52 protein-coding genes and 1 pseudogene (2 of these 53 running past the window's edge) are annotated in these 56,717 nt (G+C 73.3%); 29 read left to right on the top strand and 24 right to left on the bottom strand.

What is annotated here, in order from left to right; genetic code table 11:
- Both ACFYW3_RS22635 and ACFYW3_RS22630 read right to left on the bottom strand, forming a co-directional pair.
- A protein-coding gene (locus tag ACFYW3_RS22635) for a sigma-70 family RNA polymerase sigma factor (protein WP_389387100.1) crosses the window boundary here: on the bottom strand, nt 1-554 show its 5' portion. The gene continues 46 nt to the left of window position 1, outside the view; only the first 554 of its 600 coding nucleotides appear in the window; it begins with the start codon at nt 552-554; its stop codon lies off the left edge, out of view.
- A gap of 145 nt (nt 555-699) precedes the next feature.
- Nucleotides 700-1,407, bottom strand: coding sequence for a hypothetical protein (locus ACFYW3_RS22630; protein WP_389387099.1), 708 nt, complete (start codon nt 1,405-1,407; stop codon nt 700-702).
- 195 nt (nt 1,408-1,602) lie between these two features.
- Here ACFYW3_RS22630 and ACFYW3_RS22625 point away from each other — a divergent pair, with 195 nt between their 5' ends.
- Nucleotides 1,603-2,817, top strand: coding sequence for an MFS transporter (locus tag ACFYW3_RS22625; RefSeq protein WP_389387098.1), 1,215 nt, complete (start codon nt 1,603-1,605; stop codon nt 2,815-2,817).
- The gene (locus ACFYW3_RS22620; protein ID WP_389387097.1) at nt 2,814-4,004 is read left to right on the top strand and encodes a sugar ABC transporter permease; all 1,191 of its coding nucleotides are present in this window, start codon (nt 2,814-2,816) and stop codon (nt 4,002-4,004) included. The genes ACFYW3_RS22625 and ACFYW3_RS22620 overlap by 4 nt, the downstream gene beginning before the upstream one ends.
- Before the next feature lie 19 nt (nt 4,005-4,023).
- Here the strand turns inward: ACFYW3_RS22620 and ACFYW3_RS22615 are convergent, their stop codons facing one another.
- On the bottom strand, nt 4,024-5,316 hold the full coding sequence (locus ACFYW3_RS22615; RefSeq protein WP_389387096.1) for an acyl-CoA dehydrogenase family protein: 1,293 nt from the start codon (nt 5,314-5,316) through the stop codon (nt 4,024-4,026).
- A gap of 145 nt (nt 5,317-5,461) precedes the next feature.
- Here ACFYW3_RS22615 and ACFYW3_RS22610 point away from each other — a divergent pair, with 145 nt between their 5' ends.
- Nucleotides 5,462-7,330 (top strand): CoA transferase, encoded by a 1,869-nt coding sequence (locus tag ACFYW3_RS22610; protein WP_389387095.1) that lies wholly within the window; start codon nt 5,462-5,464, stop codon nt 7,328-7,330.
- Entirely contained in the window at nt 7,327-8,982 is a 1,656-nt protein-coding gene (locus tag ACFYW3_RS22605) for a class I adenylate-forming enzyme family protein (protein WP_389387094.1), read from the top strand. Before ACFYW3_RS22610 ends, ACFYW3_RS22605 begins: the two co-directional genes overlap by 4 nt.
- Before the next feature lie 90 nt (nt 8,983-9,072).
- Here the strand turns inward: ACFYW3_RS22605 and ACFYW3_RS22600 are convergent, their stop codons facing one another.
- The 3 genes from ACFYW3_RS22600 to ACFYW3_RS22590 are packed head-to-tail and all read right to left on the bottom strand — an operon-like array spanning nt 9,073 to nt 11,350.
- A complete protein-coding gene (locus tag ACFYW3_RS22600; protein WP_351763044.1) occupies nt 9,073-9,894 on the bottom strand; it encodes a metal ABC transporter solute-binding protein, Zn/Mn family in 822 nt (273 codons plus the stop codon).
- On the bottom strand, nt 9,852-10,718 hold the full coding sequence (locus ACFYW3_RS22595) for a metal ABC transporter permease (RefSeq protein WP_351763041.1): 867 nt from the start codon (nt 10,716-10,718) through the stop codon (nt 9,852-9,854). Before ACFYW3_RS22595 ends, ACFYW3_RS22600 begins: the two co-directional genes overlap by 43 nt.
- Nucleotides 10,715-11,350 carry a metal ABC transporter ATP-binding protein gene (locus ACFYW3_RS22590; RefSeq protein WP_389387093.1) on the bottom strand — a complete coding sequence of 212 codons (636 nt, stop codon included), beginning with the start codon at nt 11,348-11,350 and terminating at the stop codon, nt 10,715-10,717. Before ACFYW3_RS22590 ends, ACFYW3_RS22595 begins: the two co-directional genes overlap by 4 nt.
- Nucleotides 11,351-11,540: 190 nt before the next feature.
- Between ACFYW3_RS22590 and ACFYW3_RS22585 the strand changes: the two genes are divergently transcribed.
- The 6 genes from ACFYW3_RS22585 (at nt 11,541) to ACFYW3_RS22560 (ending at nt 18,190) form a co-directional block, all read left to right on the top strand.
- Nucleotides 11,541-12,488 carry an ABC transporter ATP-binding protein gene (locus tag ACFYW3_RS22585; RefSeq protein WP_389387092.1) on the top strand — a complete coding sequence of 316 codons (948 nt, stop codon included), beginning with the start codon at nt 11,541-11,543 and terminating at the stop codon, nt 12,486-12,488.
- Nucleotides 12,485-13,471, top strand: coding sequence for an ABC transporter permease (locus ACFYW3_RS22580; RefSeq protein WP_351763032.1), 987 nt, complete (start codon nt 12,485-12,487; stop codon nt 13,469-13,471). Before ACFYW3_RS22585 ends, ACFYW3_RS22580 begins: the two co-directional genes overlap by 4 nt.
- Nucleotides 13,472-13,523: 52 nt before the next feature.
- Entirely contained in the window at nt 13,524-13,919 is a 396-nt protein-coding gene (locus ACFYW3_RS22575; RefSeq protein WP_351763029.1) for a GntR family transcriptional regulator, read from the top strand.
- A 114-nt stretch (nt 13,920-14,033) separates the two neighbouring features.
- The gene (locus ACFYW3_RS22570; RefSeq protein ID WP_351763027.1) at nt 14,034-15,308 is read left to right on the top strand and encodes a VWA domain-containing protein; all 1,275 of its coding nucleotides are present in this window, start codon (nt 14,034-14,036) and stop codon (nt 15,306-15,308) included.
- A complete protein-coding gene (locus ACFYW3_RS22565; protein WP_389387091.1) occupies nt 15,308-16,123 on the top strand; it encodes a hypothetical protein in 816 nt (271 codons plus the stop codon). The genes ACFYW3_RS22570 and ACFYW3_RS22565 overlap by 1 nt, the downstream gene beginning before the upstream one ends.
- Nucleotides 16,124-16,324: 201 nt before the next feature.
- The gene (locus tag ACFYW3_RS22560; protein WP_389387090.1) at nt 16,325-18,190 is read left to right on the top strand and encodes a galactose oxidase-like domain-containing protein; all 1,866 of its coding nucleotides are present in this window, start codon (nt 16,325-16,327) and stop codon (nt 18,188-18,190) included.
- Here ACFYW3_RS22560 and ACFYW3_RS22555 read toward each other — a convergent pair.
- Nucleotides 18,184-18,360 (bottom strand): annotated as a pseudogene (locus tag ACFYW3_RS22555) (integrase core domain-containing protein); the annotation flags it as partial. The gene ACFYW3_RS22560 and the pseudogene ACFYW3_RS22555 sit on opposite strands and share 7 nt — an antisense overlap.
- Before the next feature lie 309 nt (nt 18,361-18,669).
- On the opposite strand from ACFYW3_RS22555, the gene ACFYW3_RS22550 reads away from it, so the two are divergent.
- Nucleotides 18,670-19,668 (top strand): AraC family transcriptional regulator, encoded by a 999-nt coding sequence (locus tag ACFYW3_RS22550; protein WP_351762070.1) that lies wholly within the window; start codon nt 18,670-18,672, stop codon nt 19,666-19,668.
- Here ACFYW3_RS22550 and ACFYW3_RS22545 read toward each other — a convergent pair.
- Complete coding sequence (locus tag ACFYW3_RS22545) at nt 19,665-20,237, bottom strand: YdeI/OmpD-associated family protein (RefSeq protein WP_351762068.1); 573 nt, start codon at nt 20,235-20,237, stop codon at nt 19,665-19,667. The two genes, ACFYW3_RS22550 and ACFYW3_RS22545, sit on opposite strands and share 4 nt — an antisense overlap.
- A 133-nt stretch (nt 20,238-20,370) precedes the next feature.
- Between ACFYW3_RS22545 and ACFYW3_RS22540 the strand changes: the two genes are divergently transcribed.
- Nucleotides 20,371-20,616, top strand: coding sequence for a hypothetical protein (locus ACFYW3_RS22540; protein WP_351762065.1), 246 nt, complete (start codon nt 20,371-20,373; stop codon nt 20,614-20,616).
- Nucleotides 20,617-20,623: 7 nt separating this feature from the next.
- Here the strand turns inward: ACFYW3_RS22540 and ACFYW3_RS22535 are convergent, their stop codons facing one another.
- Nucleotides 20,624-21,619 carry a heme A synthase gene (locus ACFYW3_RS22535; RefSeq protein WP_389387089.1) on the bottom strand — a complete coding sequence of 332 codons (996 nt, stop codon included), beginning with the start codon at nt 21,617-21,619 and terminating at the stop codon, nt 20,624-20,626.
- A gap of 274 nt (nt 21,620-21,893) precedes the next feature.
- Between ACFYW3_RS22535 and ACFYW3_RS22530 the strand changes: the two genes are divergently transcribed.
- From ACFYW3_RS22530 to ACFYW3_RS22495, 8 genes are all read left to right on the top strand, one after another.
- Nucleotides 21,894-22,556: a hydrolase gene (locus tag ACFYW3_RS22530; protein ID WP_351371204.1), complete on the top strand. Its 663-nt coding sequence runs from the start codon at nt 21,894-21,896 to the stop codon at nt 22,554-22,556.
- A 6-nt stretch (nt 22,557-22,562) separates the two neighbouring features.
- The gene (locus ACFYW3_RS22525) at nt 22,563-23,069 is read left to right on the top strand and encodes a DoxX family membrane protein (RefSeq protein WP_389387088.1); all 507 of its coding nucleotides are present in this window, start codon (nt 22,563-22,565) and stop codon (nt 23,067-23,069) included.
- 59 nt (nt 23,070-23,128) lie between these two features.
- Nucleotides 23,129-23,959: an alpha/beta fold hydrolase gene (locus tag ACFYW3_RS22520; RefSeq protein ID WP_389387087.1), complete on the top strand. Its 831-nt coding sequence runs from the start codon at nt 23,129-23,131 to the stop codon at nt 23,957-23,959.
- A 284-nt stretch (nt 23,960-24,243) separates the two neighbouring features.
- A complete protein-coding gene (locus tag ACFYW3_RS22515) occupies nt 24,244-25,200 on the top strand; it encodes an alpha/beta hydrolase (RefSeq protein ID WP_389387086.1) in 957 nt (318 codons plus the stop codon).
- Nucleotides 25,201-25,208: 8 nt separating this feature from the next.
- Nucleotides 25,209-27,104, top strand: coding sequence for an amidohydrolase (locus ACFYW3_RS22510; RefSeq protein WP_389387185.1), 1,896 nt, complete (start codon nt 25,209-25,211; stop codon nt 27,102-27,104).
- 166 nt (nt 27,105-27,270) lie between these two features.
- Nucleotides 27,271-27,996: a GPR1/FUN34/YaaH family transporter gene (locus ACFYW3_RS22505; RefSeq protein ID WP_351762049.1), complete on the top strand. Its 726-nt coding sequence runs from the start codon at nt 27,271-27,273 to the stop codon at nt 27,994-27,996.
- Nucleotides 27,997-28,165: 169 nt separating this feature from the next.
- Nucleotides 28,166-29,611 carry a glyceraldehyde-3-phosphate dehydrogenase gene (locus ACFYW3_RS22500; RefSeq protein ID WP_266952943.1) on the top strand — a complete coding sequence of 482 codons (1,446 nt, stop codon included), beginning with the start codon at nt 28,166-28,168 and terminating at the stop codon, nt 29,609-29,611.
- A gap of 215 nt (nt 29,612-29,826) precedes the next feature.
- Nucleotides 29,827-30,693: a serine protease gene (locus ACFYW3_RS22495; RefSeq protein WP_351762047.1), complete on the top strand. Its 867-nt coding sequence runs from the start codon at nt 29,827-29,829 to the stop codon at nt 30,691-30,693.
- Nucleotides 30,694-30,723: 30 nt separating this feature from the next.
- Here the strand turns inward: ACFYW3_RS22495 and ACFYW3_RS22490 are convergent, their stop codons facing one another.
- The 7 genes from ACFYW3_RS22490 to ACFYW3_RS22460 all read right to left on the bottom strand — a co-directional run bounded on the left by ACFYW3_RS22490 (nt 30,724) and on the right by ACFYW3_RS22460 (nt 36,479).
- Nucleotides 30,724-31,695 carry an NAD(P)-dependent alcohol dehydrogenase gene (locus ACFYW3_RS22490; protein ID WP_389387085.1) on the bottom strand — a complete coding sequence of 324 codons (972 nt, stop codon included), beginning with the start codon at nt 31,693-31,695 and terminating at the stop codon, nt 30,724-30,726.
- The gene (locus ACFYW3_RS22485; RefSeq protein ID WP_389387084.1) at nt 31,692-31,955 is read right to left on the bottom strand and encodes a helix-turn-helix transcriptional regulator; all 264 of its coding nucleotides are present in this window, start codon (nt 31,953-31,955) and stop codon (nt 31,692-31,694) included. Before ACFYW3_RS22485 ends, ACFYW3_RS22490 begins: the two co-directional genes overlap by 4 nt.
- Nucleotides 31,949-32,416, bottom strand: a complete 468-nt coding sequence (locus tag ACFYW3_RS22480) for a hypothetical protein (protein ID WP_351762042.1) — start codon at nt 32,414-32,416, stop codon at nt 31,949-31,951. The genes ACFYW3_RS22485 and ACFYW3_RS22480 overlap by 7 nt, the downstream gene beginning before the upstream one ends.
- 40 nt (nt 32,417-32,456) lie before the next feature.
- Nucleotides 32,457-33,629 (bottom strand): GDSL-type esterase/lipase family protein, encoded by a 1,173-nt coding sequence (locus ACFYW3_RS22475; protein WP_389387083.1) that lies wholly within the window; start codon nt 33,627-33,629, stop codon nt 32,457-32,459.
- A gap of 166 nt (nt 33,630-33,795) precedes the next feature.
- On the bottom strand, nt 33,796-34,359 hold the full coding sequence (locus tag ACFYW3_RS22470) for a YbaK/EbsC family protein (protein ID WP_389387082.1): 564 nt from the start codon (nt 34,357-34,359) through the stop codon (nt 33,796-33,798).
- 82 nt (nt 34,360-34,441) lie between these two features.
- Nucleotides 34,442-35,509, bottom strand: a complete 1,068-nt coding sequence (locus ACFYW3_RS22465; protein WP_351762033.1) for a biotin/lipoate A/B protein ligase family protein — start codon at nt 35,507-35,509, stop codon at nt 34,442-34,444.
- Between the two features lie 64 nt (nt 35,510-35,573).
- Nucleotides 35,574-36,479, bottom strand: coding sequence for a helix-turn-helix transcriptional regulator (locus tag ACFYW3_RS22460; RefSeq protein ID WP_351762031.1), 906 nt, complete (start codon nt 36,477-36,479; stop codon nt 35,574-35,576).
- Between the two features lie 161 nt (nt 36,480-36,640).
- On the opposite strand from ACFYW3_RS22460, the gene ACFYW3_RS22455 reads away from it, so the two are divergent.
- Nucleotides 36,641-38,074: an MFS transporter gene (locus ACFYW3_RS22455; RefSeq protein WP_389387184.1), complete on the top strand. Its 1,434-nt coding sequence runs from the start codon at nt 36,641-36,643 to the stop codon at nt 38,072-38,074.
- Between the two features lie 162 nt (nt 38,075-38,236).
- Entirely contained in the window at nt 38,237-40,018 is a 1,782-nt protein-coding gene (locus tag ACFYW3_RS22450; protein ID WP_389387081.1) for a serine/threonine-protein kinase, read from the top strand.
- A gap of 24 nt (nt 40,019-40,042) precedes the next feature.
- Here the strand turns inward: ACFYW3_RS22450 and ACFYW3_RS22445 are convergent, their stop codons facing one another.
- Both ACFYW3_RS22445 and ACFYW3_RS22440 read right to left on the bottom strand, forming a co-directional pair.
- Nucleotides 40,043-41,254, bottom strand: coding sequence for an anhydro-N-acetylmuramic acid kinase (locus ACFYW3_RS22445; protein ID WP_389387080.1), 1,212 nt, complete (start codon nt 41,252-41,254; stop codon nt 40,043-40,045).
- Entirely contained in the window at nt 41,251-42,582 is a 1,332-nt protein-coding gene (locus ACFYW3_RS22440; RefSeq protein WP_389387079.1) for an MFS transporter, read from the bottom strand. The genes ACFYW3_RS22445 and ACFYW3_RS22440 overlap by 4 nt, the downstream gene beginning before the upstream one ends.
- 141 nt (nt 42,583-42,723) lie before the next feature.
- Here ACFYW3_RS22440 and ACFYW3_RS22435 point away from each other — a divergent pair, with 141 nt between their 5' ends.
- Together ACFYW3_RS22435 and ACFYW3_RS22430 are read left to right on the top strand one after the other, a co-directional pair.
- Nucleotides 42,724-42,876 carry a hypothetical protein gene (locus tag ACFYW3_RS22435; RefSeq protein WP_389387078.1) on the top strand — a complete coding sequence of 51 codons (153 nt, stop codon included), beginning with the start codon at nt 42,724-42,726 and terminating at the stop codon, nt 42,874-42,876.
- Between the two features lie 317 nt (nt 42,877-43,193).
- Nucleotides 43,194-44,687 carry a UDP-N-acetylmuramoyl-L-alanyl-D-glutamate--2,6-diaminopimelate ligase gene (locus tag ACFYW3_RS22430; RefSeq protein WP_389387183.1) on the top strand — a complete coding sequence of 498 codons (1,494 nt, stop codon included), beginning with the start codon at nt 43,194-43,196 and terminating at the stop codon, nt 44,685-44,687.
- 91 nt (nt 44,688-44,778) lie between these two features.
- Here ACFYW3_RS22430 and ACFYW3_RS22425 read toward each other — a convergent pair whose 3' ends face one another.
- Nucleotides 44,779-46,413 carry a serine/threonine-protein kinase gene (locus tag ACFYW3_RS22425; protein ID WP_351763555.1) on the bottom strand — a complete coding sequence of 545 codons (1,635 nt, stop codon included), beginning with the start codon at nt 46,411-46,413 and terminating at the stop codon, nt 44,779-44,781.
- A gap of 171 nt (nt 46,414-46,584) precedes the next feature.
- Here ACFYW3_RS22425 and ACFYW3_RS22420 point away from each other — a divergent pair, with 171 nt between their 5' ends.
- Entirely contained in the window at nt 46,585-46,968 is a 384-nt protein-coding gene (locus ACFYW3_RS22420) for a hypothetical protein (RefSeq protein WP_389387077.1), read from the top strand.
- A gap of 185 nt (nt 46,969-47,153) precedes the next feature.
- On the top strand, nt 47,154-47,606 hold the full coding sequence (locus ACFYW3_RS22415; RefSeq protein WP_351763551.1) for a hypothetical protein: 453 nt from the start codon (nt 47,154-47,156) through the stop codon (nt 47,604-47,606).
- A gap of 116 nt (nt 47,607-47,722) precedes the next feature.
- Here the strand turns inward: ACFYW3_RS22415 and ACFYW3_RS22410 are convergent, their stop codons facing one another.
- A complete protein-coding gene (locus ACFYW3_RS22410; RefSeq protein WP_389387076.1) occupies nt 47,723-48,826 on the bottom strand; it encodes an alkene reductase in 1,104 nt (367 codons plus the stop codon).
- Between the two features lie 66 nt (nt 48,827-48,892).
- Between ACFYW3_RS22410 and ACFYW3_RS22405 the strand changes: the two genes are divergently transcribed.
- From ACFYW3_RS22405 to ACFYW3_RS22395, 3 genes are all read left to right on the top strand, one after another.
- Nucleotides 48,893-49,315: a MerR family transcriptional regulator gene (locus ACFYW3_RS22405; protein ID WP_389387075.1), complete on the top strand. Its 423-nt coding sequence runs from the start codon at nt 48,893-48,895 to the stop codon at nt 49,313-49,315.
- Between the two features lie 89 nt (nt 49,316-49,404).
- Nucleotides 49,405-50,658, top strand: coding sequence for a hypothetical protein (locus ACFYW3_RS22400; protein ID WP_389387074.1), 1,254 nt, complete (start codon nt 49,405-49,407; stop codon nt 50,656-50,658).
- A gap of 142 nt (nt 50,659-50,800) precedes the next feature.
- Nucleotides 50,801-51,052: an EF-hand domain-containing protein gene (locus ACFYW3_RS22395; protein WP_351763543.1), complete on the top strand. Its 252-nt coding sequence runs from the start codon at nt 50,801-50,803 to the stop codon at nt 51,050-51,052.
- 113 nt (nt 51,053-51,165) lie between these two features.
- On the opposite strand, the gene ACFYW3_RS22390 is transcribed toward ACFYW3_RS22395, so the two are convergent.
- The 4 genes in view from ACFYW3_RS22390 to ACFYW3_RS22375 are tightly spaced (at most 46 nt apart) and all read right to left on the bottom strand, a layout consistent with a single transcriptional unit that may run on beyond the window.
- On the bottom strand, nt 51,166-52,155 hold the full coding sequence (locus tag ACFYW3_RS22390; protein WP_389387073.1) for an ABC transporter substrate-binding protein: 990 nt from the start codon (nt 52,153-52,155) through the stop codon (nt 51,166-51,168).
- Between the two features lies 1 nt (nt 52,156).
- A complete protein-coding gene (locus ACFYW3_RS22385; protein ID WP_351758489.1) occupies nt 52,157-54,211 on the bottom strand; it encodes an ABC transporter permease subunit in 2,055 nt (684 codons plus the stop codon).
- Between the two features lie 46 nt (nt 54,212-54,257).
- Nucleotides 54,258-55,367: a glycine betaine/L-proline ABC transporter ATP-binding protein gene (locus ACFYW3_RS22380; RefSeq protein ID WP_351758487.1), complete on the bottom strand. Its 1,110-nt coding sequence runs from the start codon at nt 55,365-55,367 to the stop codon at nt 54,258-54,260.
- Nucleotides 55,364-56,717, bottom strand: the 3' portion of a protein-coding gene (locus ACFYW3_RS22375; RefSeq protein WP_351758485.1) for a GMC oxidoreductase. It continues 212 nt past the right edge of the window; 1,354 of the gene's 1,566 nt are visible here — the last part of the coding sequence; its start codon lies beyond the right edge, outside the window; the stop codon is at nt 55,364-55,366. Before ACFYW3_RS22375 ends, ACFYW3_RS22380 begins: the two co-directional genes overlap by 4 nt.

The raw sequence follows: 56,717 nt of genomic DNA, 5'->3' as shown, positions 1-56,717 counted from the left end.
CGGGAGCGGACCGTGCCGATCGGACACCCCAGGGCATCGGCTGCCTCCGCGTAGGGAAGGCCCAGTACCTGGGTGAGGACGAAGACGTCGCGGCGTTCGGCGGGAATCGTGGCGAGGAGTTCCGCCAGCGCGATGCCGTCCTCGAACCCCGGCAGATCCAACGGCTGCGTCTGCTCGGCCGCGGTCTGCCAGTCGTCCCGGCCGGAGAGCCTGGGTCGTGCCGCCTTGTGCCGGAGGCTGTCCACCACCGTGCGCCGCGCTATCGACAGCAGCCAGGTACGGGCGGAGGAACGCCCCTCGAAACGGTGCAGGCTGCCCAGGGCCCGCAGGAACGTCTCCTGGGTGAGGTCGTCCGCCGCCTGCGGGTCCGCGCTGAGGTAGGCGACGTAGCGCCAGACGTCGCGCTGCAGCGCGCGGACGAAGCGGTCCACCGCGTCGGGGTCGCCGTCACGGGCGGCGAGAGCGAGCCGTGTGGTCGGCTCGTCCGATCCGGCGGTGTGTCGCGCGGGCGCCGTCTCGGCGGTGATCGGACGGGGGAGCAGGGCAGGGGTCATCGCCTGATGTCCTTCCGGGAATCCGGGATGTGCCGCCGCGCCGATCGGGGGCGGCGGCGCCCGGTGAGAGGTACGGTCCGCCGGACGGCGGGACCGATGCCCGGTGCGCGCGGCCGAAAGCCGTCGCCGTCCGGGGAGCCGGCTGTCAGATGACAGCGATCTCCGCGGGCGGGCCCCGTGAGGTGATGGCGTGGACGAGGAGCAGACCGCGCAGCGGCCGGGACCGGTGGTCCCGACGGGTGCGGACCCGAGGCCGGTGGGCGGGCGGGGGAAGGCGGAAGAGGAGCCCGAGGGGGAGGCGGATCCGGCCGACCACGGCGCGCAGGACACGGAACGCGCCCTGCTCGCCGTAGGCGAGCCACAGGCCGCAGAGGAGCGCGGCGAGCAGGTGGGCACTGAGCATGCCGGTCGACGACACGTCGGCCATGTCGGCCATCCCGGCGGCGTCACCGGGCGCGGGGGCTCCCGTCGCCCCGTTCATCGCGGTCGCGGCGCCCGGGGGGACCGCGCCTCCTGTGTGGTGGCCGGCGTGGGCCATGACGGCGCCGTGGGACATCGTTCCCGGCGGGTGGGTGAGGCTCCCGCCGACGGTCCCGACTCCCGCCTGGACCAGCGAGAACCCGTAGTGCAGGGCGCCTTGGACGACGACCGCCGCCGAGGTGACGGAGAACAGGCCCCGCTCGTGGCCGGCGAGGACCCAGGCGCTCGCCCCGACGCCGGCGAACCCCGCCGCCATGGCCCACCAGGGGACGGACTTGTCCGACATGAGGACGTGCCCGACGGCCGCGAGCAGCACGCAGGTGGCCGCGAACATCGCGGCCCGCAACGCTCGGCAACATCGACCTGGTGTCATGGCGGGCTCATCGTCGCATTCCCTTCACGGCATCCCCAGAGCGGCGCCCAAACTTGCCCCGACCTGACAAAAAGTGGTGTGTCGCACGCCACAACAGGGCTTCGGAACCACGGAGTCGGCTCCCTCGACTCCTGTCCCGACCGAAGGGCCGGCCGAAGGGCCGACCGGTCGACCGACCGAGGAACGGGGCAACGGGTGGCGGATCGAGAGCAGTCGGCGCGCGAGGCGGGACCGCCCCGGGGCGAGCACCGGTTGACCGCCCTCCTCACCTGCGCCATGGCGTTCTCCATGCTCCAGTTGTTCCTGCTCGGCGCGCTCGGCCCCCGACTGGTGGACGAACTCCACATGTCGACGACCGTGTTGGGCCTGACCACGACCATGGGTTTCGGTGCGGCGGCCGTACTCTCGCCGTTCGGCGGTCGGCTCGTCGACCGGATCGGGCCGCGCCGGTCCCTCGTGCTCCTGCTCCTCGTCTCCGGCGGGGCGCTCGCGCTGATCGGCTCCGCGCCCGGACCGGGGTTCCTGCTCGCGGCCGTGGCCCTGGGCGGACTGCCCCAGGCACTGGCCAACCCGGCCACCAACAAGGCGATCCTGGCGGCCGTCTCCCCGGCCCGGCGCGGCGCGGTCACCGGGACGAAGCAATCCGGGGTCCAGGTGGGGGCCTTCGCGGCGGGGCTGCCGCTGGCGGTGCTGGCCGGCGGGGTGGGGTGGCGGGCCGCGGTGTGGACCGCCGCCGCGAGCGCCGCGATCGTGGCGCTGTGGGCCCGGCGCGCGCTGCCCGCCGATCCGCCCGTACGGACCGCCCCTTCACGGTTCTCCCCGGTGCCCCGGGGTGCCATCGCCTGGCTCACCGTCTTCTCCGTCTTCCTCGGCTCCGGGATCGCCTCCGTGAACACGCACGTCGCCCTGTTCGGCGCCCGACGGCTCGACATGGGCGCCACGACGGCCGCCGCCCTCGTCGCCGTTCTCGGCGTCGCGGGCATCGTCGGCCGCATCGGCTGGGCCAAGGCCGCCCGGCCCGGCCGGGCCGAGTGGCTGCCCGGTCTGCTGGCGGCCGGCGCGGTGGCGGCGGCCGGTCTGCTGGCCGCGTCCCTGTGGGCGCCGCCGCTGGTCTGGCCGGCCATGGTGGCCGTCGGGGTGTTCGCCGTCTCGGGCAACGCCGTCTCGATGGTGCTGGTGATGCAGCGGGCCGACCCCGGGCGGGCCGGCCAGGACTCGGCGCTCGTCTCGGCCGGGTTCTTCGCCGGGTTCGCGGTGGGCCCGCCGCTGTTCGGCGCGCTCGCGGAGGCCGGCCGGTACGGCGCCGGGTGGCTGCTCGTGGCCGCCGAGTTCGCGGCCGCCTGCGCCGTCGCCACGGCCTGGGCGGTACGGGAGCGCGGTGCGCGGGCCCGGGCCGCGGTGACGACGTGAGCGCGGCGCGCTGGGCCGACGCGGCGCTGGACGCCGTGCTCGACCGGGTGGCCGGCACCCGCGCCGAGGTCGGGGAGCGGTTTCCGCTGTACGCCGACCCGGACACCGGGCGATGGGTCACCACCGGCCGGGGCGCGTGGACCGGCGGCTTCTGGGCCGGGTTGCTGTGGCTCCTGGCCCGGCACACCGGGGCCGAGGAGGACCGGGCCGCCGCCTCCGCGTGCACGGCGCGACTCGCCGACCGGGTGGACGACGACACCGCGACCCGCGGGCTGATCCTCTGGTACGGCACCGCCCTCGCCGGCGCCGACCCCGTGGCACGGGACCTGCGCGTCCTGGCGGCCCGTGCCTGCACCGCCGCCTTCGACCCCGAACTCGGCGCGGTGCCCTGGGGGTCGGCCTTCGGCGGCCCCCGCATGCTGCTCCGGGTCGACGGGGTGCCCGGCATGGTGCCACTGCTCGCCGCCGGCGGCCCCGCCGGGGAGCGGGCCGCCGCGGCCCACCTCGAACGCCACCTCGACCTCTGCCTGGGCGAGGGCGGCGCCGTGATCCCCGCCTGGCACTTCGAGAGGGAGACGGAACCGCGGCGGTGCGAGGACCCGCCGGTCGGCTGGAGCCGGGGCCGGGCCTGGCTGCTGCTCGCGGCGGCCGACGCCGTACACCGCCCCGCCCTCCCGCGGAGGACCCGGGAGCGGTGCGCCGCCGCTGCGGAGCACCTGGCCGGCGGGGCGACGGGAGCCGCACCGGGCCTCGTACGGTACGACCGAGAGCTCGTACCGTACGCCCACGAGACCGAGACCGAGACCGGGACCCAGGCCGAGACCGAGGCCGATGCCGGGGCCGGGGCCGGGGCCGGGGCCGAAACCGGGACCGGGTCCGGGGCCGTGCCCGGTGGCCCGCTGGACACCTCCGCCGCCGCCATCACGGCCGTCGCCCTGCTGAAACTCGGTCGCGCCCCCGGGCCCGGGGCCGGGGGCCACCGGGAGCGGGCCGTCGCCATCCTGCGCCGGTTGACCGACGCGCACCTGACCCGGACCGGCGGGATCCGCCCCGGGGGCATGCTGCTGGACGGCTGCTACGACGCGGGGCGGGGCGTCGCGACCCGCCACGAGCTGATCTGGGGCGACTTCTTCCTCGCGGTGGGGTTGGCCGAGTTGACCGGGCGGGTCGACATCCGGGAGCCGTGACCCGTCCGGTCGGACCGGCTCAGGCGCGGTGGTCGCGCAGCACCCGGCGTGCCACCGAGCCGATGTGGAGCTCGTCCGGGCCGTCCAGGATCCGGGCGGCGCGACCGGCGCGGAAGAGGGCGGGCAGGGGGGTGTCGGGACCGAGCCCCGCCGCGCCGTGAACCTGGATGGCCGAGTCCGCCACCTGCTGGAGCATGCGGGCGGCGGCCACCTTGGCCAGCCCGACCTCCACGTGCGCGTCCAGCCCGGCGGCGATCCTGTCGACGGCCTCGTACACCAGTGGACGGGTACCGCGCAGGGCCAGCAGCGCCTCGAACACATGGGACTGGACGAGCTGTTGTGCGTCGAGAGGCCCCCGGGACCCGGTGCGGGAGGCCGCCCGCGCGCACATCAGGTCGAAGGCGCGCCGGCCCTGACCGAGCCAGCGCAGGCAGCGCAGGGTACGGCCGAGCCGCAGCCGTTCCGCGGCGATGACCAGGGCCTGACCGGGTGCGCCGAGCAGGTGGTCGTCCGGCACCCGGACCCCGTCGAACTCGATCTCCCACTGCCCGGACGCGCCGAACACGGGCAGTTCGCGCACCACGCGGAAGCCCGGGGAGGTCGTCGGAACCACCAACAGCGAGAGGCCTTCGCGGTCGCCGGGCTCTCCGCCCGTACGGGCCAGGACCGTGACGAGTCCGGCCTCCGCGGCCCCCGACGTGAACCACTTGCGGCCGGTCAGGACCCAGCCGTCGCCCTCGCGCACGGCTCGGGTGGAGGTGAGCGACGGGTCGGTGCCGGGGGTGTCCGGCTCGGTCATGGCGTAACAGGCCCGCGACTCCCCGGCGGTGAGCCGCTCCGGGTACAGGGCGCGCACCCGCGCCGAGCCGTGCCGCAGGAGCATCGTGACGTCGAGCAACGACGCGGAGCCCAGCGCGGCCGGCCCGTGATCGCTCGCCCCCTCGGCCTCGGCGATCCGGGCGTACCGGGCCAGTGGGAGCCCCTGACCCCCCGCCTCGACCGGCAGGGGCAGCGCCCACAACCCCTCCGCCCTGGCCAGGTCGTTCAGCTTCCGCAGCGAGGCCGCGGCCGCCGGGCCGCCGGCGTCCAGTACGCCCTCCTCCGGGTACACCCGGCCCCGGACGAACTCCGTGATCCGCGCCCTCAACCGCTCGGTTTCCGCGTCGACTTCGAGCGGCCCCCCGCGGTGTTCCTCGTCGACCGAGCCGTCGACCGGGCCGGCGACCAAGTCATCCACCACGTCGTCCACCACGTCGTCCACCAAGCCATCCACCGCGTCGTCCACCGCGTCGTCCACCACTTCGCCTCGCACCGCTTTCCTTCACTCGAACGGGAACCCGCGGGAACAGCAGTCCGACTCTCTTCCCGTGGAGCTGGTCGGGTGCGCACCCGACCCGGTTCCCGCGTTCCGTACATCCCGGGGCCGGCCACCGCCGCGCCAGGACAAGAGGAGAGGCATGGCCTCACCAGTCACCGCACAGATCGTCCGGCCACTCGAAGGGCTGCGACTCGACGTCTCCGGACCGCCGAGGCCCAAGGGGCCGGACCGGCCGAAGAGCCCCGTCGGGCCGACCGGAGTGACGGGCCCTGCCGGCCCGACCGGGATGAGCGCGTTGACCGTGCTGGTCGCCGGGCACCTGCGCCTCCTCGGCGCCGAGACCGGTACCGGCCGGCACGACGACCGCGGCGCCCGACTCGCCCTCACCGGAGGCGACTTCGACCGACAGGAGGTCCACGCGCGCTGGTCCGGCGACCCCGCGCACGGCATCACCGACGAGGCCACGGCCCAGGCCGCGACCGGCATCATGGCTGTGCACGGCCGCCGCGAAGGCACCCCGCGCGCGCTCGCCGTCGACTACGCGACCACCGCGACCGCCCTGCTCACCACCCAGGGTCTCCTCGCCGGCCTGCTGGGCCAGGCCAGAGGAGGGCCGGCCCGACGGATCGGGACGAGCGTGGACCGGGCCGGGCTGCTCACCGTCTCCCAGTACCTCGCGGCGGCCGGGGCGGACGAGGGCGAGGCCACCGAACTCGCTCCCGGGGGGCCGCCCTTCACCTCCGTCGACGGCACGCTCTTCGAGTTGGAGACCCTGGATCCGGGGGCCTGGGCGGCTTTCTGGCGGGCCCTGGACGCCCCCGCCGACGCGATCCGGGCCGGCTGGCGGCCCTTCCAGTTCCGGTACGCCACCGCCTGCGCCCCCTTCCCCGAGGCCTTGCACCGCACCGCGGGCGCCCACACGTGGGCACGGCTGCGGCAGGCCGCCGCGCGCTCCGGCGCCGAGGTGTGCCGGGTGCGGACCCTCGCCGAGCGCGCCGCCGAACACGACGGCGCCGCACCCTGGACCCTGGCCCCGTACGGCTCCGGCGACACACCGCGCCACCGGCCCACGCGGCCGACGGAGTTCGGGAAGCCACTGGCCGGCATCACGGTGCTCGAAGCGGGGCGTCGCATCCAGGCCCCGCTCACCGCCCACCTGCTCGGCCTGCTCGGCGCCGAGGTCATCCGGGTCGAACCGCCGGGCGGGGACCCGCTGCGCGGCATGCCCCCCACCAGCTCCGGGCTCTCCGCTCGATGGCTGGCCCTGAACCGGGGCAAGAAGGCCGTCGAGGTGGACATCAAGTCGCCCGGCGACCGGGCCCGGCTGCGCGAGATGGCCGCCGGGGCCGACGTGTTCCTCCACAACTGGGGCCCCGGCAAGGCGGCCGAACTGGGCCTGGACTGCGCCGACCTGGCCGCCGTGAACCCCGCGCTCGTCTACGCGTACACCGGCGGCTGGGGAACGGGCCGGATCGACGACGCCCCCATGGGCACGGACTTCATGGTCCAGGCCCGTACCGGGATCGGGGAGGCGGCCCGCCCCCGCGACGAACCTCCGGTGCCCTCGCTGATGACCCTGCTCGACGTCCTGGGCGGGCTGCTCGGGGCGCAGGCCGTCCTCGCGGGACTGCTGACGCGCGAACGCGGCGGGCAGGGCGTCCGTGTCGACTCCTCGTTGCTCGGCGCGGCCGACATCCTCACCGGGCCCGCCCTGAGCCGGGCCCGACGCGGCGGATCGATGCGCCGGCCCGCCGGATTCCGTGCCCCCCTACGGACCGCCGACGGCTGGATCGTCCCGGCCGACGTCTGCGCGTCGGCGGCCGGCGCCTACGACCTCAGAGAACTGCCCACCGACGAGGCGCTCGCGCAACTGCGCGACCACGGCCTGTCCGCGACCGCGGTCACCACCGACCTGGCCGACCTGCACCACGACCCGCGCTTCGCCGGCTCGATCAGCCGGGACGCGCACGGTGCCCCCGCCGTTCCCGACCCCTGGAGCCACGCATGACCGTCATCCTGCACGACCTGCTGCCCGCCGACCTCCGCCGCTCCTGGGCGGTGGACGGAACCTGTCCCGACCTCGACCTGTACAGCCTCTTCCGGGCCCGCCAGATCGCCGACCTGCACCGCACCGCCGTCATCGACGCCAAGGGCGCGCTCTGTTACACCGCGCTCGACCGCAAGGTGCGCTCCCTGGCCACCGGCCTGCGGGAACTCGGCATCCGCCCCGGCGACGTCGTCGGCGTACAACTCCCCAACGGGCGCCATGCCGTCATGGCCGACCTGGCGCTCGCCGCCCTCGGCGCGGTCGCGCTGCCCTTCCCCGTCGGCCGGGGAGGTCTGGAGGCGGAGAGCCTGCTGCGCAGAGCCGAGGCCGTCGCGGTCATCGCCTCCGTCGAACACCAGGGCAACCGGCACGCCGCCGACCTGCGCGCCCTGCTCGCGACGCTGCCCGCGCTGCGCCACGTCATCGCCGCCGGGCCCGGTACCGCCCCCGAGGGCACCGTGGCGCTCACCGGTCTGCTGCGCGCGGACGCGACCGCGTTCGTGGCGGCGCGCCCGGACCCCGACAGCGCGGCCCGCATCCTGGTGTCCTCCGGTTCGGAGGCGGAGCCCAAGATGATCGCGTACTCGCACAACGCGCTCGCGGGCGGTCGCGGCAACTTCCTGGCCTCGTTGATGCCCGACGCCGCGGCTCCCCGTTGTCTGTTCCTGGTGCCGTTGGCGTCGGCGTTCGGCTCCAACGGCACCGCGGTGACCCTGGCCCGCCATGGCGGGACGCTCGTCCTGCTCGACCGTTTCACCGCCGAAGCCGCGCTGGCGGCCGTGCGCGCGCACCGGCCCACCCACGTCCTGGGGGTGCCGACGATGGTCCGGATGATGTTGGAACACCTCGACAAGGAAGGCCCCGACGCCGGCGCGCTGCCCTCACCCACCGCCCTGGTCCTCGGTGGCGCTGCCCTGGACGAGACCACCGCCGAGAGCGCCGGCAGGGCCTTCGGCTGCCCCGTCGTCAACCTGTACGGATCGGCCGACGGCGTCAACTGCCACACCGGGCTCGGCGAGGACACCTCGGAGGCCGACGACGCGGGAGTGGCGGCCGGACGGCCCGACCCCCGCGTCGCCGACATCCACATCATCGACACCGAGACCCGTGAGCGGCTCCCCGACGGACAGGTCGGCGAGATCATCGCGCGCGGTCCGATGACCCCGATGTGCTACGTGGCCTCGCCCGAACTCGACGCCCGCTACCGCACCCCGGACGGCTGGGTCCGCACCGGCGACCTCGGGCTGATCGACGACGACGGCGTCCTGCACGTCGTCGGTCGTCTCAAGGACATCGTGATACGCGGCGGCGCCAACATCAGCCCCGCCGAGGTCGAACGGGAACTGGCCTCCCACCCCCGGGTGCGGGACGTGGTGTGCGTCGGCGTGCCGGACGAGGTGATGGGGGAGCGGCTCGCGGCGTGCGTCGTCGCCCGCGGTCCGCAGGACCTCACGCTCGCCTCGCTGGCCGGACACCTGACGCGGCGCGGCCTGGAGCGGCGCAAGCACCCCGAACGCCTGCTGGTGGTGAGGGAACTCCCGCTCACACCCGCCGGCAAGCCCGACCGCACGGCGGTACGCGAACGCTTCGGCAGGGTCACGGCCGACGCGTAGGCCGGACGGCGACGGTGGGGCGGGGACGGCCCCGCCCCACCGTCGCCGAGCCGTTCCGGCGGGGCGGGGCGGGGCGGGAGTCGACCGGGTTCAGGAGGGGGACATGGCCTTCTTCAGTGCGGCGGCCGCGTTGCGGTAGACCGGCAGCAGTTCCAGGTCCGGGCCGGGATAGTTCACGATCTCGACCTGCTTCGCACCCGAGTCGGGCAGTACGACACCGGTTGTCATATGCGCGTTGTCCAGGACCAGCGCGGGCTTCTTCGCGGACAGGTCGGCCAGTTGGGCCGGCGTGACAGCCTCGGGGCCGAAGGTGGCGACCGGGGCCGCTCCGGACAGCTTCGCGGCCCAGGTGGTGAAGACCTGGCTGACGACGGAGGGGCTCTTCCCGCCGGGCCGGGCGCTCTGGACGTCCTTCACGAGCGCCGCGTACTCGGTGTCGAAGGAGGCGGTCCACTTGGTGGCCGCGCCCTCGGTGCCGAACAGCCCGGCCAATCGCGCGACCTCCGCCTTGGCCTTCTCCGGGTCGTTGTCGAGGTTCACCTCGACGAGCTTCGCCCGGGAGCCCGCGGCCTCCTTGATCTTCGCCGCGTACGGTTCGAACGGCGCGTACAGCACGAAGTCGGCCTTGGCCACGGCCGCGAGGTCGGAGGGCTTCGGGTCGTAGTCCGGGGCGTGGTGCACCGACTGCGGAACGATCACCTTCGGGTCCGCGACCCCGGCCGCCTTGGCGAATGCGCCCTCCCACGTCGTGGTGACGACGACCACCGGTGTCCCGGATCGCGCGGGCGTGCCGCTCGAGCCGTCGGCGGCGGGAGCGGAATCCGCGCTGCCGCCGTTGCCGCAGCCGGTGACCAGGGCCAGCGCCGCGCTCAGTGCGAGGAGGGAAGCGAATCGGACGCGGGTACGCGCCATGAGCTGATTCTCCGTTCGGGGAGGAAGTGGACCGCGAGGACGACTGCCCCCGCGGTGAGGACGAGGACCGGGCCGGGCGGCCAGTCCAATCGGAGGGCGACGAGGAACCCGGTGAGGTTCACGACGACCCCGATGGCGACCGCCCAGAGGGTGATGGACCGCAGCGAGGTGCCCAGCCGGCGGGCGGCGAGGGCGGGCAGCAGGGTCAGGGCGTCGACGAGCAGGGCGCCGGTGAGCTTGATCGCCCCGGCGACCGCGACCGCGACGAGGACCAGCAGTACGGCGGTCAGCGCGCGGACGGGGACGCCGGAGCACTGGGCGAGTTCCCGGTCGTACAGCAGCAGGGCCACGTCCCGCCGCCGCCACCGGAAGAGCGCCGGTACCAGCAGGGCCAGTACGCCGAGCACCACCAGATCGGCGGTGCCCACGGAGAGGATCGACCCCCACAGCAGGGCGAAGGCACCGGAGGCGTTGACTCCGGAGACGGCCAGCAACAGCAGCGCGGCGGCGATGGCCAGGCTCATCAACAGGCCCATGGCGCCCGACAGGCCGTCCGGGGTCCGGGCGAGCGGTGCGACGCCCGCCCCCGCCAGGGCGCACGCGACCAGCGCGCACAGCATCGGGTCGAGCCCGGTGAGCAGGCCGACGGCGATGCCGAACAGGGCCACGTGCATCATGGCGAAGCGCACCGGCATGATGTCGAGGCCGACGATGATCACGCCGATGATCGGCAGCCCGATCGCGGCCAGCAGCAGGGCGAGCCCGGCCCGTTGCACGGGCAGGAGCCCGAGGAGTTCGCCGAGATCGGCGGCGGCGAGGGTCACCGGACCTCCCGGAGCCGGCCCGCGGCCATCTCCAGTACCCGGTCGCAGCGGTCCGCGAGTGCCCGGTCGTGGGTGACGACGACGAGGGTCACGGGCAGGGAGGTCAGGACCTCCGCCGCTTCCTCCTGGCCGTCGAAGTCGAGGGCCGCTGTCGGCTCGTCGGCGAGCAGTACCATGGCGCCGGCGGCGACCCCGCCGATGGCGCGGGCGAGGTACATGCGCTGGAGCTGGCCGCCCGACAGGCTGTGCAGCGGTCGGCGCGCCAGCGGCCCCACGCCCAGTTTCTCCGCCGCCTCACGGGCCTCGGTCGGGGCACCCGAGCTGCCGAGCAACTCGGCTCCCAGCAGGGGGAACCGGCCCGCCGCCGGTTTCTGGGGGATCCAGGCGCAGGACCGTCGCCGCCAGGCCCACTCGGCCGCGGAGCCGGTGCCCCGGCCGCCGACCAGGATGGACCCGGTCATCTGGCGGTGCAGCCCGAGGACGGCGCGCAGCAGGGTGGTCTTGCCCGAGCCGTTGGTTCCGGTCAGCGCGATCCGTTCGCCGGCCGAGATCTCCAGGTCGACCCCGGTGACGGCCTCGACCCGCCCGTGCCTGCATCCCACTCCCCGCATCCGCACATCCAGTCCGCCCATCCCGTGCCTTCCCGTCCTCGTGCCGTGGGCGGGCCGGCGCCGCCTTCGGCACAGGAGTCGGACGGCGGGCGCGTCCGGTTCCGGATCACCGCGAATCGCTCGTGACGGGGTGGGGCGGCGGTTGACACCCGCCCGACACACAGACCATGATTCCATTAATGAAGTAGTGGAATCATGGAAAGGGGGAGGCGTGCGCGATCTGACCGTTCCCGGCACGGCCGACACCCGATGGGCCCTGGAGGCCCGGGGGCTGGGCAAGAAATACCGGCGGGGGTGGGCGCTTCGGGACTGCTCCTTCCGGATCCCGGCAGGCCGCGTCTGCGCCCTCGTGGGGCCCAACGGCGCCGGGAAGAGCACCCTGCTCAACCTGGCGACCCGGCTGATCGAGCCCACGGCCGGCGAGCTCCGGGTTTTCGGCGCCCCGGCCGGGGACCCCGCCGTGATGCGACGCTGGGCCTACCTCGGCCAGGACAAGCCGCTGTTCAGGCAGTTCAGCGTCGCCGACACGCTGCGCATGGGCCAGGAGCTCAACCCGGACTGGGACCCGGTCGTGGCCGAACGGATCGTACGGGCGGGCAACATTCCCTTCCGAGCCCGCGTCGGGGACCTGTCGGGCGGCCAGCGCACCCGCGTGGCCTTCGCGCTCGCCTTCGGCAAGCGCCCCGAACTCCTCCTGCTGGACGAGCCGATGGCCGACCTCGACCCCGTCGCCCGGGACGACCTGAGCTCGCTGCTGATGTCCGAGGCCGCCACGCACGGCACCACCGTCCTGATGTCCTCCCACATGCTCGGCGAGCTGGAGAACATGTGCGACTACCTGCTCGTCCTCGCGGACGGTGAGGTCCGCATGGCGGGCGAGGCCGACGAACTCCTGCCCATGCACACCCTGGTGACCGGACTCGTCGCCGAGGGCGGCGCCCTGCCCGCGGCACTCGACGATCACACCGTCGTCGAGGTCCGCACCTCCGGGCGGCAGTTCACCGCCCTCCTGCTGCGGCAGGGACCGCTGAGCCCCGACTGGCAGCAATCGGACCCCGGCATGGAGGAAGTGCTGCTGGCCTACCTCCGTTCGTCCCGGGCGCCCGCGCTGGTCTCCCCGACCGCCGCGCCCGGCCACCGAGAGGACTTCGCGGCATGAGCACGCTCACCCGCCCCGGCGCCACCGAGAGCGCCGCGCCCGCCAGGGCCCGCCGACTGCGCGGACTGGCCTGGCTGATGTTCCGCCGGCACCGCCCGGCTCTGCTCACCTGCCTCGCGCTCGTCGTCCTCGGAGGCGCCTGGATCGTCTACGAGCGCGGCGCGATGCTCGACACCCTGCACGCGGCGGGCTGGCCCGGCAAACCGGCGGACGCCCTCGGCGACAACGTCGCCGGCAACGCGTCGGAGACCCTCAACTCCGTCGCCGTCAACCTCTCCTTCCTCACCACCGTCCTCGCCGTGTTCGTCGGAGCGCCCCTGCTGGCCTCCGACATGGAGAACGGCACCGCGCGACTGGCCACCACCCAGTCCGTCACCCGGCGACGCTGGCTCCTCGCGAAACTCGGCTTCGCCCTCCTGCTCGTCACCCTCACCACCGCAGCGCTCAGCGGGCTCTTCGCCTGGTGGCGCGGCTCCGTGACCCCCTTCAACCCGCACGACTGGCTGCACGACCCCTCGTTCGACACCACCGTCCCGGTCTTCGTCTCCTTCGCACTGTTCTCCACGGTCCTGGGCATCACCATCGGCGCCCTGATCCGGCGCACCGTGCCCGCCATGGTCCTCACCTTCCTCATCGGGTACGCGGCGTCGATCGCCTTCGACCTCGTCAAGGACCGGCTCGCCACCCCGCGCCGGATCGCCTTCCCGCTGGAAGGGGCGCGGCCGGCCGCGCTCGACCAGGCCGTGCTGGTCGACAACTGGATCGGCACCGCCTCCGGGGAACTCCACGGGTGGGGCACCTGCGCGAACGACGCGATTCCGGAGGCCTGCCGCGCCAAGATGGGGATCGTCAACTCGGTGTGGGACTACTTCGGCAAGGATCAGATGGCGGGCATGCAGTGGGCGGCGTCCGGCAGCTTCCTCGTCCTGGCCGCACTCCTCGTCGCCCTGCTGCTCTGGCGCACCCGGCGCGGACCGTTCTGATCCGCGACCTAGTCTGACCATCCACGACGAAGCAACGAAGGAGGCGGGCACCGTGGTCGTGTTTCGCATCGAACGCCGCAGCGGCCTGCCCGCCTACCTCCAGATCGTCCGACAAGTGGAGCAGGCGCTGCGCATGGGAGCCCTGGTCGAGGGAGACAAACTGCCCACCGCCGCACAAGTGGCGTCCAGCACCAAGGTCAACCCGAACACCACCCTCAAGGCGTACCGCGAACTGGAACGCGCCGGACTCGTCGAAGTGCGGCAGGGCGCGGGCACCTTCGTCCTCCGGTCGTCATCGGGCCCCCTGACCGATCCGGAGTCCCCCCTGCGTTCCCAGCTCGGCGCCTGGATGCGGCAGGCCCGCGAGGAGGGGCTCACGCCCTCGGACGTCACCACCCTCTTCGACACCGTGCGCGCCGAGACGTTCCCGACGGTCGGCACGGCGTAGGCAGGAGCCTCCCGGGTGCGCCCGGGGCAGACACCGGCGCGCGCGGGGGCGCCGGGAACGTCTTCACGCCGGGCGGCTTTTGGATTGGCCGACGATCCTCAATACGATCCGGCGATGATCACAAGAAAAAGGGTGGCGGCCGCGGCGTGCGGCCTGCTGGCCACACTGGCCGTCGGGCTGTTCCCGGCACAGGCCTCGGCGGGCGAGCCGGCGGCGAAGGAGCCGCCCAAGGTCGAACTGGTCCTGGACGTCAGCGGTTCGATGCGAGCGACCGACATCGACGGGAAGTCCCGGATGTCCGCCGCGAAGCAGGCGTTCAACGACGTGCTCGACGCGGTACCGGACGACGTACTCCTGGGCATACGGACTCTCGGCGCCAACTATCCCGGTGACGACAGGAACCTCGGCTGCAAGGACACCCGGCCGCTCTACCCCGTCGGTCCGCTGAACCGGACCGAGGCGAAGACGGCCGTGGCCACCCTCGCCCCCACCGGCTGGACCCCGATCGGCCCGGCCCTGCTCGGCGCGGCCGACGACCTCAAGGGCGGTGACGCCACCCGCAGGATCGTGCTCATCACGGACGGCGAGGACACCTGCGCCCCGCTCGACCCCTGCGAGGTCGCCCGCGACATCGCCGCCCGGGGCATCCACCTGACCATCGACACGCTCGGCCTCGTACCCGACGCCAAGACGCGCGAACAGCTCATCTGCATCGCCGAGGCCACCGGCGGCACCTACACCTCGGTCCAGCACACCGACCAACTCTCCGGCCGGGTCAAACAGCTCGTCGACCGGGCCGCCGCACCCGTGGTCACCCCCGTGGCCACCACGGGAACCGGACGGTGCCAGGACGCCCCCGTGCTGGGAGCCGGCCTCTACACCGACCGCGAGACGTTCGGCGAACACCGCTGGTACAAGGTGGCCGTCAAGCCCGGCCAGGAACTGCGCGCCTCGGTGAGCATCGGCTCCGACCGTGCCGTGAACAACGACTACGGCGTCATGCTGCGCGCCTCGACCGTCCACGGACGGGAGATCGTCCGGGGCTCGGAGGCCGGTGACGGTCGAACCGACCTCGTCTCCACGGGCCTGCGGTACCCCAAGGCCGTCCTCGACGACGCCGACGGCAACGAGGTGACGGAGCCGGAGACCGTCTGCCTCCAGGTCAGCAACTCCTTCTCGGCGCCCGCCTCGGTCAAGACCACACCCGGCATGCCCCTCGAACTGACCATCGACGTGGTCGACGGCCCCGACGGCACCTCCGACGTGGCGTCCTTCGGCCTCGGGCGCGGCTGGTGGCTCCTGGGCGTGCTCGTGCTCACCGGCCTCGTGGTCGGTGTGGTCTGGGGCTGGATCTCCCGCTGGCGCATCTCCGTCTGGAGGACCAACTGATGCGTACCGTACGCGCACTGACGGCCACCGCCCTCGCCGGCGGCGCCCTCCTCGGCCTCTCCGGAGCGGCCGCCGCCGACACCCCGTCCCCGTCCCCGTCGGCGAGCACCGCCGGCGGCGGGCCGACGGAGGCGGGCACGAGCTTCCGTACCGCCACCGCGGTCAAGGTCGGCCAGGAAGCCACGGCCGACGCGTCCACCGGTGACTACCTGTACTGGGTGCTCCCCCTCGACGCGGGCCAACGGGCCACCGTCAAGGCCACGGTGACACTGCCGGCCGCGGCCTCCCGACACGGAGCCGCGAGCTGGCGGCTCGACGTCTACGACGGGCTGCGCCGCCGCCAGCCCTGCATGTACGGCAAGCAGGCCGCCCCGGCGGCCAAGGACGCCGGCGCCGTCGATCTGTCCTGCACCCTGCGACCGGTGCGGACCGGCGCGGACACGTGGGCCAACGACCCGCTGCCGGGCGCCTACTACGTCCGACTCACCGTGGTCGACCTGGCCCCGGAGGACCTGGGGCAGCCGGTCCGGGCGCGGGTCCGGGCCGACGCGGTGGACACGGGCGGCGCCTACGCGGTGGACGGCGCCCTGTCGGCCCCCCTGGTACCCGGCATCACGGCGGCGCGGGCCGCGGAAGCCGACGGCAAGCAGCCGGCCGCCGGCATCGAGCCGGAAGGCGGCTGGGCCGGCGGCCGGTGGTCCGACCGCTGGATCTGGACCGCGGCCGGCGGACTGCTGGCCGCCCTGGCGGGCATCGGCGGGTACTCCCTGACCCGCGGTTCCGGCCGTCCCGCACGGACCACCTCCGGCGGATGACCGGGGAGCGGCCACCACCCCGCAGCGGGGTCGTGGCCGCTCCGCCGTTCGGCCCCCGCGCACGACCCCCACTCCTCCGTGCGCGTGACCGCGCGGAGGCCGTCCGGGCGGATCCGGCCCGCCGCAGGCCGCGCCGACGTGGCGAAGATCGTTCCTCTCCTACGATGGCGGCCCCCGCCGGCGGTCGCATCGAGGAGTGCCGTGTCCCGATCCCCCTGGTCCGCCGTACTGGCCACCCTGCCCCTGGTCGCCTCCGCCGTGCTCGCCACCGCGCTGCCGGCCTTCGCGACCGCTCCCGGACACGACGGCGACGGCCACCCGCGCCCCGGCCCCACCCACCGGAGCATCACCGCCGGGACCCGGCCCGCGGAAGCGGCCGCCCTCGGCGAGGACCACGCCCGGGCGCACACCGGCCGGCGACAGGCCGCCCGAGGCGCCCAGGGCTATCCGCAGGCGAAGCGCACACAGAGCCTGGACGCGCTGACCGCCTCCCAGCGGCGGGCCAACGCCGGCTTCACCGCGGCCCGGTCCGGACGCTTCACCGACTACTTCCCCGCCCCCGACTTCGGGGTCCATCTCGCCCAACTCCCCACGGGAAAGGTGCTCTTCTTCTCCTTCGAGCGGGTCGAGGCGGATCCCACCAAGGAGACCGGGCCCACCGACCGGATCGGCGGGACCAACGCGGGCCGCGCCTACCTCTGGGATCCCGCCAAGGGCACGGGCGCCCGCGCCTTCAAGAACGTGCCGCCGCCCACCGTGCTGATGCCCGACGGCACGTACGTCCCGCGCCCGGCCCCCTTCTTCTGCGCGGGCCACTCCTTCCTCCCCAACGGCATGGTCGGCGTGTTCGGCGGCAACGGCGGCGGCAAGGGCGGCACCGGCGCCCGACTGTCCTTCGTGTTCGACCCGTGGACCGAGACCTGGTTCCGCAACCGCGACATGGCCGTCGGCCGCTGGTACCCGTCCGTGGTCACCGGCGCCGACGGCCGCCAACTCGTCATGTCCGGACAGGACGAACGCGGCACGGGACACCCCACTCCGCTGGTGGAACGGTTCCCGGCCCGCAGCCGCCCCGTGCCCTGGCGCCCGTACGACATCCCGGTGGGCCTGCCCGCGGAGCGGTTCGGGGCCGACGCCCCCTTCCGCAACGACTACCCGCACCTCTTCTCGCTCCGCGACGGCATGATCTACGGCCTCGGCCGCGACGCCGACCAGCAGTGGCTGTTCGACCCGGCCAAGGAGACCCGCGTCGACCTGCCCCGGCGGCCCGCGGACTTCCGGGGCTACGGATCCGCGGTGCCCCTCCCGGCCGGCTTCCGGGGCCCCGACTCCGTGCTGGTCCTCGGCGGCGACCCGCGCGACCCGCTCACGTACCGGCTGTCCGGCGGCGCCTGGACCACGGACGGCTCCCGCGCGTTCGGCCGCACCCAGGACGACACTCTGATCCTGCCGGACGCGACCCTGCTCACCGTCAACGGAGCCCTCGACACCCGCGACTACGGCTTCGGCCCGTTCAACCCCAAGGCCGACCTCAAGTACCGACACATCGAACTCCGCGACGCCCGGGGCCACTGGAGCCTGGGACCCGCCCAACGCCTGCCCCGGGGCTACCACTCCAACGCCCTCGTCCTGCCCGACGGGCGGGTCCTGGTCACCGGCGACGAACTGCAACAGATCGCCAACGACCCCGACATCAAGGACGGCATGGACGGCAGCGTCGAGCTGTACGAACCCGCCTACATCCACCGGGGGACCCGACCCGCCCTCGACGCGGTTCCCGGCCACACGCTCGCCCACGACACCGACTTCCAGGTGCGCACCTCCACCCCCGGGGAGGTGGCGCGGGCCGTGCTGCTCGCGCCGACGACCGTCACCCACTCGATCAACACCAGCCAACGTCACCTGGAGCTGCGCCGCACCGGCACCCGGGGCGACACCCTCGACCTGCGGACGCCGCCCACCGCCGCCGACGCCCCGCCCGGCTACTACATGCTGTTCCTGTTGAACTCCCGGGGCGTCCCCAGCACGGCGAAGTGGGTCAAGCTGGGCATCCGCCAGGTGTATTGACCCGCGGCGTTGTGTACGCGGCTGATGGGTGGCTCGCCTGCGAGTGCGGTGTGGCAGCGGTGGTGGTTGTAGGTGTGGAGGAAGTCTGCCGGCGCTGCTGTCCGCTCGGTGTTCGAGGTGTACGGCCGCTGGTAGGCCCATTCCTCGAGCAGGGCTCGGTTGAAGCGTTCGCCCCGCGAGGTGATCCGAAGGAAACGGCCTGGACGGCCTGGTCCCGGCACTGGGCTGACGCCGCCCGAAACCCCCGTCCTCGGGCGGCGTCAGCCCAGTGCCGGGACCACGAGAGGACCCCGGTCGTCGGCGGGGGATCCGGTTTCCCGTCCCCTCACCGACCCTCCGACGCCCACTCTGCCAAGCCCCGGAGCATCGGGCATTGGCCTGGCGTGCACAGAGTCTTGACGGAGAGTCGCCCCGCCGCCCGCGCCCGGGGCCCCGGCTCTTGTTGCGCGGGCCGCCACGGCCGGTGTAAACCCGTGGTCATGCTGCCCGAGAGAACGTTCCGCAGCGCGGAACTAGCACCCGCCGACCGTTTCGAGAGCTGGCGGGCCCTGATGTCGGAGACGCATGCGCCCATGGAGATGAGCAGTGAGCACGCCGCCGACTTCTGGGTGAACCAGCGCGTCATCTCGCTCGGCGGGATCACGGTCTATCCGATGGAATGCCGTCCCCTGACCTTCCAGCGCACACCGAAGCTGATAGCGAGGTCGGACCCCGAGGCGTTCCACCTCTCGCTGATCAAGCGCGGGGCGGGAGCGGTCACCCTGGGCAAGGACACCGTGGTGCACGGTGTGTTCGACATCCACACCAGTGACACGTCACGGCCGTTCGAGATCAGTTCCGGCCCGCATTCCGTCGAGATCATCGGGGTCGAGGTACCCAAGGCGCTGCTGCCGCTGCCCCCTCACACCGCCGGCCGGGTCATCGGCAAGCGCATCTCGGCCCGGGAGGGAATGGGGGCCCTGCTCGCCACGTTCCTCGACCAGGTGACCAAGGACAGCCGGTCCTACCGACCGGCCGAGGGCCCGCGCCTGAGCGGCGTACTGGCCGATCTCGTCGCCTCGCTCTTCGCCGGCGTCCTCGAAGCGGACCGGTCCTTGACCCCGGAGACGCACCGGCGCGCCCTGGCGCTCCGCGTGATGGCCTTCATCCGGGACAACGCCGACGATCCGCTGCTGGACGTCCCCGCGATCGCCGCCGCCCACCACATCTCCGTCAGCCATCTCCACCGGGTGTTCCAGCAGGAGGGGGACGGGACAACGGTCGCGGCCTTCCTTCAGGGCCGGAGGCTCGCGCGGGCACGCCAGGACCTGGCGGACCCGCTGCACCAGGGGGTGCCCGTGCACGTCATCGGCGCCCGGCGGGGCTTTCGACACGCGTCCGCGTTCAGCCGGGCGTTCCGCGATGCCTACGGCCTGCCACCCGCGGCCTTCCGCGGGCAGGCCCGGGCGGAAGACCTGACCGGGGCGGACGCCTCCTAGCGCTGTGTCGCCCGCAGGGTACGCAGGGCCTTGTCGAGACGGTCCTGGCGGGCCTTCGGGGTGAGGGCCTGGAGCAGTGGCAGGATCAACTGGTAGCGCCCGGTCCGGTCGAGCGCCTCGAAGGCCGAGCGCGCCCGCGGGTCGGCGGCCAGCACGGCGGCCAGGTCCGGCGGAACCTCCGCGCTCTTCTGCGACGCGTACGCCGCCTCCCACCGGCCGTCCTCGCGGGCCTTGCGCACCTCGGCCAGCCCGGGCTCGCGCATCCGCCCGGCGGCCGTCAGCAGCGCCACCTTGTCGACATTGACCCGCGACCACAGGCTCCGGGGGCGACGCGGCACGTACTTCTGGAGGTAGTACACGTCGTCGAGGGACCTGCGCTGCCCGGAGATCCAGCCGTAGCAGAGCCCGATGTCCACCAGTTCGTCGTCGGTGACCGACGGGACGCCGCTCCTCTTCTTGGCCACCTTCACCCAGACGCCCGCGTCGCGCGCGTGGTGCTCCGCCAGCCAGCCCTCGAACGCCGCGGCGTCCGCGAAGGCGATGATCTCCACGCCGTCCAACTCGTCCATGCGCAGCAGGCTATCGCCGTCCCGGCAGCCCCAGCCATCCCCGCCGCCCCGGTTTCGCCGGCAGACCCATCCGCAGCGGGACCGGCCCCGAATAACGGTCGACCCATGTCACCCCGAGGTGAGCGAGGCCGTGATGAGCAACCACCACAACCCCGACGGCCACGAATGGCATCCGCTGGTCGGACACGTCGTGCGGGACACCGCGTCCGGTGTCGAGGGACGGCTGATGGCCGTGGTCCGCGAGGAACTCCCCACCCACACGGGCACCCCCCGCTGGATCCGCCGCGCGTACATCCGCCCGCGCGGCGGGGGAGTGGAGCGCATCGCCGACCTCGCCGACATAGAACCCGTCGACGCGGCAAGCCTGTCGCTCGTCTGAGCCCGGTTCAACCGCGCGCCGCGCCGCCGACCCTCTCCCCGTGTGCCGCGCCCGCGCCCGCGTAAGGGACGGTGCGCACCGCGTCCGCCGCCCGGATCTCCAGATGGACCCGCAGCGCGCCGACCCACACCAGGGCCGACCCCAGCAGGTGCAGGATCACGGCGAGCGCCGGCAGTCCCGTGAGTGACTGGAACAGACCCACCGAGCCCTGGGCCACCAGCACGGCGAGGAAGAGCACCGTCGTGCGGCGCGCGGCACCGTACCCCTCCCGCGGCAGCACGGCGAGGAGCCGCCCGGCGAGCACGAGTACCGCCGCGGCCAGTACGCCGTGCGCCACCGTCACGGTGGCCCAGTCGAACGGCATCCGCCGCACGTCCGAGGAGTCCCCCGCGTGCGGTCCGGAACCGGTGGTCACGGTGCCCACCACGACCAGCAGGGCCGTCGTGGCCACCAACGCCCACGACAGCGAGCGATGGCGGGCGGCCGGCGGCCGGCGGGGGCAGAGGTCCGAGACGGGCCCGCCGTCCCCGGCGGGCACCGCGTGCCGGGTCCACACGGCGGCGCTCAACAGCAGCGTCGCGGCGAGGAAGTGCGCGGCGACCACGTAGGGGCTCAGCCGCATCCACACCGTGACCCCGCCCACCAGGGCGTTCAGGACCACGACCCAGAACTGCGCCCAGGCGCCGCGCAACACCGCCGGCATCGGGCGGCGTTGGAGACGGGCTGTGACGACGACCCACCCGACGATGACGCACAGCACACCGGTGAGCAGCCTGTTGCCGAACTCGATCGCCCCGTGCAGTCCCATCTCGGAGGTGGGGGCCAGCGTTCCCGTCGTGCACATCGGCCATTCGGGGCAGCCCAGGCCGGAACCGGTGACCCGGACGACCCCGCCGCCCACGACGATCGCGATGCTCGCCACCACGGACGTCGCCGCGGCCCACCGGACGCTGCGGGGACCGAGCGCGAACCTGCCCGCCGCCCATGAGAGAGGAGTGCGCACGATCGACCTTCCCCGAGGGCGCGCCGCCGCGGGTGGCGCGCCTTGATCAAGAGGGCCCAGCCTACGGCCGCGCACCGGGGCGTTCTTGACGGGGTGTCGATCACCCGTCGGTCGGGGGCCCCGCACACGTCCGCGGGTTGTGCGTTCTCGGGCTATCCCGTGCGCACGGCGGGGAAAGAGGCGAGGCCGCCGCGATCGTACGTTCGGGGAGTGCCGAGCCGCGGGAGCCGCGGCGCTCGGCCCTCATCGCCTCCCCTTGAGACAAGGACCCCTCATGTTCGACATCACCAAGGTCCGGGCCGCCGGCGGCCGGGACCTGCTGACGCCCGAGAACTCGGTCATGCTCTTCGTCGACCACCAGCCGCAGATGTTCTTCGGCGTCGGCAGCGGGGACCGCGCCGCGATCATCAACAGCACCGTGGGCCTCGCCAAGGCCGCCCGCGCCTTCGACGTCCCCGCCGTGCTCACCACGGTCGCCGCCGAGTCCTTCTCCGGCCCGATCCTGCCCCAACTCGCCGCGGTGTTCCCCGAGCAGGACACCATCGACCGCACCTCCATGAACGCCTGGGAGGACGAGGCGCTCGTCGAGGCGGTCAAGGCCACCGGTCGCAAGAAGATCATCCTGTCGGGGCTGTGGACCGAGGTCTGCCTGGTCCTGCCCGCACTGTCCGCGCTGGAGCAGGGCTACGAGGTCTACGTGGTCTCCGACGCCTCCGGCGGCGTCAGCCCGGCCGCCCACGAGCACGCCCTGCAGCGCATGCTCGCCGCCGGCGCCGTCCCCGTCACCTGGGTACAGGTCCTCCTGGAGCTCCAGCGCGACTGGGCTCGCCAGGAGACGTACGGCGCCGTGATGGAGATCGTCAAGGAACACGCCGGCGCCTACGGCCTCGGCGTCGTGTACGCGCAGTCGGTCATCGGCGAACACGCGGCGGGCTGAGCCGAGTTGGACACCGGCATCCTGATCCTGCGCCTCTTGGCGGGCCTGCTCGTCGCCGGCCACGGAGTACAGAAGATCAGTTTCCGCCTCGGCGGACACGGACTCGAAGGCGGGGCCCGGGAGTTCCGCGGCGACGGCTTCCGCGGCGGCAGCCTGACCGCTCTCGCCGCCGGCGCCGGCCAGATCGGCTCCGGGCTCCTGCTGGCCCTGGGGCTGCTCACTCCGCTCGCCGCCACCGGCGCCATCGGCGTCATGACGGTCGCGCTCACCGTGAAGTGGCACAACGGGCTCTGGGTACAGAACGACGGCTACGAATACCCCCTGGTCCTGATCGCGACGGCGGCCGCCCTGGCGGCCACCGGACCCGGTGCCTGGTCCCTGGACCAAGTGCTCGGGCTGACGCCGTACCCCCTGTGGTGGCTCGGCGTCGCCCTGGTCTCGGGGATCGGCAGCGGACTGCTCACCCGGGTCGCCCTCCACACCGCCGCCCCACACCCCACGGACGCCGCGTAGGCCGTCTCTTCCGGATCTTGCCTGACACCTGCGGCACACCATTCGACAGAGGAGAACACATGCCTTTCATCAAGGTCGCCGAGGGCGACTCCGCCCCGGTCGAGCTCTACTACGAGGACCACGGCCGGGGACGGCCCGTCGTCCTGATCCATGGATGGCCGCTGAACGGGGCGTCCTGGGAACGGCAGACCGCCGCCCTGCTCGCCGCGGGCCACCGCGTCGTCACCTACGACCGGCGCGGCTTCGGCCGCTCCGACCAGCCCTGCGACGGCTACGACTACGACACCTTCGCCGCCGACCTGAACGCGGTCCTCACCGCGCTCGACCTTCGCGACGCCGTCCTCGTCGGCTTCTCGATGGGCAGCGGCGAGGTGACGCGCTACCTCGGCACGTACGGCTCGCAGCGCATCGCCAAGGCCGTCATGATCGGGGTCGTACCGCCCTTCCTGCTCAAGACCGAGGACAACCCCGGCGGAGTCGACGCCGGCGTCTTCCGGGGCATCGAGGAGGCGATCAGGGCCGACCGGTTCGCGTTCCTGACCGCCTTCCTCGCCGACTTCTACAACGTGGACGTGCTCGGCGGCGAGCGGATCAGCGAGGAGGCCGTGCGGGCGAGTTGGAACGTGGCCGCCGGCGCCTCCGCCAAGGGCACCCTCGACTGTGTCCAGGCCTGGCTGACGGACTTCCGCGCCGACCTGCCCCGCATCGACGTCCCCACCCTGATCATCCACGGCGACGCCGACCGGACCCTGCCCATCGGCGCCACCGCGATCCCGCTGTCGAAGGAGATCGCCGGCGCCGAACTGCACGTCGTCGAGGGCGGCCCGCACGGGCTCACCTGGACCCACGCCGACGAGGTCAACGCCGCACTGCTCGCCTTCATCGCCTGACCTGACCTGACCTGACCTGACCTGACCTGGTCGAACCTGGCCCGGCCGGCCCACCCGAACCGCGCACGGGGACACCGCCGACCCCTCTCGTGCGGCATCCCCGTGCGCACCCTCCGCCGTCACGCCCGCCCCGCGTCCGCGACGCCCACCCGGTCGGGCCAATCACGCCACACGCCGGTCGGTCTCCCGGCCCGAAGTGGTCCCCGGTGTGATCCTGAACGCCGCGATCACCCCGGCCGCCCCCGGCCACGCCCGCACCCCCCGCCTCCCGAAGGAGCACTGTCATGACCAACCGTCAGCCCGTACTGGAAGGCGCCGCGCAGGCCTTCGCCAACGCCACCGCACAGCCGCCGTACCTCTACCAGATCCCGCCCGCCGACGGCCGCAAGGCCGTGGACGACGTACAGAACGGCGAAGGCGTCTCGCTGCCCGCCGTCGACGAGGAGTGGATCACCGTCCAGGACGGTCCCACCGGGGAGGTCCGCACCCGGATCGTCCGCCCCCGGGGCCTCACCGGCCCCCTCCCCGTCATCCTCTACATCCACGGGGCCGGCTGGGTCTTCGGCAACGCGCACACCCACGACCGACTGGTCCGCGAACTCGCCGTCGGCGCGGGCGCGGCCGTCGTCTTCCCCGAGTACGACCTCTCGCCCGAGGCGCGCTACCCCGTCGCCATCGAGCAGAACTACGCCGTCGCCCGGTGGATCGGCCGCGAGGGACGGGACAAGGACCTCGACGGCACGCGCCTCGCCGTCGCCGGCGACTCGGTCGGTGGCAACATGAGCGCCGCCCTCACCCTCATGGCCAAGGAACGCGGCGACGTCACCGTCGTCCACCAGGTGCTCTTCTACCCGGTCACCGACGCCGCCTTCGACACCGAGTCCTACGAGCAGTTCGCCACCGGCTACTTCCTGCGCCGCGAGGCGATGCGGTGGTTCTGGGACCAGTACACGACCGACGAGTCCGACCGCGCCCGGATCACCGCCTCGCCGCTGCGCGCCTCCCTCGACGAGCTCACCGGACTGCCTCCCGCCTTGATCATCACCGCCGAGGCCGACGTCCTGCGCGACGAGGGCGAGGCGTACGCGGCCAAGCTGCGCTCCGCCGACGTGCCGGTCACCGCCCTGCGCGTCCAGGGGACGATCCACGACTTCGTGATGCTGAACGCGCTCCGGGAGACCCGGGCGGCGGAACTCGCCATCGGTCTGGCCGTCGACACTCTGCGCGAGGCCCTCGCGTGACGGCGGGCATGCCCGTCGGAGGCATATCCGCGGCCCCCGACGCGCGGCGACCGGCCGCCGACCTGCTCGTGCGCAACGCCAAGGTGTTCACCGGAGACCCGGACCGCCCGGCGGCCCGGGGCGTCGCGATCCGCGACGGCCGGATCGTGGGCATCGGCGACGACCACGAACTCGGGGGCCTCGTGGGCCCGGCGACCAGGGTGATCGACGCCCTGGGGCGCCGGGTCGTCCCCGGCCTGAACGACTCGCACCTGCACGTCATCCGGGGCGGCCTCAACTACGTGCTGGAGCTGCGCTGGGACGGCGTGCGTTCCCTGCGCCACGCCCTGGCCATGCTCCGCGAACAGGCCGGCCGGACCCCCAGGGGGCAGTGGATCCGGGTCGTCGGCGGCTGGACCGCCGAGCAGTTCGTCGAACGTCGGATGCCGACCGTGGCCGAGTTGAACGCCGCCGCGCCCGACACCCCGGTGTTCGTGCTCCACCTCTACCAGTCCGCCCTGATGAACCGCGCCGCGGTACGGGCCGCAGGCTTCGACCGGAACACCCCCGACCCGCGCGGCGGGCAGATCGTGCGCGGCAGGGACGGTGAGCCGAACGGCGTGCTCCTGGCGGCGCCGAGCGCGCTCGTCCTGTACTCCACCCTCGCCAAGGCACCCACCCTGGACGAGGCCGAAAAGCGGACATCCACCCGACACTTCCTGCGGGAACTCAACCGCTTCGGCCTGACCTCGGCGGTGGACGCGGCCGGCGGCTTCCAGAACTTCCCCGACAACTACGCCACCGTCACCGACCTGGCCCGCACGGGAGAGCTGACCCTGCGGATCGCCTATCACCTCTTCCCGCAGACGGCCGGCCAGGAGATCGCCGACCTGACCCGTTGGACCGAGACGGTCAGGCCCGAGGACGGCGACGAGTGGCTCCGCCTGAACGGCGCGGGCGAGAACCTGACCTGGGCCGCCGCCGACTTCGAGAACTTCTCCGAACCGCGACCCGAACTCGCCGCCGGCTACGAGAGCGAGTTCGAGTCGGCGGTGCGGCTCCTCCTGGAGAAGGGTTGGGGCTTTCGCCTGCACGCCACCTACGACGAGACGATCCGCCGCGACCTGGCGGTCTTCGAGAAGCTCGCCGCCGAAGGACTGTTCCCCGGAGCCGGCCGCTGGCTCTTCGACCATGCCGAAACGGTCTCCGACGACAGCCTGGACCGCATCGCCGCGCTCGGCGGCGCCCTGTCCGTCCAGAACCGGATGTCCTTCCAGGGCGCCGCCTTCCTGGACCGGTACGGGCGCGAGGCGACCTCCCGCACACCGCCGGTCCGCGCGATGCTGGACCGCGGCCTGACCGTCGCCGCGGGGACGGACGCCACGCGCGTGTCCTCGTACAACCCGTGGGTCTCGCTGCACTGGCTGGTGACGGGCCGCACCGTCGGAGGCACGCCGCTCTACCCGGCCGGGAACCTGGTCGACCGGGAGACGGCACTCGTCCTCTACACCCGCGGCGGTGCCCGACTCACCGGCGAGGACGAGGTGAAGGGCGTGCTGAAGGAGGGCTGTTTCGGCGACCTCGCCATCCTGACGCAGGACTACCTGAGCGTCCCCGAGGACGCGATCCCCGACATCGAGTCCGTCCTCACGGTCGTCGGCGGTCGGATCGTCCACGCCACGGCCGAGTACGAGGGCCTCGACGAGCCGGTTCCGCCGGTCAGCCCGCACTGGAGCCCGGTGGCCCACTTCGGCGGCTACCAGGCCCGGCCGGAGCGCGGGGCGGAGGGACCGAGCGGTGTGCGGCAGGCCGACGCGATGGCGGAGGTAGCGGCGGAGTCCGAACAACACCGGCTCTGGCGTGTCGCGCGGGGCGCGGCGCCCGACGCGGCGCCGCCCGTCGCCGACCCCTGCTTCACACACTGACGGTCTCCCGCACGGCCGGCTTCACGCTGAACGGCCCCACCCACCGCACGGCCCCACGCATCGAGCGGCCCCACGCACCGGACGGCCCCACGCACCGAGCGGCCCCACGCACCGAGCGGCCCCACGCACCGAGCGGTTTCACGCACCGAACAAGGGAACCCACCACATGAGCACCGCCTCCGTCCCCGGCGAGGCCGGGGACACCGAACCGGCGCCGCCCGGACGCCGGTTCGAACCGGACCTCAGGGCGATGACGCGGATCAACCTGCGGCCGATCGCCTCGCCCATGCCGCTCGGCTTCTTCACCGTGGCCATCGCCTCCGTGATGACCGGCTGTCTCCAACTCGGCGTCTTCGAGGCCGGGGACCGGCGTGCCGTGGCCCTGTGCGTGCTGCCCGCCTTCGCGCTGCAACTCGTGGTGAGCGTCCTCGCCTTCGGGGCCCGCGACGTGATCGCGGCCACGCTCATGGGGACCTTCGCGGGCAGTTGGCTCGCGTACGCCCTGGTCGTCGGCACCGGAGCGGCCGGCGGGCACCGGGTGCTCGGGGTGTTCAACCTCGCGTTCCTGTGCTTCGGGGCGCTGATGGCGGCCGTGACCCGGCCCAAACAAGCCCTGTGGCTGGTCTTGGTGGTGTCCCTGCCCCGCTGGGCGGCCACCGGACTGGCCGGGCTCACCGGGGCCGACTGGCTCGGGTACACGGCGGGCGCCCTCGGGATCGCGGTGGCGCTGGTCGCCACGTACGCGGCCTTCGCGTTGATGCTGGAGGACATGCGCAGCGAGGAGGTCCTCCCCATCGGCCGCAGCGGGCCCGCCCACACGGCCGTCGAGGGGGACCTCGCGGTCCAGCTCCGGAACCTCGAACGGCAGGCGGGTGTGCGGCGCACGCTCTGAAACCGCCGTGCGCGTGCGATGTCGCAGGTCACGGGGGTGCGGGTGGGATCGCGCCCGCCCGGCCCGGCCGGCCGGCCCTCCGGGGGCACCGCGTGAGGCGGGACCCCTTGAAAGGTCAAACTGGTGTCGGGTTAGCATATGAGCGCCGCCTAGCTCGAAAGATAAACCTGTGACTGTCAATGACGACTCGTTCACCAACTGGAAAAACCGCGAGGAGATCGCGGAATCGATGATCCCGATCATCGGGAAGCTGCACCGCGAGCGGGACGTCACCGTCCTGCTGCACAGCCGCTCCTTGGTGAACAAGTCGGTGGTCAGCATCCTCAAGACCCACCGATTCGCCCGTCAGATCGCCGGCGAGGAGCTCTCGGTCACCGAGACCCTGCCGTTCCTGGAGGCGCTCACCCCGCTCGACCTCGGTCCGTCCCAGATCGACATCGGGATGCTCGCCGCGACCTACAAGAGCGACACCCGAGGTCTCTCGGTGGGCGAGTTCACGGCCGAGGCCGTGTCCGGCGCCACCGGCGACAACAAGATCGAGTCCCGCGAGTCGCGTGACGTCGTCCTGTACGGCTTCGGTCGCATCGGCCGCCTCGTCGCCCGCCTGCTGATCGAGAAGGCGGGTTCCGGCAACGGTCTGCGCCTGCGCGCCATCGTCGTCCGCCAGGGCGGCGACCAGGACATCGTCAAGCGCGCCTCGCTGCTGCGCCGCGACTCCATCCACGGTCAGTTCCAGGGCACGATCACCGTCGACGAGGCGAACAGCAAGATCATCGCCAACGGCAACGAGATCAAGGTGATCTACGCCGGGGACCCGTCGGAGATCGACTACACGGCGTACGGCATCAAGGACGCCATCCTCATCGACAACACCGGCAAGTGGCGTGACCGCGAGGGCCTCTCCAAGCACCTGCGCCCCGGCATCGACAAGGTCGTCCTGACCGCGCCGGGCAAGGGCGACGTCCCGAACATCGTCCACGGCGTCAACCACGACATGATCAAGCCGGACGAGCAGATCCTGTCCTGCGCCTCCTGCACCACCAACGCGATCGTCCCGCCGCTCAAGGCGATGGCGGACGAGTACGGCGTCCTGCGCGGCCACGTGGAGACCGTCCACTCGTTCACCAACGACCAGAACCTGCTGGACAACTACCACCCGGCCGACCGTCGAGGCCGCTCCGCGCCGCTCAACATGGTCATCACCGAGACCGGCGCCGCCTCCGCCGTCGCCAAGGCGCTGCCCGAACTGAAGGCGCCGATCACCGGCAGCTCGATCCGCGTCCCGGTGCCGGACGTGTCGATCGCGATCCTCAGCCTGCGGCTCGGTCGCGAGACCACCCGCGAGGACGTCCTCGACTACCTGCGGAACGTGTCGCTGACCTCGCCGCTCAAGCGGCAGATCGACTTCACCACCGCCCCCGACGCGGTGTCGAGCGACTTCATCGGCTCGCGCCACGCCTCGATCGTCGACGCGGGTGCCACCAAGGTCGACGGTGACAACGCGATCCTGTACCTCTGGTACGACAACGAGTTCGGCTACTCCTGCCAGGTCATCCGTGTTGTCCAGCACGTTTCCGGGGTGGAGTACCCGACCTTCCCGGCCCCGGCGGTCTGATCGCGCCGCACGACCGACCCGGTGTCCCGCCCGACGGGGCGGCGGCGGGCCGGCGACCCGATGCCGACGGCATCCGGTCCCGGCCCCACCGCCGCCCCGTCGGCGTGTGCGGGCCCGGCGGTCGTGACCCCTCCCGCCCCGTGCGTCCCTCCCGCGCCGTGAAGCCTCCCGCTTCCCGCGCGCATCAGCCGGGCGCCGCTGGGAAGGACAACCTCATGAACGTTTCCACCCCGCCTCCCGGCCCTCACCGTCCGACCGCCCGCTCCCGGACGGTCCGCCGTCTCCCGGCCCGGGTCACGGCGGTCGGGGCCGCCGCCGTTCTGTGCCTGGTGGCGTCGACCACCGGTGCCCAGGCGATCGTCCACGGGAAGGACTCCACCGAGGCGTATCCGTTCATGGCATCGATCCCGATGACGCTGGACGAGGGCCCCGACTCCCTCGACGGAGTCTGCGGAGGCGCGCTGATCGCCCCCCAGTGGGTGGTGACGGCCGCACACTGCGCCCAGGACGTCGGGGCGACCCACCCGACCGGGACGGTGCGGATCGGCAGCGCCGCACGGCATTCGGGCGGCACGGTCGCCAAGATCGTCCGGAAGGTGGTCCATCCCGGGTACAACGGCCTCGGCGAGGAGCGTTCGACCAACGACATCGCCCTGCTGAAACTCGACCGCCCCGTCCGACAGAAGCCCGTCGCCATGGCCGACCACGCGCCGAAGGTGGGCGCGTCCACCCGGGTCATCGGCTTCGGAACCGTCGTCGACGCCCTGGACCCCGAACACTGGGTCTTCCCCGAGCGCCTCCAGGAACTCGACACCCGCAGCATCGCCACCGGCGAGTGCGCCGAGATCAACGGGAAGAGCGAGCTGTGCACGGCCGCCCGCACCCCCCGTGCGATGGCCTGCTCCGGCGACTCCGGAGGGCCGCAGATCCAGCGCCTCGCCGGTCGCTGGCAGCTCGTCGGCGCCACCTCCGGCGACGGCGACCACGCCGCCGACCCGCACTGCGCCGGCGGCCCCGGGATCTGGACCTCCGTGTCCGCCCACAAGGGCTGGATCACCAAGACCATCGCGGCGCACCACTGAGCACGCCCGGGGCGCCGGCCCGCCGTCCCCTCAGGGAACGATCAGGGTCTTGCCCCGGGCCTCGCCCCGGTGCATCGCGTCGATCGCGGCCGGGGCCTCGGCGAGGGGGCGCACGCCGTGGATGGCCGGCGTCAGTTCACCCGCCTCGACGTGCCGCCCCAGGACTTCCAGGTCGGCCCGGCGCTCCGCGGCCATGAACGGCTTGAGGGAGTGCCGCACGAACGGGTTCAGCAGCGCCGCGCGCAGCACCCGGGCCATCGTGCCGATCCAGCGACCGCCGCCCTCACCGCCGACGAGGACGAGCGTCCCCCGAGGGGTCAGGGCCCGTCGCAGGTGCGAGAGAGCGCGGTTGCCGGCGGTGTCGAGTATGAGGTCGTAGGAGCGGACGCCGTCGGCGAACTCCTCGCGGGTGTAGTCGACGACCTCGTCCGCGCCGAGCGAGCGCACCAGCTCCGTCTTCGAGGTGCTGCACACGCCGGTGACGTGCGCGCCGTACGCCTTGGCCAGTTGTACCGCGTACGTGCCCACCCCGCCCGCCGCGCCGATGACCAGGACCCGCTGTCCCGGTCGGACGCGGCCCGCGTCGCGCAGGGCCTGGAGCGCGGTGAGGCCCGAGACGGGGAGGGCGGCCGCGTGTTCCGGGGGGATGCCCGCGGGCACGGGTGCGATCTTGTCCTGCCGGGCGGTCGCGTACTCGGCGAACGAACCCTCGCAGACGCCGAACACCTCGTCCCCCACCCGGAAGCCGGTCACCCCCTCGCCGACGGCCTCGATCCGCCCCGCCACCTCTCGGCCGCGCACGGGCACCTTGGGTCTGCGCAGCCCGTATCCCATGAGGCGGAGCAGGTGGGGCCGGCCGGTCATCAGGTGCCAGACCCCGGCGTCCAGGGCGGCGGCCCGGACCGCGATCAGCACCTCGCCGCCGCCCGGTGTGGGCGTTTCGACGTCCCGGAGCTCCAGTACCTCGCTGGAGCCGTACGCGTCCTGTGCGATCGCCTTCACGGCGCCGTCCCTTCCTCGTTGGTGTGCTGCTCGTCCGTGTGTTGCTCGTCCGTGTACTGGAAGGCCTGTTCGAGCGGGACCGCGAAGACGCGGGCGATCCGGAACGCCGTTTCGAGGGAGGGCGAGTAGCGGCCCTTCTCGATCGCGATGACGGTCTGCCGGGTCACGCCGATGCGCTCCGCCAACTCCGCCTGAGTCATCTCCGCGTGCTCGAAGCGCAGGTTCCGGATCCTGTTCGTGATGCCGGTCGCCTTCACCACGACTGGAACCCCCACCGGTAGGCGGCGAGCTTCACCGTGGAACCGAGCAGCGCCGACAGGACGAACCCCAGGTAGATCACGTTGGAGATCCAGAAGTGGTCGGCCTCGGCCATCGACAGGGCCAGTGCGGCCACGGCGCCGATGACGAGGAAGGACTGCCCGGCGAGATCGCCGAGGCGGCCGATCTCCTTGTCCCGCTGGTCCTTGACGTCGGCCTCGCGGGGCGAGGCCAGCGCGACCGCGATGTTCAGGGCGATCGCGGCGACGATCGCGCCCCCGACCGTCCACAGCAGTGGGGCCGCGTACGCGACCTCCGCGAGCGGCACGCCGTCGCCGGCCCGCCCCAGCACGACGGCCAGGTAGACGGCATAGCCGGCGACGGCCACCACCGCCGCGATCCACGCGCGCTTCTCCTCGAAGGCCACGTCCGCACCCACTCCCGTGTAAAACAACTTTGACACGAGGAATGTAAAGTCATCCGTACACGGTGTCAATAATTTCTTACACGGCATCCGGGGCGTGCTCGAACGGGCCGCCCGGGCCGAAGACCAGCTCGCCGAAGCGCTCGCCGATGCGGCGGTGTCCCGCGGGGTCCGGGTGCAGATCGTCGGGCAGCGGCAGTTCCGCGAAGTCGTCCTCTCCGTACAGGGCGCGACCGTCGAGGTGGTGCAGGTTCGGGTCCCCGGCCGCCCGTCGCGCCGTGATGCGGGACAGCTCCGCGCGGATGACGGTGAGCGTCAGCCGGCCCGCGGCGACGTCCGCCGGGTCGCCCGTCGCGCGAAAGCGCAGCCTCTGCCCGTCGAACTCCGGCGCGAGGGGGCCCGGGGTGTCCTCCTGGAGGGGGCAGAGCACGGGGGAGACCACCAGCAGGGGCGTGTTCGGGTGGCCCTCGCGGATGGTGTCGAGGAAGCCGTGGACCGCCGGGGTGAAGGCGCGCAGCCGCATCAGGTCGGTGTTGACCAGGTTGATGCCGATCTTGACGCTGATCAGGTCCGCGGGCGTGTCGCGCATGACGCGCGCGACGAACGGGTCGAGCAGGGCGTTGCCGCCGAAGCCCAGGTTGATCAGCTCGACCCCGCCCCGGGCGGCGGCCAGCGCGGGCCAGGTCGAGCGGGGGCGCTCGGCGTTGGAACCGTGGCTGATCGAACTGCCGTGATGCAGCCACACCCGGCGGCCGTGGGCGGGCGCCGCCTCGACCGGCGCGTCGGTGCGCAGGGCGATCAACTCGGTCGTCTCCGTGTGCGGCAGCCAGATCTCGACGTCCTTCATCACGTCGGACAGCCCGGTGAAGCGCGCGACGCCGGGCGGTCCCGCGGTGGTGACCGCGGTCCCGGCGGCCATGTCGACGGTGTGGACGTTCCCGCCGGTGACGCTCGCCCGACCGGCGGGTTCCCCGTCCACGAGCAGGTCGTACACCCCGGAGGGCCGGGGCGGAGCGCCCACGTAGGCCATGCGGGTGGGGATCGTCTCCAGCTCGACGGTGGTGGCGCGGGTGCGGAAGGCGACCCGTACGCCGGAGGTCTGGGCCTCGGCCATGGCCAGGCCCGGATCGGGGAACTGCTCGCGGACCCAGGCGGGCAGCCGGTGCGGGAGGATGCCCCGGGCGGTGCGTTCCAGGTCGATGGCGCCGTGCACGAAGGCGGGCTCGACGGGGGTGGTGGTCCAGTCGGTCATGTCGGGTCCTCGGATGTGGTCGGGTACGGGTTCGGTGAACGTCCACGCACCGCCGAGATCGTGACGGCACGTGACACCCAGCGTGCAACACCCCGCGCACCCGTAGCCGCACCCGGTCCCGGTCCCGAGGCCCCGAGGGCTCAGCCGCGGAGCCGGCGGGCCGACGTCAGGCCGCGAGCCCCGTCAGCACGGAGACACCGGGGAGTTCGGCGAGCGCCCACCCCGGCAGGATCAGCTTGCCGCGCCGTCGCCCACTGCCGACGAGGACGTACGGGGCCTCGACCACGGCCGCGTCGATCAGCAGCCACCACGCCGCGGGCAGCCCGAGCGGGGTGATTCCGCCGTACTCCATGCCGGTCTCCTCGACGGCGGTGTCCACGGGGGCGAACGACACCTTGCGCGCCGAAAGGTGCTTGCGCACGGCGGTGTTGACGTTCACCCGGGTGTCGGCGAGGGCGAGGCAGGCGGCCAGGGTGGTCTCCCCGCCACGCTTCGCGGCGACGACCACGCAGTTCGCGGACGCGTCGAGGGGGACGGAGTACGCCTCGCAGAACGCGGCCGTGTCGGCCTTCGCGGGGTCGGTGTCCACGTACAGCACGGACCGTGCCGCCTCCCGCGATGCCCAGTCCCTCAGGGCGTCGGCGACCGGCCCCGCGAGCCGGTCGGACACGTCGAGGGCGGGGTGGACGGTGGTGAAGTCCCCGAAAGGGGCGCGTACCTGATCGTTCATGGGTGGACTCCAGTGAACCGCACCGTCGGCGAAGGCGGCCGGTCCTCGCGAGCGGCCGGTGGGCCCGCCACCTGCCGGCGGGTCACGGAACGCGCGCGGTCCACTCCTCGGAGCTGAACTTGTCGGCCGCCAACTCCCGGGCCCGCGCCATCTCCTCGGGTGTGACCGAGCCCTCCGACAGCCCGTACCGGTCCCGGAAGGACTCGATCATCCGCCGGATCACCGCGTCACGCGGCAGCCCGGTCTGGCGGCGCAGCGGATCCACCCGCTTCTTCGCGCTCTTCGTCCCCTTGTCCGACAGCTTCTCCCTGCCGATGCGGAGCACGTCGAGCATCTTGTCCGCGTCGATGTCGTACGCCATGGTCACGTGGTGCAGGACGGCGCCGTGCGCCCCGGCCAGGCGCTTCTGCGCGGCGCCCGCGATCTTTCCCGACTCGGTGGCGATGTCGTTGAGGGGCTGGTACCAGGCCTTCACGCCCATGCCGTCCAGGGCTCCCAACACCCAGTCGTCGAGGTAGGCGTAGCTGTCGGCGAACGACAGCCCCCGCACCAGCGCGTCCGGCACGCTCAAGGAGTACGTGATGGTGTTCCCCGGCTCGATGAACATGGCGCCGCCGCCGCTGATCCGGCGCACCACCGTCATCCCGTGCTCTTCCAGCGCCCGTGTGTCCACCTCGTTGCGCAGCGACTGGAAGCTCCCGATGACCACGGCGGGGGCTCCCCACTCCCACATTCGCAACGTGGGCGGTCGCCGCCCGGCGGCGACCTCGGCCGTCAGCACCTCGTCCAGGGCCATGTGCAGGGCGGGGGACCGGGGGGCCTCGTGGATCAGCTGCCAGTCGTAGTCCGTCCAGTCGGTGGCGTGTGCCACCGCCCGTCGGACGGCGATCCCCACGGCCTCCGCCGAGAAACCGAACATCACCGTTCCCGGGGGCAGCGCCGCTTCGACGCGGGCCGCGAGGTGCTCGGCCGAGGCGTCCGCGGGCGCGCCGGTCAACGCGCGGTCGATGTCGAGGATGGCCTCGTCGGGTTCGAGGAAGAAGTCGCCGGCGACCCGTACGTCGCGCAGGACGTCGCCGCCGTCGGCGGACCCGACGTCCAGGTCCACGACGACGAGCTTGCCACCCGGCACCTTGTACTCACCGTGCACCGGTGTGCCTCCCCTCGCTGTCCGCCCGCTGTCTCGTCGACGGCCGCCTTGGCCGCGAACACCGTCAAACGGTATCGCGATCTTCACCCGCACGGCCTGTGCGGTCCGCGCTGTCCGGGCGGTCGAGGCGCTCCATGCGCGCCAGCCGTTCCAGCCGCGAGCGGGTCTCCTCGTCCAGCGGCACGTACGTCATCAGGCGCGGCCCCGCCGTCGGACCCAACCACAGATTGGTCTGCTCGACGTGGAGCAGTCCCACGTGCCGGTTGCGGATGTACTTGGACTTGCCGCCCAGACCCACCACCTCGTGCCGCGCCCAGATCTCCCGGAACTCGGCCGAGGCAGCGTCCAACCGGGCGAGCAGCGTCTTCCAGGCCGGCTCGGCCAGGTGCTCCGCCATCGACGCCCGGAACTTGGCCGCCATCACCCGGTTCACGTCGGGCACGTCGACCATGGCCGCCCGCCACTGCGGATCGGTGAACGCCAGCCACATGCAGTTCCGGTCCTCGGGCGGCAGGTCGTCCAGGTCGCACAGCAGCCGCCCGTAGGTGGTGTTGTACGCGAGGATGTCGTACCGGCTGTTCTGTACGCACGCCGGGATCGGCCCCAACTGGTCGAGCATCGCCCTCAGCGCGGGCGTCACGCTCGGGCAGGGGGTGTTCGGCGCCGGGTCGAGGCTGCCGGCCAGCGAGAACAGATGAGCGCGCTCAGTGGGGTCCAGCAGCAGGGCGCGCGCCACGGCGTCCAGCACCTGCGGGGACACCTGGATCTCCCGGGCCTGCTCCAGCCACGTGTACCAGGTGACCCCGACCGCCGACAGTTGGGCCACCTCCTCGCGACGCAGCCCGGGGGTGCGCCGGCGCCGCCCCGGCGGCAGCCCCACCTGCTCGGGCGTGATCCGCTCCCGCCGGCTGCGCAGGAACTCGGCCAGCTCGTGCCGGCGGACGTCGCTCTCGGGGGCCACAGTGGTCATGAGTCCAGGGTGCCTCACCGCTCAGCCGGTTGCCAGGTACTCCTGGTACCAGGATAAAGAGACTCTGGTACCCGGCTCCGAGGGGGAGGATCGTCGGGGACGTGAGTGAGACAACGGTACGCACGACCCATCCGACTCCGGCCCCCACGGCCGCCGCCGCCATGGCCTCCGCCCCCACGGCCACCGGCCGCAAGGCCCCCGCGCCCCGGGCCGCCGCGGGCATCACCCCGCTCGGCCTGTTCACCGTCCTCCTCGGAGCGGCCCTGCCCCTGATCGACTTCTTCATCGTCAACGTGGCGCTGCCCACCATCGACCGCGACCTGGCCGCGGGCCCCGCGCTGCTGGAACTGATCGTCGCCGGCTACGGGGTCACGTACGCCGTCCTGCTCGTCCTCGGCGGCCGGCTCGGCGACATGGCCGGCCGGCGCAGGCTCTTCCTGATCGGCATGGCCGCCTTCGGGCTCACCTCGCTCGCCTGTGGCCTCGCCCCCACGGCCTGGACCCTCGTCGCGGCCCGCGTGGCCCAGGGAGTCGCCGCCGCGCTGATGCTCCCGCAGGTGCTCGCCACCATCCAGGCCACCACCCAGGGCACCCACCGGGCCCGCGCGATGAGTCTGTACGGGGCCACGGCCGGGCTGTCCATGGTCGCCGGGCAGATCCTCGGCGGAGTCCTCGTCGCCGCCGACGTGGCCGGCACCGGCTGGCGCTCGGTCTTCCTCGTGAACGTCCCCGTGGTGATCGTCGGCCTGGTCCTGGCGGTCCGCGCCGTCCCGGAGACCCGGTCCGAACGCCCCGCCTCCGTCGACGTGCCGGGAACCCTGCTGCTGGCGCTGAGCCTGGTGTCCCTGCTGCTGCCGCTGACCGAGGGGCGAGCCGCCGGCTGGCCGCTGTGGACCTGGCTGTCGCTGGCGGTCTTCCCCTTCGCCGCGACCGCCTTCTACCTGACGGAACGGCGCGCCGACCGCCTCGGACAGAGCCCCCTCGTACCGCCGAGCCTGCTGCGCCTGGACTCGCTGCGGCGCGGACTGGTGATGCTGGTGCCGTTCTCCATCGGCTTCAGCGGCTTCATGTTCGTGATCGCCGTCGTCCTCCAACAGGCCCTGCACATGGGCCCCGTGGCGGCCGGACTGACCCTGGTGCCGATGGCGGTGGCCTTCTTCTCCGCGTCCCTCGCCGGCCCCCGACTCGTCGGGCGGTACGGCACCCGGGTGGTCACGGCGGGCGGCGTGCTCCAGGCGATCGGCGTCTGCCTGATGCTCCTCGTGGTCCGACGGGACTGGCCGGATCTCGGAATCCTCGACCTGGCCCCGGGCGTTGCCGTCGCCGGACTCGGTCAGGGCCTGCAACTCCCGCTCCTGATGCGGCTGATGCTCTCCGACGTACCGGCCGACCGGGCCGGGGTGGGCGGCGGGGTCATGGTCACCACCCAGCAGTCCGCCCTCGCCCTCGGTGTCGCGACCGTCGGCAGTCTTTTCCTCGTCCTGGCCGCGTCGACGGGCATGCGGGACGCCCTGGTTGTCACCCTGATCGTCCAGTTGGGCCTGATCGCGCTGACGGCCCTGCTCAGCCTGCGCCTGCCGCGCGTCATGCGGTGAGCCCGCGGCGGATCGCACGAGTCGGACCAAGGCGCCCGATCGAGGCCCAGGGGCCGCCCGTCGGGCCCGGGGCGCCGGCGGGGTCCTGAGGTCGGGAGCCATGTCGAACCTTGGATAGGGTGCCGTTCGAGAACGGTGTTCGGTACAGGGGGACGTGAAGTGATGAGCGGTCAGGATCCGCGCACGGGGCGTGAAGCGCAGGTGTTCCAGCCGCTCGGCGGGGACGACCCGACGACGATCGCCGGATACCGCCTGGCCGCCAGGCTGGGGGCGGGCGGCATGGGCAAGGTGTACCTGTCGTACACCCCTGGGGGCCGGCCCGTCGCGATCAAGGTGATCCGTCCGGAGTTCGGGGAGGACCCCGAGTTCCGGCGCAGGTTCGCCCAGGAAGTCCGTTCCGCGCAACGGGTGCAGGGCCTGTTCACCGCCCCCGTCATCGACGCGGACACCGACGGCGCCCACCCCTGGTTGGCGACCGCCTATGAGTCCGGGCCCTCCCTCGCCGACGCCGTCCTCGCCCACGGAGCCCTGCCCGTCGAGGCGGTGCTGCTGCTGATCGCCGGCATGGCGGAGGCCCTGCACGTCATCCACGGCGCCGGCATCGTGCACCGCGACCTCAAGCCCTCCAACGTGCTGCTGGCGGCCGACGGCCCCCGGGTCATCGACTTCGGCATCGCCCACGCCGCCGACGCGACCTCGCTCACCGGCAGCGGGGTGACCATCGGCACGCCCTCCTTCATGGCTCCCGAGCAGGCCGCCGGCGGCAAGGTCACCCCGGCCACCGACATCTTCGCCCTCGGGCAGGTCGCGGCGTACGCGGCGACGGGCACCCCGGCCTTCGGCGAGGGAACCTCGCACGGAGTCCTGTACCGGATCGTCCACGAGCAGCCCGACCTCGGCGCGGTCCCGGCCCCGCTGGCCGAGTTGGTCACCCGCTGCCTGTCCAAGGACCCCGCGGGCAGGCCCACGGTCACCGAGGTCATCGCGCTCTGTCAGTCCGCCAACCCGGAAACGGTGCTCCGCCGGTCCGAGGACTGGCTGCCGAGCCCGGTCATCGCCGACATCACCGCCCGCACGGCGGCCCCCGCCCCGCCCCGGACCCCGCCGCCGCCGACCTCCGCCCCGCTCGGTGCTCACCCGCCGACCGCCCCGGCCGGCTCGCCGGCCTCGCCCGCCATGTTCCCGCCCGCGCATCCGGCGACCCCGCCTCCCGGCTACGGTCCGGCGCCCGTGTACCAACCCGCGCCTCAGTACCTCCCGCCGCCCGGCCACGCGTACCCGGGCCCGCAGGGTCGGGGAGGCCCCGGTCCGGCCCCGGGCGGCGGCAGACGGACCGTGCTGCTCGCCGTGGCCGCGATCGTCGTGTTCGCGCTGGCGGGCGCCGGTACGGCGTACGCCCTGTGGGCCGACCGGGACCGGGAGACGACGGCCGGAGACCGGCCGGACCCCGCGGGCGCCGCCGCCGGCGAGGGCGGATCCGCCCCGTCCGGTTCGGCGAAGACACCCGCCCCCAAGGCGTCCGGCCCCACGGCGTCCGCCAAGCCCGACCCGACGCCCGTCGACCACAAGAACGTCAACCTCGCGTCCGGCTACAACCTGACGCTCGGCGATGAGCAACTGCGACCGCAGAAGGGGAGCGACAGCGGTACCGACCTCTCCTATCAGGCCGGAAGGCTGTACGCGGAGGGCGAGGGAGGCAAACTCGTCCTCCTGGACCCGGGCCAGGAAGGGTCCCTCGCCGCCTGCCGTCAGGAGACCCGCTTCGCCGACTCCGTCTACCTCACAGACCTCTCCAAAGGGCGGCAGATCTGCGCCTTCGGCGGCTCCGGCGACATCGGACTCCTGACGATCCGCGGCTTCTCCGCAACCGACTCGCCCAGCCGGTACGTGACGCTGGACCTGACCGTCTGGCGCGGGGCGGCCGCGCCCCACGTCGGCGGCTGAACACCCGGCGCGGGGCGGGTGGTCTCAGTGCGGGTCCGGGCTCCGTACGACCAGGGCGTACGGGGCGTCCGGCGGCCCCGCCGGCAGGCGCAGGGGGCGGGCGCCCGGGGTGATCGAGCCCAGGACACGGGGCCCGGTCGCGCCCGTGCACGGCGGGGCGTTGCCCGGCAGGCCGTGCAGGGTGAGGTATCCGAGGACCGCGAACGCGTACGCCTCCTTCGCCGCCGCGGGCAATCCCAACTCCTCGGAGGTCCGCAGCACGCCGACGCCCAACTCCTCGCGCAGCATGCCCATGAGGGTCGGATTGCGGACGCCCCCTCCCGAGGCGAAGACCTCCCCCACCCCGAACGGTCGCAGCGCGTCGGCCACGGTCCGGGCCGTCAGCCGGGTCAGCGTGGCGATCACGTCCTGCGCCGGCAGCCGCTCGGACCCCGTCGACCGGGAACCCTCGTGGCTGCGGGAAGTCGCGTAGCCGGCGTGGAACAACTCCTTGCCCGTCGTCTTCGGCGGCGGCAGACGGTAGTAGGGTTCCGCCAACAGCCTTTCCAGCAAGCCCTCGTGTACCCGCCCGGCGGCGGCGAGCGCACCGTCCTCGTCGTACGCGAGGCGACCGGAGGTCAGTTCGCGCACCGCCGCGTCCATCAGCGCGTTGCCGGGGCCGGTGTCGAAGGCCACCGGATCACCGGCCGGCGCAGTGACCGTCACGTTCGCGATCCCGCCGATGTTCAGGGCCGCGGACACACCGGGCCGCCCCCGCAACAGCATCAGGTCGATCAGGCTGACCAGCGGGGCGCCCTGGCCACCGGCCGCGACGTCGCGCGGCCGGAATCCCGACACCACCGGACAGCCCGTCGCCTCCGCGATCCAGGCGGGCTCGCCGAGTTGGAGGGTGCCGCGCACCCGCCCGTCCGCCACCCAGTGGTACGTCGTCTGGCCGTGTGAGGCGATCAACTCCGCCCGGCCCGAGCACAGTTCACGGTCGGCTCGGACGGCCAACCGGGCGAAGGCCCGCCCGATGCCGGTGTCGAGCCGACAGACCTCTGCCAGGCTCGTGCCCGCCGGCGGCAGGGCCGCCGCGAGCGCCGCCCGCAGATCGGCCGGATACGGTTCGCCGATCATGCCCAGGGGCGTGAGGCGCAGCTCCCCGGCCTCGTCACCGTGCCCCTGTCGGAGGTCGCAGGCGGCGGCGTCGACGGCGTCGTACGAGGTGCCCGACATCAGGCCGATCACTCTCATCGCAGGGGCTCCCGATGGTCGTGGCCGCGCAGGGTCAGCAGAGCCACGCAGCTCAGGGCGCAGACGCCGGCGGCGTAGTAGGCGGGGACGGCCGTGTTCCCCGTCCGGGCGGTCAGGGCGGTGATGACCAGACCCGCACAGCCGGAGAACACGGCGTTGGCCAGCGCGTACGCCAACCCGAGCCCGGTGCAGCGCACCCGGCGCGGGAACATCTCGGCGAGCATCGCCGGCCCCGGGCCCGCCATCAGCCCGATCAACGCCCCCGCGAACAGGAGGGCCGCCACATTCGCCCCGGGCGCGGCCCCGGGCGACTGGAGGACCCGCAGGACGGGGAGGGCGAACACGACGACACCCAGCGCCCCCGCGAGCATGACCGGCCGCCGGCCGATCCGGTCGCTGAGCATCCCGGCGGGAAGGATCGACGCGGCGAAACCCAGGTTGGCGAGCACGGCGGCCGGCAGCGCCTCGCGGAAGGAGACGCCCAGCGCGGACTGGAGGTGGGACGGCAGGACCACGAGGAAGCTGTACCCGGCCGCCGACCAGCCCATCACCCGCCCGACACCGAGGACGACGGCGCGCGCCTGCTCGCCCCGACGCCGCGGCGAGGGGGCGGCGGTCCCTCTCGGGGTCCCGTCCGGGAGGGGCCCGGGGGGCTCCTCCAGCGCGGTGCGCAACCACAGCGCGACGACACCGAGCGGCAGGGCCAGCAGGAACGGCACCCGCCAGCCCCACGCGTACAGCGCGGACGGGGACAGCACCGCGGCCAGGCCGGCGGCCGTGCCGACGCCGGCGAGCAGCCCCAGAGCGACGGTGAACGACTGCCACGCGCCGTGGAAACCGCGACGCCCCACCGGGGCGGACTCCGTCATCAGGGCCACCGCTCCGCCGAACTCCCCGCCCGCGGAGATCCCTTGCAGCACCCGCAGGAACGTGAGGAGCCAGGGCGCGGCGGCCCCGACGGTGGCCTGGGTGGGCAGCAGCCCGATCAGGGTGGTGGCGAGCGCCATCAGGCCGACGACCAGGATCAGGGTGGGACGCCGTCCCAGACGGTCCCCCAGACGCCCGAAGAGGAGCGCCCCCACCGGGCGGAAGAAGAACGCGAGCGCGAAGGAGGCGTACGTCGCCATCAGCGCCGTGGCCCCGCCCGTCCCGGGCCCCGCTCCGGCACCCGTGGCCGGGGCGAAGAAGTTGGCGGCGATGACGGTGGCGAAGGCGCCGTACACGCCGAACTCGTACCACTCGACGAGATTGCCGACCGAACCGGCGAGCAGCGCGCGGCGGGCGGTGGAGCGCGGGGGCGGAGCCGGCCGCAGGTCGGTCGAGGTCACCCGTGCTGCGTGCCCGCCGGGCGCCGCCCCGACGCCTCGCCGTACAGCGGTTCAACCGATCGGCGGCGCGGCGCGGCGACCAGGCCGACCGGGAGGTCCGTGTGGCGTCCGGGGCGGCGTGAGCGGCCGTACACTCGGCCCATGGACCGCACACGCGTCACGGGGGAGCACCGGCACCGCGCCGGGTCCGCCGCGCGTGCGGTCGCCGCGAGCCGTACGGGCGTCAGCCCCCGGACCGCGGCCGAAGGGCAGGCCCCCACGGTCGGCCGCGGCGCCCTGCACGGCCACGGCTAGCGAAAGCCCCACCGGCCCCGGCCCGGCGCGTGCCCGTCCGTCGGGCAGCGTCCCGGAGCCGCCCTCCGGACCCGGCCGCCGTACCCGGCACCGGATTCCGCGGCCCGCACCGCGCATGTCGCATTCCGCACCTCGCATTCCGCGCCTCCCCGCACCTCGCGCCGGTCGCCCACCCGGGTCACGGGACCCGGGTCAGGGACCCGGGTGTGGGCGCGCACCACCGCACCTCCCGCCATCACCGCGGTTCCGACGCGCCGTCGGGGCCGCCGCCCGGCGGCGGCCGCACCCCGGCCCCCGCCGCCTTCGAAGGGACCACCGTGAAGTTGAGCGGGTTGCTGACAGGCCATGACCACCACGTCCTCCAGGGCGACACCGAGGCCACGCGGATCACCGCGGGCACCACCTTCGACGTGGACCGGGTGACACCGGGCTCGCTCTTCATCGCCGTGCCCGGCCACCACGCCGGCGGCCCCGCGGCCATCGGCGCGGCCCTGGCCCGAGGCGCCGTGGCCGTGCTCGTCGACGCCGACGGGGCGGCCGCCGCGCACCGGGGTCCGGCGGCGACGCCCGGGGTGTGCGTCGTGCGCGTGTCCGACACCCGGAAGGCGGCGGCGGTCGTCTCCTCCCGCTACTTCACCGAGCCCGGCCGGCAGATGGACATGGTGGCCGTCACCGGCACCAACGGGAAGACCTCCATCTCGTACATGGTCGAGTCGCTGCTGAGGATCGCCGAGGGCGCCGCGGTGGGAGTGATCGGGACTGCCGGCAGCCGGATCGGCGACGAGATGATCCCGATGCCCCCGTCGGTGCTGACCACACCGGAATCGCCGGACCTCCAGTACCTCCTGGGCCACATGCGGGACCGGGGCACCGGCATCGTGGTGTTGGAAGCCACCTCCATGGCCCTGCAGACGTACCGCGTGGACCGGACGTTCATCGACGTCGGTGTCTTCACCAACCTGACCCAGGACCACCTGGACGACCACGGCACCATGGCGCACTACACGGACGCCAAACTGCGCCTGTTCCAAGGCCTGTGCCGGCAGGCCGTGGTCAACGTCGACGACCCGGTGGGGGCGGGGATCCAGACGATGATGCCGGGCGCGGTCACCACGTACGCCGTCGACAACGAGGCCGACTACCGGGCCTCGGACCTGGTCGCGGACGCCTCCGGAACCCGCTTCACCCTGCGTCACGGCGGCCTCGAGTACGCGGCGGCGATCCCGGTTCCGGGTCGCTTCTCCGTGTCCAACGCGCTGGCCGCCGTGGCGGCCTGCCACGTCCTGGGGCACGACCTGGGCGGCCTGGTCGCCGCGCTCGCCCTGATGCCGGCCGTCCCCGGACGCTTCGAACGCTTCGTGACCCCCGCCGGAACCTCCGTCATCGTGGACTACGCGCACTCGCCCGACTCCCTGGACAAGGTGCTCACGGCGATCCGCGGCTTCGCCCGCGGCCGGGTCATCACCGTCTTCGGCTGCGGCGGCGACCGGGACACCACCAAGCGGGTGGAGATGGGCCGGATCGCCGGAACCCACTCCGACCTGTGCGTCCTCACCTCGGACAACCCCCGCAACGAGGACCCCGAGGCGATCCTCGACCAGATCGCCCCGGGCATCGAGTCCACCGGCACACCGTACGAGCGGTCGGCCGACCGCCGCCGGGCGATCGGCCTCGCCCTGTCCGCCGCGGGGCCGAAGGACGTCGTGCTGATCGCCGGCAAGGGCAGTGAGCCGCACCAGATCGTCGGCGAAGCACTCCTGCCCTTCAGCGACATGGCCACCGTGCGCGACCTCGCCCTCCCGGCCGGCTGACCCGTCACCGCAGGGGTTCCGCCTTCCGGGGCTTCCGCCTCCGGGGGCGGTTCGCCGGTTGGGCGGTCGGGCGGTCGGGCGGTCCGGCGATTCAGTCGGAGCGCCGGTAGTGGTCGAGGGAGACCGTCACGGGGCCCCCGTCCGTGCTCGTCGCGAGGACGTTCACCACGGCGATGTCCCGGCCGTCCCGGGCCCGCACGCAGAAGGACCGCCCGGCCCCGAGCGCGCTGAACGGGAGAGCGCTCACGGGGTGGCTCTCGATGCCCCGCACGCACGCGCCGGGATCCGGTCGGCCGCCCTCGGCGATGTACGCCTCGCTGTCCTCCGGTACGTAGAACTCGGAGGCCGTACGACCCACGAACCACGCGGCGGTGTCCTGCGGCGCGACCTTCCCGGCCCGGATGTCGAACTCGTGGTCCTGGTCCGGGGAGGTGAGTTCGGTTCCGGTGTAGGCGGGGACGTAGCCGGGCGTCGCCTTCGACGGGGTTGCCTTCGGCGGGGTCGGGGGCGGCGGAGCGTCGGCGGCGTCGGCCGTCGGTTCGTCCTCGTACGGCTCGTCGAGCAGGTACACGGCTCCACACGCACCGAGGACCAGGGCCGCCGCCACGGCCAGGACGGTACGCCCGGAGCCGTGCCCCCTCGGCGCCGCGCGCCGGCGGGACGAGGACTCGGGCCCCCGCGCGGTGATCGGCGTGGGGTCGGCGGACGGTGCGGGGCCCGCGGGTGCTGCGAGCGTGGGGTGCCGCGCGGAAGTCGGGGGAGTCGCGGGTGAGGTCTCCGTGAGGGATGGGGGCGGCGCCGAGGGGAGATCGGCGCGGCGCAGTATCTCCGTGCCGATCCGGCGGGGCAGCCAGTCGTCGGTGAACCTGAGTCGCCCACCGATCGAGGGGTGGTCGCGCACGACCTCGATCAGTTGCGCCGGCGTCGGCCGATGGACGGGGTCCTTGGCCAGGCACCGGTGGAGGAGCGGGTGGAGTTCGCCGGGCACGCCCGACAGATCGGGCTCCTCGTGCACGGTGCGGTACAGGGCGGTGGGTCCGGGCTCGTCGCCGAAGGGCGGCGTCCCCCCGATGGCGTAGACGGCCAGCGCCCCGAGCGCGAAGACGTCGGTGGCGGGGGTCACCGCCCGGCCCTGGGCCTGTTCGGGAGCCATGAAGGCCGGCGAGCCGATGACCAGGCCTGCGCTGGTGAGGGCGGTCGCGTTCGCGGGGCGAGCGATGCCGAAGTCGATCACGCGGGGGCCGTCCGCCGCGACCAGCACGTTGGCCGGCTTGAGGTCGCGGTGCACCACGCCGGCGCCGTGGATCACCTGGAGCGCCTCGGCCACGCCGGCCGTGAGCAGCAGCGCGGTGCGCAGCGGCAGGATGCCGTGCTCGTCGATGACCTGCTGGAGCGACGGGCCGGGTACGTAGGCGGTGGCCAGCCAGGGGCCGGCCGCCTCGGTGCCCGAGCCGACGACCTGCGCGGTGTAGAGGCCGTGGATGCGCCGGGCACTGGCGACCTCCTGGGCGAAACGCCGGCGGAACTCGTGGTCGGCAGCCAGCTCCGGCCGGACCACCTTGAGGGCCACCGGCCGGCCGCCGGGGGTGTGGGAGAGGTAGACGCGACCCATTCCGCCCGCGCCGAGCCGGGCGACGAGGCGGAAGCCGCCCACTTCGCGAGGGTCGTCCGGAGCGAGGGCCTGGAAGGGGCGGGTGAGGGGGAAGCCGGGATGTTCTGGTGCCATGGAGGTATCTTGACTGAAATTTCAGTCAGTGCAAGAGTGGTGCGGGAGTCGAGGCCTCCGAACGGCTCCTGGATCCGCCACGCGGTCGGTCGGACACGACGGTCCGATCGTGATCACTGATGAGATGTGGGGCGTGATCGAGCCGTTGAGGGGCTGCTACTTTAGCTGTCCATGACAGCCATACCGGGCGCCCCGCCCCGCCCGCGAAACCGTCGTCAAGACTGGGGCATCGGCCTGATCGCCGCCGCGTCCCTGATCTGGCTGTGGCTCGCCTACCAGTTGCTGTTCCCGTTCACCGTCGACACGGGCCGCGGGAGGGCCGAGGAGTGCGACTCCCGGATCTTCTACTACCAGGGGGAGTGGCGCAGGGGCCCCGACGAGTACGTCGACGCGGAGGGAAACACCTGCGCCGTCGCACGCGACCTCGCCGAACTTCTCGCCGCCCTCGTGCTCTCCATGCCGCTCGCCGTCACCGGAACGATCCTCTACACCACGGAACGACGAAGCCGCGACGGGGAAGACCGGGACGAGGCCACCCCGATCTCCAAGGGATAGCCGCCGCGCGTGAAAGGTCCGCATCCCGCGTGCCGCGGTTCGCTCTCCCCATCGCCTGACGGGCCGCCCGCCGTACGCCGTGGTCCCGCGGGGGCGGCTCGCCTCGGACACCCCGCCGAGGGCGCTGTCGGTGCCTGCCGCTAATGTCCCGTGTTTGTTCGATCAGTGAATTGACGGGGGCGGGAATGAGCGGGCAACTGAAAGACATCGCGACGGAGTTGGCCGAGGTCCTGTGGCGGGAACACACCGTCTACCGGGACCGCGCCGGCGGCGTCGTCATTCGGGGGGAGCACGTCCAGCGCTGGATCAGCCTGGCACCCAGCGCCGGGCGCGACGAGGTGCTCCTGCGGGCAGGACGGATACTCGAGGGCGGTACGACCGCCCCCGCGCGCAGCGAGGCGGTCGCCGGCCTCTCCGCCGGCACGGGGGAACTCGCCGCGGTGTGCCGCCGTCTCCTCGCGGAGACCGCGGCCGGGCCCGCGACGGCCGGATCGGCACAGCATCGCTCGGGGCGCTCGAAGCGACGGCCGCGCCCCGCGCGCAGGGGCGGGCACACCAGCCCCGCGTCCTGGCTGGTCGTGGCCGGTCTGATCGCCATCGTCGGGTTCTACATGGCACGAGCGACCGGCAGGATCTGACCCACCGACCCACCGACCCACCGGGAAGATCACGCGGACCACCCGGGACGGCCACACGGGCCCACCCGGGCCGGATCCGCGGATCCGGCCCGGGTGGGCCCGACCGGCCTCGCCGCTCAGGCGTCGCCCAGGGTGGGGTAGTCGGTGTAGCCGGACGCGCCCCCCGCGTACATCAGGCCGTGGTCCTGGAGCGGGTTGAGGGGCGCGCCCCGGCGCAGTCGCGCGACCAGGTCGGGGTTGGCGATGAAGGCGCGGCCGAGCGCGATGAGGTCCGCTCCGGCAGCGAGGAGGCGTTCGCCCTCCGCGGCGCCCCCGTCGGTGGGCAGGGGTACGCCCCAGCCGAGGAGCGGATTGGCGATCAGCGGGCCCTTCCAGTCCTCGCGGATCCGCCGGAAGACCTCGTCGTCGGGATCGGCGAACACGACGTGGACGTAGGCGAGGTCCCGTGGAAGCGCGGCGACGAGAGCGCGGTAGAGATCGGCGGTCTCGTCTCCCTCGTCGATGCCGTTGAAGATCGAGCCGGGCGCGAGGCGGATGCCGACCCGGTGGGCGCCGATCGCGCGCGTGACCGCCTCGACGGTCTCCAGGACGAAGCGGATGCGGTGGGCGACGGGCCCGCCGTAGGCGTCGGTGCGCCGGTTGGTGTTCCCGGCGAGGAACTGGTGCAGGAGATGCCCGTTGGCGGCGTGGACCTCGACCCCGGCGAACCCCGCGTCGACGCCCCTGCGGGCGGCCTCGGCGAAGTCGGCGGATGTGGAGTGGATCTCGGCGACGGTCATCTCGCGCGGAGTGACCGCGGGCCGGATGCCGGTCGGGGTGTGGATGGGCTCGGGGAGCGGCACGGGTGAGGGCGCGACGGGCGTGTGACCGCTGTTGTCGGGGTGGCCCACCCGCCCGCCGTGCTGGAGCTGGAGGAACATCCGGCCGCCGGCCCCGGTGACGGCCTCCGTCACGGCCCGCCACCCGGCGACGTGGGCGTCCGTGTGGATCGCCGTGATGTTCGGGTACGTCTGCCCGACCGCGTTCGGTGTGGACGCCTCGGCGATGATCAGCCCGGCCGAGGCGCGCTGGGCGTAGTACGTGGCCACCAGGGGCCCCGGAGTGCCGTCGGCCTCGGCGCGGTTGCGTGTCATCGGCGCCATCACCAGACGGTTCGGGAGCCGCAGGTCGCCCAGTCGGGCGGGTTCGAGGAGTCGGGAATCCCCCGGTGTGATCGTCATGGCCGTACCGTAGGAGTTGACATCAGTGTCAGGTTCAAGTCCGTGAAGATGCAGAGGAGATGGGGCATGCGGATCGGTGAACTGGCGGGGGCCACCGGAGTGAGCGAGAGGTCGCTGCGCTACTACGAGACGCAAGGGCTGCTCACTCCCGGCCGAACCCCCGGAGGCCATCGCGACTACGGGGACTGGGCGGTCGACCGAGTCATCCGCATCCAGGCGCTCTTCGCGGCCGGCCTCCACAGCAGGAAGATCGCCGAGCTGCTCCCGTGCCTGCGCGACGCGGACGGCGGCCCGTCGGGGCGCGCCACGCCGAAGCTGGTGGACGAGCTGCGCACCGAGCGGCAGCGCATCGACGGGCTGATCACCGACCTGCTCCGTACCCGGGAGGTCCTGGACGAGGCGATCGACGCGGCTTCGGGCGCGAAGGCCGAAGCGGCACCGGGCGCGGGAGCGGGCACGCAGGCCGGTACGCCTGCCGTCCGTGTGTAAGGCCGTCGGGCCGTGGCGTGGTGCCCGGGGACGGGGACGGTCCGGGGTCTAGCCTCGGCGGCCGGACGATCATGACAGGTAGGTGCGCCGTGCCCCGTTCCGCAGTTCCCGAGACCCTTCGGCGGCCGGCCGGCGCCGGCCGGCGGCTCGGATCCGTGCTCGTGTTGGCGACCCTCTGCGCGTTCGGGTTCGGCCCGGTCGCCGCGGCGACCGCCTCCGACCCCGCCGTCGGGGCCGTCCCCGCCCCGCTGTACGTCTCCGACTACGGCAACAACCGGGTCCTGAAGGCGCCGGCCGACGGCAGCGGCGGTCAGAGCACGGTCCCCACCACCGACCTGGTCCGCCCCACCGGCATGGTCGCCGACGCGGCGGGCGACCTGTACGTCTCCGACACCGGCAACAACCGGGTGGTACGCATCCCCTCCGACGGAGGGCCCCAGACCACGGTCCCGACCGACGGACTGTCCCGCCCCATCGGGCTGGCCCTGGACGACGCGGGCGACCTGTACATCGCCGACAGCTTCAACGACCGCGTCGTCAAGGTGCACGCCGACGGCAGTGGTCAGAGCACCGTCCCCACCAGCGGGTTGCTGCACCCGTGGGGCCTCGCCTTCGACGCCCAGGGCACCCTCTACGTCTCCGACTTCGTCAACGACCGCGTCGTGAGACTGGCCGCGGCCGGCGGCGGTCAGAGCACCGTCCCCACCACCGGTCTCTCCCAGCCGGCCGGGATCGTACTGGACCCCCGGGGGAACCTGTACGTGTCCGACACCGGCAACAACCGGGTGGTGCGGGTGGCGGCCGGCGGCGGCCAGAGCACGGTCCCCGCCGTCGGGCTCAACGACCCGCTGGGGCTGGCCCTCGACGCGCGCGGCAACCTCTACGTCGCGGACGCCTTCAACAACCGGGTCGTGCGCCTCGCCCCGAACGGCGGCGGCCAGAGCACCCTGCCCATCACCGGCCTGAACACCCCCACCGGCCTGGCGATCCCGCCCGCCCCGACCCGGCTGCGGACCACTGACGCCACCGCACGGCGGGAATCCGACCCCCGGGCCTTGACGGTCAAGGGCCTCTCGGGCACCCTGACCACCGCCCACGGCGCCCCCGTACCCGGTCGGACGGTGATCTTCAGCGACGCCGGGCGCGAACGCACGCTGTGCACGGCCGTCACCGACAGCCGCGGCACGGCCCGCTGCGAGGCCCGGATCCACGCGCCGGCCGGCGTGCTGGACCACCTCTACGAGAACCTGCTGCGCCGCGGCTACCTGGCACGGTTCGAGGGATCCCCGACCCACGCGCCGGCCGTCGCCCCGGGCGCCGTGCGGGCCGCCCGCCCGCACTGATCGCGTCGGTCGCATCGGCCGCGTCGAGCGGGTTCGGGGCCACGGGGGACCGGGCCGCCGCGGCGCGCGGAGGGGGCCATAGGCTGTCGGTCCGGCGGACCGGACCTCCGTACCCGCCCCCTCCTGCGGAAAGGACGACGTCATGAGCGAGAAGGCCCGCAAGCTCTTCGACGCACTCGATCTCGACAGCGACGGCGTCCTGACGCGCGTCGAGGTCATCTCGGCCCTGCGGACGAAGGGCCCCACCCTCGCCTCCACCGGTGACCTGCCCTTCTGGGGCGTCAGTGACGTCGACGCCTCGTCGGCCCTCTTCGACCGGGCCAACCTCGACGGCGACGGGGTGCTGACGTTCGAGGAGTTCGAGCGGGAGGCCGACCGCCGCTTCGGCTGGTAGCCGGGCATCGGGGCCCCCGGCACGGGCGGCCCCCGCCACCGGGAGCACGCGACACGACGGCGCCCCGCCACCGGAACTCCGGTGGCGGGGCGCCGTCGCGAACCCGGGAGGGGTCAGCGGACCCAGGGACGCCAGACGTCCTCGTTCCGCTCCACCCACTTCTTCGCCGCCTGCTGAGGCGACAACTTCTCCTCGGCGATCATCAGGGCGACCTCGTTCTGTTCCTCCACGGTCCAGTGGAACTTCTTCAGGAACCCGGCGGCCTTCCCGCCGCCGTCCGCGAACCGCGCGTTCAGGTACTTCTGCAACGGAGTGTGCGGGTAGGCGCAGGCCACCTTCTCGGGGTCGGCGTCGCAGCCCTCCTTGTACTCGGGCAGCTTCACCTCGGTCATCGGAACCCGCTCGAAGAGCCACTGGGGCTTGTACCAGTACGTCAGGAAGGGCTTCTTCTCCTTGGCGAACTGCTTGATCTGGGTGATCTGGGCGGCCTCGGAACCGGCGAAGACCACCTCCAGGTCCAGCTTCAGGTTCTTCACCAGCGCCTTGTCGTTCGTCACGTACGAGGGCGAGCCGTCCATCAGCTGACCCTTGCCGCGGCTCTCGGGCGTGCGCAGTTGGTCGGTGTACTTGCCGAGGTTCTTCCAGTCGGTGACGTCCGGGTGCTGCTTCGCGAAGTACGTCGGGACGAACCAGCCGATGTGGCCCGTGACCCCGAGGTCACCGCCGCCCACGATGGTCTTCTTGTCCTCGACGTACCGCTTCTGCTGCTCGGGGTGGCCCCAGTCCTCCAGGATCGCGTCGACCCGGCCCTGACTGAGGGCGTCCCACGCGGGCACCTCGTCCACCTGGACGGTGTCGACCCGGTAGCCCAGCTCGTGTTCGAGCAGGTAGCCGGCCACGGCCGTGTTGGCCTGCGCGCCGACCCAGGACTGCACGGACAGCGTGACCGTCTTGGAGCCCTGGGCGGCCGCGTACGGGGACGCCTGGCGGGTCATGTCGGCGGCTCCGCAGCCGGTGACGACGGCCAGGGTGCTCGCCGCGGCGAGCGCGGCGACGATCCGTCGGCGGGTACGTCTCACGGGAAGGGTTCGCGTCTCGGGCATCTCAGGCCTCCTTCGTCTTCGTCGCGGGCTGGGTGACACGGTCGAGCATCAGGCCCAGGCAGACGATCGCGGCACCCGCGACCAGTCCGGTGGCCAGGTCACCCTGGGCGAGGCCCAGGACGACGTCGTAGCCGAGGGCGCCACCGCCGACCAGACCGCCGATGATGACGACGGCGAGGACCAGGACGACGGCCTGGTTGACGGCCAGCAACAGCGCGGGCCGGGCCAGGGGAAGCTGTACCTGCCGCAACTGCTGGGAGCCGGTCGCCCCGAGGGAGCGGGCGGACTCCATCGCGGCCGGGTTGACCTCGCGCAGCCCCTGCGTGGTGATGCGGACGACGGCGGGCAGCGCGTACACGACGGCGGCGGCCGCCGCCGGGGCGCGGCCCACACCGAAGAGCGCGACGACCGGGATCAGGTACACGAACTGGGGCATCGTCTGGCACACGTCGAGCACGGGCCGCAACAGCCGCTCCGCGCGGGCGCTGCGGGCAGCGCCGACGGAGATCGCGAAGCCGAGCACCAGGGTCACCGCGACGGCGGCGAGCACCTGCGAGAGCGTGTCCAGCGCGGGTTCCCACACACCGAGGACGCCGATGGCGGCCAGGGCGAGCACGGCGGTCAGCGCGGTGCGCCGGGTACCGACCAGGACGCCGATCGCGCCGACCAGCAGCAGGAGCAGCCACCACGGGGCGGCCTGGAGTCCGGAGCGCAGCGGGTCCAGGAGCCAGCCGGTGAAACGGGCCGCCCAGTCGGCGGTGCCGCCGACGACGGGAACCCCGGAGTAGAGGTGGTCGGTCATCCAGGCCACGGCCCGGTTGACGGGGTCCGCCAGGGACACGGTCCAGGAGCCGGGCCACTGCGAGGTGCCCAGCATCCGTCCGGCCACCGCCACCGCGACGACCGCGAGGAGGCAGAGCAGACGCCCGTACCAGCCCGCGAAGACGCGCCGCAGGAAGTGCTGCTCGGCGGCCCGGGGCGGGTTGGTGCCGAGCCGGGCACCCGCCGCGTCGGCCGTGCGGTCGAGGACGACGGCCAGCAGCACGATCGGGATGCCCGCGGCGAGCGCCGCGCCGACGTCGACGGAGGCGAGGGCCTGGTAGACCCGGTCGCCGAGGCCGCCCGCACCGATCACGGAGGCGATGACGGCCATGGACAGGCCCATCATGATGGCCTGGTTGACGCCGAGCAGGATCTGCCGGCGCGCCAGCGGAAGGCGCGCGGTCAGCAGCCGCTGGCGGCCGGTCGCGCCGAGCGAGGCGGCGGCCTCCATGACCCCGGCGTCGGCGTCGCGCAGACCGAGCGCGGTCAGGCGCGCCATGGGCGGGGCGGCGTAGACGACGGTGGCGAGCACGGCGGCGGGCACCCCGATGCCGAAGACCAGCACCATCGGAAGCAGGTACGCGAACGCGGGCAGGATCTGCATGGTGTCGAGCACGGGGCGCAGGACGCGCTCGGTGCGCGGCGACAGCCCGGCGGCCAGGCCGAGCAGCCCGCCGACGACGACGGACGCGGCGACCGCCACGACCATCAGGGCCAGGGTCTGCATGGTGGGGATCCACATGCCGAGCAGGCCGCAGACCGCGAAGGCGGCCATCGACGTCAGGGCGAGCCGGGCACCGGCGAGACGCCAGGCGACGAGCCCGGCCAGCGCGGTGACTCCGGTCCAACCGGCGGCGAGCAGGACCACGTACACGGCACGGACGGACACCACGACCACGTTGCTGACGTGCCCGAAGAAGTAGAGGAACAGCGGGTGGCTGTCACGGTGGTCGATGATCCAGTCGCCGGCCCGGCCGAGCGGACCCGACAGGTCCACGGCCAGGGCGCCGGGCCAACTGCCCGCGCCGGGGAACAGGACCCCGAGCGCGATCACCGCGGCCGCGGCGACGGCGAGGGGCAGGACCCGGCGACCGACACGGAAGGGGAACCGGGACCCGGGTCGACGGGGCGAGGAGCCGTCGCGGGAGGGGGACGAACCGCCGGTGGGCGGCGTGGTGTCCCTCGGCGCGGGCGACGAGGCGGGCTCGCGCACGGGCGTCGTGGTGGAGGTCATCGCCACCACCGCCGGGGCGCGGGGACGTTGCGGGCGGCGCTCGTTCTCATGCGGCCACCTCACCGATCCGGGGGGCGGGTATCCCGGCGACGACGGCGAGCAGCGCCGCGTCGTCGACCACGCCGAGACAGCGGCCCTGGTCGACGACCCGCGCGGGGCCGCCGCTGCGGGCCACGGCCTCGATGGCGTCGACGACGGTGGTGGTCGGGTTCAGCGCCGGGCCGTGCTCGGCCTCGGCGGCGGACGCGGGACGCATGGCGCTGCGCACGGTGAGCACCTGCTCGCGCGGCACGTCGCGGACGAAGTCCCGCACGTAGTCGTCGGCGGGGGAACCGACGATCTCCTCGGGCGTGCCGAGCTGCACGATCTCACCGTCGCGCATGAGGGCGATCCGGTCACCGAGGCGCAGGGCCTCGGACAGGTCGTGGGTGATGAAGACCATCGTGCGGCCCTCCTCGTGGTGCAGGCGGGCCACCTCTTCCTGCATCTCCCGGCGGATCAGCGGGTCCAGGGCGCTGAACGGTTCGTCGAACAGCAGGACCTCGGGGTCGGCGGCGAGGGCGCGGGCGAGGCCGACGCGCTGCTGCTGGCCACCGGACAGCTCGCCGGGGCGGCGCTCCTCCAGGCCTTCGAGCCCGACCTTGGCGGTCATCTCGGCGGCCTTGGCGCGCCGTTCGGCGCGGCCCATCCCCTGGATCTCCAGGCCGTAGGCGACGTTGTCCAGCACCGAACGGTGGGGGAGCAGGCCGAAGTGCTGGAAGACCATGGCGGCGCGGTGCCGGCGCAGCTCCCGCAGCCTGGCCCGGTCCATGGCCAGCACGTCCTCGCCGTCGATGGAGAGGGAGCCCGCGGTGGGCTCGATCAGGCGGGTCAGACAGCGGACGAGCGTGGACTTGCCGGAGCCGGACAGGCCCATGACCACGAAGGCCTCGCCCCTGCGGACGTCGAAGCTGACATCACGGACGGCGGCGGTGCAGCCGGTGCGTTCGCGCAGCTCGGCGGGGGACAGGCCGGCGTGGGCGGATCCGGGCACCTTGGCCGCCGCGGCGCGGGGGCCGAAGACCTTCCAGAGGCCGTCGACGGCGAACACCGGCGGTCGGGTGTCGGGGGTCGATCCGTTGGAGCTCTCGTCGGTGGTGTGCGTTTTCGGGTTCATCGCGTGGCGCCTCCCAGCAGCTCGGCGGCTTTCTCGCCGACCATGAGCACTCCGATCATCGGATTGACCGCGGGCATCGTCGGGAAGACCGACGCGTCCGCGATCCGGATCCCGTCCAGGCCCCGGACCCTCAGGTCCGGGCCCACGACGGCCCCGGGGTCGTCCGCCGCCCCCATGCGGCAGGTGCCCGCGGGGTGGTAGACGGTGTGGGCGACGGAGCGTGCGTACGCGCTGAGCTCCTCGTCACCGGTGATGTCCGGGCCGGGGCACACCTCGCGCTTGAGCCATCCGGCCAGCGGTTCCGTCGCCGCGATCTCGCGGGCGATCTTGATGCCGTCGACCAGGGTGCGGGCGTCGTAGTCCTCGTCGTCCGTGAAGTACCGGAAGTCCAGGGCGGGCTTCACCTCGGGGTCCGCGCTGGTCAGGTACAGCCGGCCGCGGCTGCGCGGCTTCGGGATGTTAGGGGTCAACGACACTCCGTGCGCGGGGCGTTCGTAGCCGATGCGCTCCGGGTTGTCGGTGAAGGGGACCTGGTAGAAGTGGAACATCAGGTCCGGACCCGCGGACGCGGGATCGCGCCGCACGAACAGGCCGGCGTCGCTGTCCATCGCCGAGTTCTCGGGGATCGGACCGTCCGTCTCCCACACGATCACCGACTCCGGGTGGTCCAGGAGGTTCTCGCCGACACCGGGGAGGTCGTGGACCGGGGGAATGCCGAGCGCCTCCAGTTCCTCGCGCGGGCCGATGCCGGAGTGCAGCAGCAGCCGGGGGGTGTCGACCGCGCCCGCGCACACCACGACCTCGCGGCGGGCCCGCAGCAGCGACCGGGTGCCGTCCTGGGACCGTACGTGGACCCCGCGCGCCCGGGTGCCCTCCAGCTCCAGCCGGTACGCCCAGGTCTCCAGCAGCAGGGTCAGGTTCTCCCGCACGTCCATGATCGGGTGCAGGTAGGCCACCGAGGCGGAGGAACGCTTGTTGGTCTCCGGGTGGTAGGCGAGGTCGAAGAACCCGGCGCCCTCGTGGAACGGCTTCGCGTTGAAGCCCTCGACGCGGGGGACGCCCAGCGCGTGCTCGGCCGCGTCCACGAAGTCGCGGGCGATGGCGTTCCGGTCGGCCTCGCCGACGGGGACGATGTTGTTCAGCAGCCGGTCGAAGTACGGGTCCATGGCGGCGGAGTGCCAGCCCTCGGCGCCCGCGTCCGACCACTCGTCCCAGTCGGACGGCAGCGGCTTGAACGCGATCAGGGTGTTGTGCGAGGAGCAGCCGCCGAGGACGCGGGCGCGGCTGTGTCTGATGTGCGAGTTGCCGCGCGGCTGCTCGGTGGTGGGGTAGTCGTAGTCGAGGTCCCCG

This window comes from Streptomyces sp. NPDC002602 (genome assembly GCF_042889445.1).
Taxonomy (GTDB): Bacteria; Actinomycetota; Actinomycetes; order Streptomycetales; family Streptomycetaceae; genus Streptomyces.
Note: the sequence above shows the minus strand (reverse complement) of the source record. Positions and strands in the feature narration are given on the sequence as shown.

Coding starts and splice junctions, on each gene's coding strand:
- ACFYW3_RS22630 (WP_389387099.1), bottom strand. CDS start 1,407: ATGACACCAGGTCGATGTTGCCGAGCGTTGCGGGCCGCGATGTTCGCG.
- ACFYW3_RS22610 (WP_389387095.1), top strand. CDS start 5,462: ATGGCCTCACCAGTCACCGCACAGATCGTCCGGCCACTCGAAGGGCTG.
- ACFYW3_RS22605 (WP_389387094.1), top strand. CDS start 7,327: ATGACCGTCATCCTGCACGACCTGCTGCCCGCCGACCTCCGCCGCTCC.
- ACFYW3_RS22600 (WP_351763044.1), bottom strand. CDS start 9,894: ATGGCGCGTACCCGCGTCCGATTCGCTTCCCTCCTCGCACTGAGCGCG.
- ACFYW3_RS22590 (WP_389387093.1), bottom strand. CDS start 11,350: ATGGGCGGACTGGATGTGCGGATGCGGGGAGTGGGATGCAGGCACGGG.
- ACFYW3_RS22580 (WP_351763032.1), top strand. CDS start 12,485: ATGAGCACGCTCACCCGCCCCGGCGCCACCGAGAGCGCCGCGCCCGCC.
- ACFYW3_RS22570 (WP_351763027.1), top strand. CDS start 14,034: ATGATCACAAGAAAAAGGGTGGCGGCCGCGGCGTGCGGCCTGCTGGCC.
- ACFYW3_RS22565 (WP_389387091.1), top strand. CDS start 15,308: ATGCGTACCGTACGCGCACTGACGGCCACCGCCCTCGCCGGCGGCGCC.
- ACFYW3_RS22550 (WP_351762070.1), top strand. CDS start 18,670: ATGCTGCCCGAGAGAACGTTCCGCAGCGCGGAACTAGCACCCGCCGAC.
- ACFYW3_RS22545 (WP_351762068.1), bottom strand. CDS start 20,237: ATGGACGAGTTGGACGGCGTGGAGATCATCGCCTTCGCGGACGCCGCG.
- ACFYW3_RS22540 (WP_351762065.1), top strand. CDS start 20,371: ATGAGCAACCACCACAACCCCGACGGCCACGAATGGCATCCGCTGGTC.
- ACFYW3_RS22530 (WP_351371204.1), top strand. CDS start 21,894: ATGTTCGACATCACCAAGGTCCGGGCCGCCGGCGGCCGGGACCTGCTG.
- ACFYW3_RS22520 (WP_389387087.1), top strand. CDS start 23,129: ATGCCTTTCATCAAGGTCGCCGAGGGCGACTCCGCCCCGGTCGAGCTC.
- ACFYW3_RS22515 (WP_389387086.1), top strand. CDS start 24,244: ATGACCAACCGTCAGCCCGTACTGGAAGGCGCCGCGCAGGCCTTCGCC.
- ACFYW3_RS22510 (WP_389387185.1), top strand. CDS start 25,209: ATGCCCGTCGGAGGCATATCCGCGGCCCCCGACGCGCGGCGACCGGCC.
- ACFYW3_RS22505 (WP_351762049.1), top strand. CDS start 27,271: ATGAGCACCGCCTCCGTCCCCGGCGAGGCCGGGGACACCGAACCGGCG.
- ACFYW3_RS22495 (WP_351762047.1), top strand. CDS start 29,827: ATGAACGTTTCCACCCCGCCTCCCGGCCCTCACCGTCCGACCGCCCGC.
- ACFYW3_RS22475 (WP_389387083.1), bottom strand. CDS start 33,629: ATGACCGACTGGACCACCACCCCCGTCGAGCCCGCCTTCGTGCACGGC.
- ACFYW3_RS22470 (WP_389387082.1), bottom strand. CDS start 34,359: ATGAACGATCAGGTACGCGCCCCTTTCGGGGACTTCACCACCGTCCAC.
- ACFYW3_RS22460 (WP_351762031.1), bottom strand. CDS start 36,479: ATGACCACTGTGGCCCCCGAGAGCGACGTCCGCCGGCACGAGCTGGCC.
- ACFYW3_RS22455 (WP_389387184.1), top strand. CDS start 36,641: ATGGCCTCCGCCCCCACGGCCACCGGCCGCAAGGCCCCCGCGCCCCGG.
- ACFYW3_RS22450 (WP_389387081.1), top strand. CDS start 38,237: ATGAGCGGTCAGGATCCGCGCACGGGGCGTGAAGCGCAGGTGTTCCAG.
- ACFYW3_RS22445 (WP_389387080.1), bottom strand. CDS start 41,254: ATGAGAGTGATCGGCCTGATGTCGGGCACCTCGTACGACGCCGTCGAC.
- ACFYW3_RS22435 (WP_389387078.1), top strand. CDS start 42,724: ATGGACCGCACACGCGTCACGGGGGAGCACCGGCACCGCGCCGGGTCC.
- ACFYW3_RS22425 (WP_351763555.1), bottom strand. CDS start 46,413: ATGGCACCAGAACATCCCGGCTTCCCCCTCACCCGCCCCTTCCAGGCC.
- ACFYW3_RS22420 (WP_389387077.1), top strand. CDS start 46,585: ATGACAGCCATACCGGGCGCCCCGCCCCGCCCGCGAAACCGTCGTCAA.
- ACFYW3_RS22415 (WP_351763551.1), top strand. CDS start 47,154: ATGAGCGGGCAACTGAAAGACATCGCGACGGAGTTGGCCGAGGTCCTG.
- ACFYW3_RS22410 (WP_389387076.1), bottom strand. CDS start 48,826: ATGACGATCACACCGGGGGATTCCCGACTCCTCGAACCCGCCCGACTG.
- ACFYW3_RS22405 (WP_389387075.1), top strand. CDS start 48,893: ATGCGGATCGGTGAACTGGCGGGGGCCACCGGAGTGAGCGAGAGGTCG.
- ACFYW3_RS22395 (WP_351763543.1), top strand. CDS start 50,801: ATGAGCGAGAAGGCCCGCAAGCTCTTCGACGCACTCGATCTCGACAGC.
- ACFYW3_RS22390 (WP_389387073.1), bottom strand. CDS start 52,155: ATGCCCGAGACGCGAACCCTTCCCGTGAGACGTACCCGCCGACGGATC.
- ACFYW3_RS22385 (WP_351758489.1), bottom strand. CDS start 54,211: ATGACCTCCACCACGACGCCCGTGCGCGAGCCCGCCTCGTCGCCCGCG.
- ACFYW3_RS22380 (WP_351758487.1), bottom strand. CDS start 55,367: ATGAACCCGAAAACGCACACCACCGACGAGAGCTCCAACGGATCGACC.